This is a genomic window from Nocardioides pakistanensis (assembly GCF_054781215.1).
The window spans coordinates 1-55,078 of the sequence record NZ_BAAGUV010000017.1; the positions used below are offsets into that span (position 1 = coordinate 1).

At 72.2% G+C, this 55,078-nt stretch carries 57 protein-coding genes (1 of these 57 cut by a window edge); 19 read left to right on the forward strand and 38 right to left on the reverse strand.

Translation table 11 applies throughout. The features are described 5' to 3' along the window. Positions 1-127 precede the first annotated feature (127 nt). From ACYVIH_RS07470 to ACYVIH_RS07530, 13 genes are all read right to left on the reverse strand, one after another. Complete coding sequence (locus ACYVIH_RS07470; protein WP_460867744.1) at positions 128-559, reverse strand: hypothetical protein; 432 nt, start codon at positions 557-559, stop codon at positions 128-130. Beyond that, positions 556-1,029, reverse strand: coding sequence for a hypothetical protein (locus ACYVIH_RS07475; RefSeq protein WP_460867746.1), 474 nt, complete (start codon positions 1,027-1,029; stop codon positions 556-558). Before ACYVIH_RS07475 ends, ACYVIH_RS07470 begins: the two co-directional genes overlap by 4 nt. 95 nt (positions 1,030-1,124) lie before the next feature. Next, positions 1,125-1,367 (reverse strand): hypothetical protein, encoded by a 243-nt coding sequence (locus tag ACYVIH_RS07480; RefSeq protein ID WP_460867748.1) that lies wholly within the window; start codon positions 1,365-1,367, stop codon positions 1,125-1,127. Between the two features lie 282 nt (positions 1,368-1,649). Then, positions 1,650-5,471, reverse strand: a complete 3,822-nt coding sequence (locus ACYVIH_RS07485) for an nSTAND1 domain-containing NTPase (RefSeq protein ID WP_460867750.1) — start codon at positions 5,469-5,471, stop codon at positions 1,650-1,652. 40 nt (positions 5,472-5,511) lie between these two features. Further along, on the reverse strand, positions 5,512-6,669 hold the full coding sequence (locus tag ACYVIH_RS07490; protein ID WP_460867752.1) for an AI-2E family transporter: 1,158 nt from the start codon (positions 6,667-6,669) through the stop codon (positions 5,512-5,514). Further along, a complete protein-coding gene (locus tag ACYVIH_RS07495) occupies positions 6,666-6,866 on the reverse strand; it encodes a hypothetical protein (RefSeq protein WP_460867754.1) in 201 nt (66 codons plus the stop codon). The genes ACYVIH_RS07490 and ACYVIH_RS07495 overlap by 4 nt, the downstream gene beginning before the upstream one ends. Beyond that, a complete protein-coding gene (locus tag ACYVIH_RS07500; RefSeq protein WP_460867756.1) occupies positions 6,866-7,837 on the reverse strand; it encodes a zinc-dependent alcohol dehydrogenase in 972 nt (323 codons plus the stop codon). Before ACYVIH_RS07500 ends, ACYVIH_RS07495 begins: the two co-directional genes overlap by 1 nt. Beyond that, on the reverse strand, positions 7,834-8,763 hold the full coding sequence (locus ACYVIH_RS07505; protein WP_460867758.1) for an SRPBCC family protein: 930 nt from the start codon (positions 8,761-8,763) through the stop codon (positions 7,834-7,836). Before ACYVIH_RS07505 ends, ACYVIH_RS07500 begins: the two co-directional genes overlap by 4 nt. A 23-nt stretch (positions 8,764-8,786) precedes the next feature. Next, positions 8,787-9,122, reverse strand: coding sequence for a hypothetical protein (locus ACYVIH_RS07510; protein WP_460867760.1), 336 nt, complete (start codon positions 9,120-9,122; stop codon positions 8,787-8,789). A 41-nt stretch (positions 9,123-9,163) separates the two neighbouring features. After that, positions 9,164-9,463, reverse strand: a complete 300-nt coding sequence (locus ACYVIH_RS07515; protein WP_460867762.1) for a hypothetical protein — start codon at positions 9,461-9,463, stop codon at positions 9,164-9,166. Positions 9,464-9,499: 36 nt separating this feature from the next. Next, entirely contained in the window at positions 9,500-11,095 is a 1,596-nt protein-coding gene (locus tag ACYVIH_RS07520; protein WP_460867764.1) for a RecQ family ATP-dependent DNA helicase, read from the reverse strand. A gap of 41 nt (positions 11,096-11,136) precedes the next feature. Further along, positions 11,137-11,943 (reverse strand): MBL fold metallo-hydrolase, encoded by an 807-nt coding sequence (locus tag ACYVIH_RS07525; protein WP_460867766.1) that lies wholly within the window; start codon positions 11,941-11,943, stop codon positions 11,137-11,139. Positions 11,944-11,947: 4 nt separating this feature from the next. After that, positions 11,948-12,289 (reverse strand): DUF3140 domain-containing protein, encoded by a 342-nt coding sequence (locus tag ACYVIH_RS07530; RefSeq protein ID WP_460867769.1) that lies wholly within the window; start codon positions 12,287-12,289, stop codon positions 11,948-11,950. Between the two features lie 172 nt (positions 12,290-12,461). Here ACYVIH_RS07530 and ACYVIH_RS07535 point away from each other — a divergent pair, with 172 nt between their 5' ends. Both ACYVIH_RS07535 and ACYVIH_RS07540 read left to right on the forward strand, forming a co-directional pair. Beyond that, positions 12,462-12,740, forward strand: a complete 279-nt coding sequence (locus ACYVIH_RS07535; RefSeq protein ID WP_460867771.1) for an ANTAR domain-containing protein — start codon at positions 12,462-12,464, stop codon at positions 12,738-12,740. 63 nt (positions 12,741-12,803) lie between these two features. Beyond that, positions 12,804-14,189: an aldehyde dehydrogenase family protein gene (locus ACYVIH_RS07540; protein WP_460867773.1), complete on the forward strand. Its 1,386-nt coding sequence runs from the start codon at positions 12,804-12,806 to the stop codon at positions 14,187-14,189. A 15-nt stretch (positions 14,190-14,204) separates the two neighbouring features. On the opposite strand, the gene ACYVIH_RS07545 is transcribed toward ACYVIH_RS07540, so the two are convergent. From ACYVIH_RS07545 to ACYVIH_RS07565, 5 genes are read right to left on the reverse strand one after another with little or no spacing between them, the layout of a single operon-like run. Continuing rightward, entirely contained in the window at positions 14,205-15,083 is an 879-nt protein-coding gene (locus ACYVIH_RS07545) for a glycosyltransferase family 2 protein (RefSeq protein WP_460867775.1), read from the reverse strand. Next, positions 15,080-15,910 carry a sulfotransferase gene (locus ACYVIH_RS07550; protein ID WP_460867778.1) on the reverse strand — a complete coding sequence of 277 codons (831 nt, stop codon included), beginning with the start codon at positions 15,908-15,910 and terminating at the stop codon, positions 15,080-15,082. The genes ACYVIH_RS07545 and ACYVIH_RS07550 overlap by 4 nt, the downstream gene beginning before the upstream one ends. Next, positions 15,831-16,892, reverse strand: coding sequence for an NAD-dependent epimerase/dehydratase family protein (locus ACYVIH_RS07555; RefSeq protein ID WP_460867779.1), 1,062 nt, complete (start codon positions 16,890-16,892; stop codon positions 15,831-15,833). Before ACYVIH_RS07555 ends, ACYVIH_RS07550 begins: the two co-directional genes overlap by 80 nt. A gap of 10 nt (positions 16,893-16,902) precedes the next feature. After that, complete coding sequence (locus ACYVIH_RS07560; RefSeq protein ID WP_460867781.1) at positions 16,903-17,880, reverse strand: glycosyltransferase; 978 nt, start codon at positions 17,878-17,880, stop codon at positions 16,903-16,905. 4 nt (positions 17,881-17,884) lie between these two features. Beyond that, a complete protein-coding gene (locus ACYVIH_RS07565) occupies positions 17,885-19,201 on the reverse strand; it encodes a UDP-glucose dehydrogenase family protein (RefSeq protein ID WP_460867783.1) in 1,317 nt (438 codons plus the stop codon). A gap of 156 nt (positions 19,202-19,357) precedes the next feature. On the opposite strand from ACYVIH_RS07565, the gene ACYVIH_RS07570 reads away from it, so the two are divergent. The 8 genes from ACYVIH_RS07570 to ACYVIH_RS07605 are packed head-to-tail and all read left to right on the forward strand — an operon-like array spanning position 19,358 to position 28,422. Continuing rightward, entirely contained in the window at positions 19,358-20,998 is a 1,641-nt protein-coding gene (locus ACYVIH_RS07570; RefSeq protein WP_460867785.1) for a carbamoyltransferase family protein, read from the forward strand. Beyond that, a complete protein-coding gene (locus ACYVIH_RS07575) occupies positions 20,998-22,491 on the forward strand; it encodes an HAD-IIIA family hydrolase (RefSeq protein ID WP_460867789.1) in 1,494 nt (497 codons plus the stop codon). Before ACYVIH_RS07570 ends, ACYVIH_RS07575 begins: the two co-directional genes overlap by 1 nt. After that, a complete protein-coding gene (locus ACYVIH_RS07580; protein ID WP_460867791.1) occupies positions 22,488-23,540 on the forward strand; it encodes a glycosyltransferase family 9 protein in 1,053 nt (350 codons plus the stop codon). The genes ACYVIH_RS07575 and ACYVIH_RS07580 overlap by 4 nt, the downstream gene beginning before the upstream one ends. Then, a complete protein-coding gene (locus tag ACYVIH_RS07585; RefSeq protein ID WP_460867793.1) occupies positions 23,537-24,742 on the forward strand; it encodes a glycosyltransferase in 1,206 nt (401 codons plus the stop codon). The genes ACYVIH_RS07580 and ACYVIH_RS07585 overlap by 4 nt, the downstream gene beginning before the upstream one ends. Continuing rightward, positions 24,739-25,368 (forward strand): D-sedoheptulose-7-phosphate isomerase, encoded by a 630-nt coding sequence (locus ACYVIH_RS07590; protein ID WP_460867794.1) that lies wholly within the window; start codon positions 24,739-24,741, stop codon positions 25,366-25,368. Before ACYVIH_RS07585 ends, ACYVIH_RS07590 begins: the two co-directional genes overlap by 4 nt. Continuing rightward, a complete protein-coding gene (rfaE2, locus tag ACYVIH_RS07595) occupies positions 25,365-26,792 on the forward strand; it encodes a D-glycero-beta-D-manno-heptose 1-phosphate adenylyltransferase (protein WP_460867796.1) in 1,428 nt (475 codons plus the stop codon). Before ACYVIH_RS07590 ends, rfaE2 begins: the two co-directional genes overlap by 4 nt. After that, positions 26,789-27,472 (forward strand): SDR family oxidoreductase, encoded by a 684-nt coding sequence (locus ACYVIH_RS07600; protein WP_460867797.1) that lies wholly within the window; start codon positions 26,789-26,791, stop codon positions 27,470-27,472. The genes rfaE2 and ACYVIH_RS07600 overlap by 4 nt, the downstream gene beginning before the upstream one ends. Beyond that, a complete protein-coding gene (locus tag ACYVIH_RS07605) occupies positions 27,463-28,422 on the forward strand; it encodes a glycosyltransferase family 9 protein (protein ID WP_460867800.1) in 960 nt (319 codons plus the stop codon). Before ACYVIH_RS07600 ends, ACYVIH_RS07605 begins: the two co-directional genes overlap by 10 nt. Positions 28,423-28,443: 21 nt before the next feature. Here ACYVIH_RS07605 and ACYVIH_RS07610 read toward each other — a convergent pair whose 3' ends face one another. The 6 genes from ACYVIH_RS07610 to ACYVIH_RS07635 form a co-directional block, all read right to left on the reverse strand. Next, on the reverse strand, positions 28,444-29,424 hold the full coding sequence (locus ACYVIH_RS07610) for a UDP-glucuronic acid decarboxylase family protein (protein ID WP_460867802.1): 981 nt from the start codon (positions 29,422-29,424) through the stop codon (positions 28,444-28,446). A gap of 28 nt (positions 29,425-29,452) precedes the next feature. Then, positions 29,453-31,027, reverse strand: coding sequence for a hypothetical protein (locus ACYVIH_RS07615; protein ID WP_460867803.1), 1,575 nt, complete (start codon positions 31,025-31,027; stop codon positions 29,453-29,455). 64 nt (positions 31,028-31,091) lie between these two features. Continuing rightward, positions 31,092-31,733 (reverse strand): CAP domain-containing protein, encoded by a 642-nt coding sequence (locus tag ACYVIH_RS07620; protein ID WP_460868139.1) that lies wholly within the window; start codon positions 31,731-31,733, stop codon positions 31,092-31,094. Further along, positions 31,631-32,203 carry an LPXTG cell wall anchor domain-containing protein gene (locus ACYVIH_RS07625; RefSeq protein WP_460867805.1) on the reverse strand — a complete coding sequence of 191 codons (573 nt, stop codon included), beginning with the start codon at positions 32,201-32,203 and terminating at the stop codon, positions 31,631-31,633. Before ACYVIH_RS07625 ends, ACYVIH_RS07620 begins: the two co-directional genes overlap by 103 nt. Positions 32,204-32,258: 55 nt before the next feature. Beyond that, on the reverse strand, positions 32,259-34,028 hold the full coding sequence (locus ACYVIH_RS07630; RefSeq protein WP_460867807.1) for a DUF4012 domain-containing protein: 1,770 nt from the start codon (positions 34,026-34,028) through the stop codon (positions 32,259-32,261). 39 nt (positions 34,029-34,067) lie between these two features. Continuing rightward, complete coding sequence (locus ACYVIH_RS07635; RefSeq protein ID WP_460867809.1) at positions 34,068-34,367, reverse strand: hypothetical protein; 300 nt, start codon at positions 34,365-34,367, stop codon at positions 34,068-34,070. A 189-nt stretch (positions 34,368-34,556) separates the two neighbouring features. On the opposite strand from ACYVIH_RS07635, the gene ACYVIH_RS07640 reads away from it, so the two are divergent. From ACYVIH_RS07640 to ACYVIH_RS07655, 4 genes are read left to right on the forward strand one after another with little or no spacing between them, the layout of a single operon-like run. Next, positions 34,557-34,994, forward strand: a complete 438-nt coding sequence (locus tag ACYVIH_RS07640; RefSeq protein ID WP_460867811.1) for a hypothetical protein — start codon at positions 34,557-34,559, stop codon at positions 34,992-34,994. After that, positions 34,991-36,223: an NRAMP family divalent metal transporter gene (locus tag ACYVIH_RS07645; RefSeq protein ID WP_460867813.1), complete on the forward strand. Its 1,233-nt coding sequence runs from the start codon at positions 34,991-34,993 to the stop codon at positions 36,221-36,223. The genes ACYVIH_RS07640 and ACYVIH_RS07645 overlap by 4 nt, the downstream gene beginning before the upstream one ends. After that, on the forward strand, positions 36,220-36,624 hold the full coding sequence (locus ACYVIH_RS07650) for a hypothetical protein (RefSeq protein WP_460867816.1): 405 nt from the start codon (positions 36,220-36,222) through the stop codon (positions 36,622-36,624). Before ACYVIH_RS07645 ends, ACYVIH_RS07650 begins: the two co-directional genes overlap by 4 nt. After that, on the forward strand, positions 36,621-36,983 hold the full coding sequence (locus tag ACYVIH_RS07655; protein ID WP_460867818.1) for a hypothetical protein: 363 nt from the start codon (positions 36,621-36,623) through the stop codon (positions 36,981-36,983). The genes ACYVIH_RS07650 and ACYVIH_RS07655 overlap by 4 nt, the downstream gene beginning before the upstream one ends. A gap of 9 nt (positions 36,984-36,992) precedes the next feature. Here the strand turns inward: ACYVIH_RS07655 and ACYVIH_RS07660 are convergent, their stop codons facing one another. Further along, entirely contained in the window at positions 36,993-37,682 is a 690-nt protein-coding gene (locus ACYVIH_RS07660) for a GAF and ANTAR domain-containing protein (RefSeq protein WP_460867821.1), read from the reverse strand. After that, entirely contained in the window at positions 37,679-38,104 is a 426-nt protein-coding gene (locus tag ACYVIH_RS07665; protein WP_460867822.1) for a Fur family transcriptional regulator, read from the reverse strand. Before ACYVIH_RS07665 ends, ACYVIH_RS07660 begins: the two co-directional genes overlap by 4 nt. Before the next feature lie 98 nt (positions 38,105-38,202). Between ACYVIH_RS07665 and ACYVIH_RS07670 the strand changes: the two genes are divergently transcribed. Further along, complete coding sequence (locus ACYVIH_RS07670; RefSeq protein ID WP_460867824.1) at positions 38,203-39,333, forward strand: carboxylate-amine ligase; 1,131 nt, start codon at positions 38,203-38,205, stop codon at positions 39,331-39,333. Between the two features lie 86 nt (positions 39,334-39,419). Then, on the forward strand, positions 39,420-39,872 hold the full coding sequence (locus ACYVIH_RS07675) for a DUF4383 domain-containing protein (RefSeq protein WP_460867826.1): 453 nt from the start codon (positions 39,420-39,422) through the stop codon (positions 39,870-39,872). A 72-nt stretch (positions 39,873-39,944) separates the two neighbouring features. On the opposite strand, the gene ACYVIH_RS07680 is transcribed toward ACYVIH_RS07675, so the two are convergent. The 4 genes from ACYVIH_RS07680 to ACYVIH_RS07695 form a co-directional block, all read right to left on the reverse strand. Next, the gene (locus ACYVIH_RS07680; RefSeq protein ID WP_460867828.1) at positions 39,945-43,634 is read right to left on the reverse strand and encodes a carboxypeptidase regulatory-like domain-containing protein; all 3,690 of its coding nucleotides are present in this window, start codon (positions 43,632-43,634) and stop codon (positions 39,945-39,947) included. Positions 43,635-43,988: 354 nt separating this feature from the next. Next, positions 43,989-45,302: a YncE family protein gene (locus tag ACYVIH_RS07685; protein ID WP_460867830.1), complete on the reverse strand. Its 1,314-nt coding sequence runs from the start codon at positions 45,300-45,302 to the stop codon at positions 43,989-43,991. A gap of 122 nt (positions 45,303-45,424) precedes the next feature. Beyond that, a complete protein-coding gene (locus ACYVIH_RS07690; protein WP_460867832.1) occupies positions 45,425-45,919 on the reverse strand; it encodes a heme-binding beta-barrel domain-containing protein in 495 nt (164 codons plus the stop codon). A gap of 114 nt (positions 45,920-46,033) precedes the next feature. After that, positions 46,034-46,885 carry a beta-keto acid cleavage family enzyme gene (locus ACYVIH_RS07695; protein ID WP_460867834.1) on the reverse strand — a complete coding sequence of 284 codons (852 nt, stop codon included), beginning with the start codon at positions 46,883-46,885 and terminating at the stop codon, positions 46,034-46,036. Between the two features lie 60 nt (positions 46,886-46,945). On the opposite strand from ACYVIH_RS07695, the gene dtd reads away from it, so the two are divergent. Then, on the forward strand, positions 46,946-47,395 hold the full coding sequence (gene dtd, locus ACYVIH_RS07700) for a D-aminoacyl-tRNA deacylase (protein ID WP_460867836.1): 450 nt from the start codon (positions 46,946-46,948) through the stop codon (positions 47,393-47,395). A 4-nt stretch (positions 47,396-47,399) separates the two neighbouring features. On the opposite strand, the gene ACYVIH_RS07705 is transcribed toward dtd, so the two are convergent. Next, positions 47,400-48,215 carry an NADase-type glycan-binding domain-containing protein gene (locus ACYVIH_RS07705; RefSeq protein ID WP_460867838.1) on the reverse strand — a complete coding sequence of 272 codons (816 nt, stop codon included), beginning with the start codon at positions 48,213-48,215 and terminating at the stop codon, positions 47,400-47,402. 166 nt (positions 48,216-48,381) lie between these two features. On the opposite strand from ACYVIH_RS07705, the gene ACYVIH_RS07710 reads away from it, so the two are divergent. Then, entirely contained in the window at positions 48,382-49,779 is a 1,398-nt protein-coding gene (locus ACYVIH_RS07710) for a tyrosine-protein kinase domain-containing protein (RefSeq protein WP_460867840.1), read from the forward strand. A 245-nt stretch (positions 49,780-50,024) separates the two neighbouring features. Here ACYVIH_RS07710 and ACYVIH_RS07715 read toward each other — a convergent pair whose 3' ends face one another. The 7 genes from ACYVIH_RS07715 to ACYVIH_RS07745 all read right to left on the reverse strand — a co-directional run bounded on the left by ACYVIH_RS07715 (position 50,025) and on the right by ACYVIH_RS07745 (position 54,823). Continuing rightward, on the reverse strand, positions 50,025-50,333 hold the full coding sequence (locus ACYVIH_RS07715) for a DUF1416 domain-containing protein (protein WP_460867842.1): 309 nt from the start codon (positions 50,331-50,333) through the stop codon (positions 50,025-50,027). Next, the gene (locus tag ACYVIH_RS07720; RefSeq protein ID WP_460867845.1) at positions 50,333-51,193 is read right to left on the reverse strand and encodes a sulfurtransferase; all 861 of its coding nucleotides are present in this window, start codon (positions 51,191-51,193) and stop codon (positions 50,333-50,335) included. Before ACYVIH_RS07720 ends, ACYVIH_RS07715 begins: the two co-directional genes overlap by 1 nt. 61 nt (positions 51,194-51,254) lie before the next feature. Then, on the reverse strand, positions 51,255-51,722 hold the full coding sequence (locus tag ACYVIH_RS07725; protein ID WP_460867847.1) for a DUF4395 domain-containing protein: 468 nt from the start codon (positions 51,720-51,722) through the stop codon (positions 51,255-51,257). Between the two features lie 340 nt (positions 51,723-52,062). Further along, positions 52,063-52,593, reverse strand: a complete 531-nt coding sequence (locus ACYVIH_RS07730) for an arsenate reductase/protein-tyrosine-phosphatase family protein (protein ID WP_460867849.1) — start codon at positions 52,591-52,593, stop codon at positions 52,063-52,065. Beyond that, positions 52,590-53,051, reverse strand: a complete 462-nt coding sequence (locus ACYVIH_RS07735) for a TlpA family protein disulfide reductase (RefSeq protein ID WP_460867850.1) — start codon at positions 53,049-53,051, stop codon at positions 52,590-52,592. Before ACYVIH_RS07735 ends, ACYVIH_RS07730 begins: the two co-directional genes overlap by 4 nt. 133 nt (positions 53,052-53,184) lie before the next feature. After that, a complete protein-coding gene (locus ACYVIH_RS07740) occupies positions 53,185-54,270 on the reverse strand; it encodes an LPXTG cell wall anchor domain-containing protein (protein WP_460867852.1) in 1,086 nt (361 codons plus the stop codon). A gap of 256 nt (positions 54,271-54,526) precedes the next feature. Further along, entirely contained in the window at positions 54,527-54,823 is a 297-nt protein-coding gene (locus ACYVIH_RS07745) for a MoaD/ThiS family protein (RefSeq protein ID WP_460867855.1), read from the reverse strand. 123 nt (positions 54,824-54,946) lie between these two features. On the opposite strand from ACYVIH_RS07745, the gene ACYVIH_RS07750 reads away from it, so the two are divergent. Next, positions 54,947-55,078 carry the 5' end (the start) of a winged helix-turn-helix transcriptional regulator gene (locus tag ACYVIH_RS07750; RefSeq protein ID WP_460867858.1) on the forward strand. It continues 582 nt past the right edge of the window, so only the first 132 of its 714 coding nucleotides appear in the window; it begins with the start codon at positions 54,947-54,949; its stop codon lies beyond the right edge, outside the window.

The following is a 55,078-nucleotide window of genomic DNA, read 5'->3' on the forward strand; positions in this document are numbered from 1 at the left end:
TGACACGCGGGGCGAGCACCCGAAACCAGACGCCCTCACACCCCTACCTGCGAGATCGGGTCTGACGGGAAGCGTCTCGCCCCTGAGCCCCGCCGTACCCGCCTCTCGAGCGTGACCTTCGTCTGGCTCAAGGTTCCCGAGGCGTACTCCAGTAGGCGGCCATCGCTGCGGTCGCCTGCTGAAGGGTCATCCGCGCGACCTCGTCCTCGCTGATACCCGCTTGATGGATGAGCTGGTACACGAGCTGAGCGGGCAACGCATTCTGCGGCACTTGGTCGTCGTGGACGCCACGGTCGGGGCGAACGCCCTCCGTGACGCAAGCCCAGAACTCTTCCTCGGTGACTTCGAGCTGGTCACGGAGGATCCGCCTCCACAAGGTGGGCCCGTAGGTTTCCTTCTTCAGCGGTCTCGAGATGCGCGTGCGGAGGATGCGGCCATCTCCGAGTGCAAGCTCCCACGTGACGTGGTGGCGCACTTCGCGGCCCCTGGCGTCGCGGACCTTCTCCCACTTGTCGTTGATGCAGAACTGGTTGTGGTCGACCCGAGTGCCCGCGTTCACGCTCGAAGCAACCGCTGCGAGCGCATGTCCTGCTCGTCCTGTGTGGTGGCTGCGGCGGGAGCGCCGCCGAGCAACCAGTCGCGCAGCTCGTCGTCGTCGGAGAGCTCGATCAGCTCGACGACTGCATGGTTCTGGGCGTGGTTCGGCGCCAGGCGCAACCGGTCGTTCCAGTCCTGTGCGTACTCACGCAGCGCGTCGACGGCGTCCTCGATCGCCTCGTCGAACGTCTCCCCGTCACCGTGGACCGGCAGGCCGGGGAGCACGACCACCCAGCCACCGCCCTCAGCGACGACCGCGGCACGAGACGGGCGCAACGTAGTCAGGTCGCGACGCTGCTGCTCCGCCGATACGACCAGGAAGCGCTCGTCGTCGCGGTCGATGGTCGTCACGACGCCGCTGCTGGCAGCATCGAGCACGGCGCGCAACTGCTGGCGGGCCTGGGTGTAGGAACTGAAGTGGCGCGAGGTCATGCCGGGACTCCTTCGGGCACCCTTCATGGTGCCTCGGCCCATTCAGTACGTCAAGTACCTGACGTACCTAACCCGCCGACAAGGCGTCGTACCGGTCACTCGCCGGTGGACTGCTCCACCGAGGTGCCCGTCGGCGGCGGGGGCGGCCAGTTGGACTGCTCCCAGCCGACCCAGCCCACGACCACGAGAGCGGCGGCCACCACGGCGGCCACGGTCGCCCGCCGGAACGGCCGCGGGTTGTGCGGCGGGCGCCCCAGCTGTGCTGCCGCGCCCGGGTGCCGGCCGCGGCGCTGTGCCGGCACGCTCGTGAGCCGGTCCTGTCTGCGTACGTCGTTCATCGTCCCCACCCCCTGAAACCGGTCGCGGAGACAGCGACCGGCCGAACCCCCATGATGCCCGGCTCCGGGAGGATGGGCAGCCTTTTCGGTGTTCCCGAGCACCCCCGTTGCGCTGGCTCGTGAACACCGGCGCCGCTCCTCCCGGAGCTCCCCGGCGTTGCGCCCCGAGTCCCCCTCGGGCGCAGGACCACTATCCGGGTTCCGGCGCGGCCCGTGGAGCGCGGACGGGCTTTCCGTACAACTCCGTACGGCCGTACGCCTCGGACAGCCGCCGTACGGCGCTCAGCCGCAGTAGTCGAACGGCTCCAGGCCCTCGACGTAGCGGGCCCACTCGGCCTCACTGATCCGGGTGCCGGTGGTCGCGCACACCTGCTCGAGTGCCCCGTCCGGCGAGGTGCTCCAGGACGTGACCGCCCCGCCGGCACCGCCGGCCAGCACCTTCGAGCCGTCGGGGGTGAAGGTCACCACGTAGGCGTCCGCACCCAGCCCGGCGAGGCTGGCCAGCCGGTCCGGCCGAGCCGGGTCAGCGAGATCCCACAGCCAGAGGGTGCCGTCGGTGCTGGCTCCGGCGAGCACGTCGCCGGCCGGGTGCCAGGCCACCGAGTAGACCGTCTCGGTCGGGCCGAGGAGCGGCCCGCCGACCGGCTCGATCGAGGTGGGGTCCGAGACGTCCCAGACCCGTACGGCGGCCTCGCTGCTGCCCGACGCGAGCAACTGGCCGTCGGGACTGAACGCGACCCCGTTGGCGTAGTTCTCGAACCCGCTCAGCGGCTCGAGCTCCTCCGCCACGGCCCCGGTTTCGTCGAGCCGCCACAGGTGCACGAGGTTGTCCGCGGCCCCGACCGCGAGCAGCGAGGCATCGGGGTCGAGCGCCATCCCCAACGGCACGGTGCCGACGTTGACGCGGGCGACCTCAGCGCCCTCGCCATCACCCGCGAGCAGCGCGGCGACGTCCCACACCACCACGGCGCCGTCGTCGCCGGCCGCGGCGAGCAGCCGGCCGCCGTCACCGAAGGCCACCACCTCGATCAGCTGGGTCGAGCAGGCGAGCACCACGACCTGCTCGAAGCGGTCCCCGGCGTCGCGCCAGAGCACCACGTTGCCGGTGGCGGTGCCTCCGGCAACCAGCTCGCCGTCCGGGGAGATCGCGGCGGACCCGTCGAGCGCGCCCGCTGTGGCCGGAGCGCGCAGCGCCGCTCCTTCGGCGTGCTCGCCGGTCGCTGCCAGGTCGTACACATGGACCGCGCCGTCCGCGGTGCCGGGCCCGGCCACCAGCCGGGACCCGGCCTCGTCGTACCCGAGCGACCACACGTTGTCGCTCGGCTCGTGCACGCCGGGCCGCTGCAGCGACCAGAGCCGTGCGGTGCCGTCGAGGGACCCGGTCAGCAGGCTGCGGTCGCCGTCGAGGAACGCGACGCTGGTGACGTTCGCCGGCACCGGCACCCGGTCCATCTCTGCGCCGCCGGCCAGCTCCCACACGCGGGCGGAGCCGTCCGCGCCGCCGGCGGCGACCCGTGCCCCGTCGGCGGAGAACGCGACGCTGTGCACGAAGCTGTCGAGCCGGGTCTGCGGGCCGGCAAGCGGTCGCGGGCTCGCGGGCGTCGAGACGTCCCAGAGCCGGACCTGCTTGTCCTTCGCCCCGGCCGCGAGCGTCCGGCCGTCGGGGCTGAACGCCAGGCTCAGCACCGAGGTGGTGCCCTCGCCGACCCGGGTCTCGTGGAGCAGCCGGGGCGTGCCGTCGGCGGTGCTGCGCCACAGGGCGACCTGGCCGTCGTTGGTCGCCGTCGCCAGCACCCCTCCGGGCGCGAACGCCACCGCCTGCACCGACGTCTCGAAGTCGCGCAGCACCGGCAGCGGCCGCACGGTCTCCCCGTCGATGCGCCACCGGTGCAGCGCCGGGTCGCTGGTAGCGGCCGCGAGCGTGCGACCGTCGAGGCTGAACGCCAGGGACTGTACGGCGGTCTCCGGCTCGTCGAGCGTCGCGATCAGGACCGGCGTCGTGGGGTCGCTGATGTCGAACACCGCGACCGCACCGGAGATCCCGCCGACCACGAGCAGCCGCTCGTCGGGGCTGATCGCACCGGCGAACAGCAGGCCGCCCGCGGGGTCGGCGGTGACCTCGGCGACCTGCGAGTAGGAGCCGTCCCCGCCGCGCTGCCACAGCCGCACGTGCCCGTCGGCGCCGGCGAGCGCGAGCAGGGAGCCGTCGCGGGTCGCGGAGGCGCGCATGCTGCCGTCGGGGCCGACGAACCGGGTCGCGTCGCGGGTGGAGGTGGTGTCCAGCAGGCTGGAGCGGGCCTTGTCGGTGGCGGCGATCTCGTAGGCGACCACCGCGAGCTGCTTGGCGACGATCGGGTCGGTGTCCACGAGCCGGTCGGCCTCGATCGCGACCTGCCGGGAGAGTGCCTCGTCGCGGGCTTGAGCGGCTGCGGCGCGCTGGTCGCGGGCCTGGCTCCGGGAGTCCAGCGCCAGGATCGCCAGGCCGGCGGCGACCAGCGCCATCACGCTCGCCGCCGCGAGGAGCTGGGCGAGCCGGCGGCTGCGGCGCTGCTCCCGGCGCAGCTCCTCGCCCTCGCGGGAGCGGCTCAGCTCGACGTACTCCCGCTCCGCGGGCGTGAGGAGCCCGCCGCCGCGCTGCTGGTCGAGGGTGAGCAGCTCCAAGGCGGCGGCGAGCGGCGCGCCGCGCAGCAGCGAGGAGTCGTCGCGGCCGTGCTCGGCCCACAGGGCGGCCGCGCTGGACACGCGGCGGCGCACCCGGATCGCCTCGCGGTCCTCGTCGACCCACTGCCACAGCCGCGGCCAGGCCTCCAGCAACGCCTCGTGGCTGACCTCGACGGTGGTGTCCGTGGCGGTCAGCAGCCGCGCGGAGATGAACCGTTCGAGCACCTCCTCCACCTCGTGGTCGCGCGCGAGGTGGCCGAGCTCGTCGTGGCCAACGCGGCGCCGGGTCAGCACGCCCTCCTCGTCAAGGTTGACCAGCAGGCCGAAGAGGTTGCGCGCCAGGTCGCGGCCCTGGTCGTCGAGCCCCTCGTAGGCCTGCTCGGCCGTGGCCTGCACCGCTCCGGCGATCCCCCCGGTCTGCAGGTAGTCCGCGAGCGTCAGCCGGCTGCCCTCCCGGCGCTCCCAGGCCACCATCAGCGCATGTGACAGCATCGGCAGCGCGCCGGGATGGTGGGCTGCGGTGGCCTGGCCGCGCGGGGCGAGGTCGCGCAGCAGGCGCTCGACCAGCTCGTCGTCGACGCTCACCCCCACCGAGCGGGCCGGCTCGACGATCGCCTGCCGCAGCTCCGCCTCGGACATCGGCCCGAGCACGACCTGGGCGTGCTGCAGGGCCTGCAGCAGCACCGGCTCGCGGAGCAGCTGGCCGTAGAAGTCCGCCCGGACCCCGAGGACCGCCGCCCGGCGCCGCGAGCCGTTCCAGGCGGTCAGGCCCGCGAGGCGGTCGAGGAAGGTGGCCCGCTCGGCGGCGTCGGCGGCGAACAGCTCCTCGAGCTGGTCGATGACGAGCACCTCGCCGTCAGCGACCCCGTCCAGCGCGGCCACCGGGTCGCGGCCGGGCACCAGTGCCGCGACGGCGATGCCGTTCTCGCGCAGCCGCGGGATCAGCCCGCTCCGGAGGAGGGAGGACTTCCCGGACCCGGAGGCACCGATCAGCGCGACCATCCCGGGCCGCGCGGGGTCGGCGAGCGCGGTCCGGACAGCCTGCTCGAGGTCGGCGACGTAGTGCTCCCGGCCGTAGAACCGGTCGGCCTGCTCCTCGGTGAAGCTGACCAGGCCGGGGTAGGGGTTCGGCGTCCGCTCGGCCGGACGAGCCCGCAGCCGGCGTACCGCCTCGAACCAGCGGTCCACCTCGGTCGGGTCGTCCACGCCGAGGGCGCCGAGGACGTCCTCGAGCGCCGAGCGCTGGCTGACCGAGGGCAGGTGCCGGCCCGCGAAGTAGCCGCCGAGCGTCGCCGACGGGATGCCGGTCATCGACGACAGCCTGCGGATCGACAGACCGGACCGGTGCCGCAGCGCGGTCAACGCCTCGGCGAACTCCTGCGGTGTCGCGAACGACCCGGGATCGGGCGCAGCCGCCCCGGCGTCCCCCGTGTCTTCCCCCATGCGCACAGCCTAATATCGCGAGGCGACAACCAGCAGCGGATCAGCGCCCCGATCCGGCGGGATCGACCGGCTCGCGCGCCCGGGCCTCCCGGAAGGTCTTCACCACCACCCACGCCACCGCCGCGAACGGCACCGCGAGGATCGCGCCGACGACTCCGGCGACGATGGTGCCGGCGGTCAACGCCAGCAGGATCGCCAGCGGGTGCAGCGCCAGGGCCTGGCCCATCACGACCGGGTAGAGCAGGTCGCCCTCGAGCTGGTTCACCGCGACCACGATGCCGACCACGATCAGGGCCGTCACCGGCCCGTTGGAGACCAGCGCCACCAGCGCAGCGAGGGCGCCGGCCAGCGTCGCGCCGACCAGCGGGATGAACGCGCCGAGGAACACCGCGACGGCCAGCGGAAGCGCCAGCGGCACACCGACGACGACCAGGCCGATCCCGATCACGAGCGCGTCCACGGTCGCGACCACCGCCGTGCCCCGGACGTAGCCGCCGAGCACGCCGGAGGCGCGCGTCGCGGCGGTGTGCCAACGGTCGCGCTGCCGGGCCGGGAGCTGGTCGGCGATGAAGCCCCAGATCCGGCGACCGTCGCGGAGCAGGAAGAACAGCAGCACGATGCCGAGGAACAGCCCGGTCAGGAACTCCAGCACCGCCGTCGCTCCGGTGATCGCGCCCTGCTGCACCTGGGCCCCGGACAGGAACTCGCGAGCCCGCTCCTGCAGGCCGCTCAGGTCGCCGGGGTCGATCGGCAGCGGCCCGTCGACCAGGTAGTCGCGCAGCTGCTCCAGGCCCTCGACCGCCGACCGGCGCAGGTCCTGCCACTGGCTGGCCACCGCGGCCCCGATCCACCAGCCGAGCCCGCCGAGCAGCGCGAGGCCGGCCAGCATCGTGCCGATCACGGCGAGCGAGCGCGGGACGAACCGGCGTCGGTCCAGCCAGTCGACCAGCGGGTTGGCGGCCGCCGCGATCAGCGTGGCGATCAGCAGCGGGATCACCAGCAGCCGCAGCCGGATCGCCACGTCGGTGACCACCCAGGCCACGGCGAGCACCAGCAGGATCTGGGCGCTGCGCATGCCGGCGCGGCCCAGCGGGTCCTGCCAGACCCTGGCGATCGGGCCGGGCACCGCCGGCGGGGCCACCACCGTCGGCGCTGGCCTGGCGGGCTCGGCCGCGGCCTCCCGGGAACGGCGCCTCACGGCTTGAGGACCACCTTGGTGCAGGAGTCCTGCTTGTGCTTGAACAGGTCGTAGCCCTCAGGCGCGTCCTCGAGCGACATCCGGTGGCTGATGATGTACGTCGGGTCGATCTCGCCGTTGCGGATCCGCTCCAGCAGCGGGCGCATGTAGCGGTGCACGTGGCACTGCCCGGTCTTGATCGTCAGCGACCGGTTCATCACCGAGCGATCGGGAACTTGTCCATCATCCCGCCGTAGACGCCCATGATCGACACCGTGCCACCGTTGGCGACCGAGAGGATCGCCTCGCGCAGCGCGTGCGGACGTTCGGTCTCCACCTTGGCGACCTGCTTGGCCTTCTCGTACACGTGGAGCGGGGTGACGTCGGTGTGCGCCTCCATGCCGACCGCGTCGATCACGTGGTCGGGTCCGCGGCCGGCGGTGAGCTCGCGGAGCTCCCGCAGCACCGAGACCTCCTCGTAGTTCAGCGGGTGCGCGCCGCCCTTGTCCTCGGCCATGGCGAGCCGCTCGGGGACGCGGTCGATCGCGATCACCTTCTCCGCGCCGAGGAGGTAGGCGCTCGCGACCGCGAACTGGCCGACCGGGCCGGCGCCCCACACCGCGACCGTGTCACCTGGCTGGATGTCGCACAGGTCGGCGCCCATGTAGCCGGTGGGCAGGATGTCGGTGAGGAACAGCACCTGCTCGTCGGTGAGGTCGTCCTCGATCTTCATCGGCCCGACGTCGGCGAACGGCACCCGGACGTACTCCGCCTGCCCGCCCTGGTAGCCGCCGAGCATGTGCGAGTAGCCGAAGATGCCCGACGGGGAGTGGCCGAGCAGCTTCTCGGCCTGGCCGGCGTTGGGGTTGGAGTTCTCGCACAGCGAGGTCAGCCCCCGCTTGCAGGGCCGGCAGGCGCCGCAGGCGATCGGGAACGGCACGACCACCCGGTCGCCTACCCGGAGGTTCTTCACGTCCGCGCCGAGCTCGACCACCTCGCCCATGAACTCGTGGCCCAGCACGTCGCCGGGCACCACGCTGGGGATGTAGCCGTCGACCAGGTGCAGGTCGGAGCCGCAGATCGCGGTCGAGGTGACCTTGATGATCGCGTCCCGGCTGCTGAGGATCTGCGGGTCCGGCACGGTCTGCACGCCGACCTTGGTCGGCGCTTCCCACACGACTGCTCTCATCGGTGGGTCCTCGCCTTCTCGTGCGTGGCCGGCTTGGCCGGTCCCTGCACCATCTGGTGCCGTGCGTCGGTGCCGTGCGGCAGCGCGTCGGTGCGTACGACGTCGCCGGTCTCGAGCACCTGCTTGAACCGGCGCAGGTCGTCGCGCACCTGCTGTTCGGGCTCCTCGCCGAGCAGCTTCGCGGCCGCCCGTCCGAGCCGGCCGCCGGGCACGTCGTAGTGGAGCACCACGCGCACCTCGGTGCCCCGGTCGCCCGGCGCCTCCGCGAAGTGGACGGTGCCGGAGTTGGCCAGGCCCTTGGTCGACTTCCACGAGATCCGCCGGCCCGGTTCGTCGCCGGTGACCTCGGCCTCCCAGGTCACCTTGCGCTTGACCGGCGCGTTGGCCTCCCAGCGGTACCTGCCGTCGCCGAGGTCGGTGACCGAGCGCAGGTGCAGCATGAAGTCGGGCAGGTTCTCGAAGTCACGCCAGAACCCGTACACCTCCTGCGGGCTGCGGGCGATCGTGGTGGAGGCGTGCAGCTCCAGCGGTCCGGGCCGGCCGGCGCCGTGCTGGGCACGAGCGGTGCGCACGGCGGCGTAGAGGTCGACCGCGGTGATCCCCGCGACGGCGGCCGTGGCGAGCGTCGTAAGCGTCCTGCGCTCGCCGCTGCGCGCGGCCAGCGCGTTCCCGAGGACCGCGAGGTCCATCGCGTCGCCCGCCACCCGGGTCCACACCGAGCGCTGCGGACCGACCAGCAGCATCGCGGCGTGCACCATCTCGCGCGCGCCGACGGCCTTGATCATGGCGGGCGCGACCGGGCTGTCGTCGACACCGGCGAACCGGGCGACGTCGTCGGTGCGCCACAGCATCGGCACGCCGAGCCCGGCGCTCGCGGCGCCCAGGGCCCGGACCAGACGGCCGGTGGTTCTCCCGGGGTTCTGCATCTGTGCTCCCTCCCTCTCGGCGGTCAGCGGCGCGGCTGGGCGGGGTTGGTGGGCACGCCCTGCGACGGCGGGTTCTGGGGGTCGCCCTCGGTCTGCGGGGAGACCTTCGATCCGCCGGCCGGGCCGGCAGCCGCCTCGGGTGCCACGGCCTGGGGGTTGCCGCCGGAGGGTTCGGCCTCCCCGGTGTCCAGCGCGACCAGGCGCCGCTCGAGCAGCTGCACCACCTGGATCCGGTCGGCGTGCGCCCGTTCGTGGTCCAGCAGCGTGCGGACGTCGGCCTCGCCGAGCGTGCGGATCCGGGACTCGATCGAGCCGGTGGGCAGGTTGTCGTAGTCGGGCAGCGGAAGCTGGTCGGCCATCGCTCCTCCTCGGGGGGTTGGGTGGGTGCGGTCGATCTCGGTCAGGGGCGCGGGTTGGTCCGCGTCCACGGTTTCGTGTCCCGGCGCTGTCCCATCGCGGCTGCACAGCGCGGGCAGACGTCGGTCACCTCGTCGGCGTCGCGCCCGGTCGCGGGTTGCACGTCGAGCCAGTCCACGTGCGAGAACCGCTCCAGCCGCGACCGCTTCGTCGAGAGCCCGCACAGGGTCTGGTTCGTGCCGGACAGCCAGGCGTGCACCTCACCGGCGGGCATCCGGAACCCGTCCGGGTCGGTCCAGGACCCGGTGGCGGCGACGTTCGCGCGGGCGACTCTCGCGGGCATGGTGAGCCGTACCCGACCCGGGAGGGGCCATGCCGGTCAGGCCCCCTCGAGCAGCTCCTGCTCCTCGACCAGCGCCAGGGACAGCGTGCGGTAGCCGACGTCGTCGAACAGGACGGTGATCCGGTCCTCCTCGATGTCGGTGACCGTGCCCTCGCCGAACTCGGCGTGCCGGACGTGGGACTGCAGCGGGAACGGGCTCCGGCTCTCGTCGGCCGGCTGTTCCGCGACCCCGGCACGGCAGTTGTCGCAGATGCCGCACAAGCCGTCGGCCGGCTCGCCGAAGTAGGCCAGCAGGAACTCCGCGCGGCACCGGTCGGACTCGGCGTAGCCGCGCATCATCTCCACCCGCGAGTGCTCCAGCTTGCGCTGCGCCTCGGCGCGCTCGACCACCGCGTCCACGACCTTCTGCCCCGCACCGGTGGGGCCGCCGGTCTCGGCGACGAGCTGGGCGAGGTTGAGGATCCGGCCGGCCTTGCGTGGCCCGAAACCGGTCGCCTCGCGGACCGTGTCCGGGTCCTTCGCGTGCGCGGCCAGTACGGCGGCCACGTCCTTGCGCTTGGGGACGCCGCCGGCGAAGAACCTACCCAGCGACAGGTCCTCGGCGCGGTACACCAGCGTCGCCGTCGCCGGGTCGCCGTCACGCCCCGCGCGACCGACCTCCTGGTAGTAGGTGTCCGGCGACTCGGGCACGTCGGCGTGGACGACGTACCGGACGTCGGGCTTGTCGATGCCCATCCCGAACGCCGACGTCGCCACAATCGTGTCCACCTCGTCGGCCATGAACGCCTCGTGCGCGGCGTCACGCCGCTTCTGGCTCAGCCCGGCGTGGTAGACCGCCGTGCGACGCCCGGCGAGCTCGAGGATGCCGGCGTACTCCTCGGCGCCCTTGCGGGTGCGGCAGTAGACGATCCCGGCGCCGCCGTCCTGAGCGCCCTCGGTGACCGCGTCGAGCACCGCCTGGCGCTGCTCGTCCTCGCCGGCACAGCGGGTGACCCGCAGGGCGATGTTGTCGCGGGCGAAGCCGGTGACGACCACGCGGTGGTCACGCAGGGCGAGCCGGTCGACGATGTCGTTGCGCACCGGCAGCGCAGCCGTCGCGGTCATCGCGATCACCCGTGGCCGACCGATGTCGTCGATCAGCTCGCCGAGCCGGAAGTAGTCAGGCCGGAAGTCGTGCCCCCACGCGGACACGCAGTGCGCCTCGTCCACGGCCACCAGGCTGGGGCCGAGCTCGCGGACCCGCTCCCGGACGTCGTCGGCGGCGAGCTGCTCGGGTGACATGAAGACGAACTCGACCTCACCGGTCCGGGCCCGCTCCAGGGCCTCCTCGCGCTGCTTGTCGGTCTCCGCGGAGCTCACCCGCGCCGCGCGCAGCTGCGGGCCACCCTCCTCGAGGCTGTCGATCTGGTCTGCCTGCAGCGCGAGCAGCGGCGAGACCACCACCGTGCAGCCCTCGAGCAGCACTCCGGCGACCTGGTAGGTCAGTGACTTGCCGGAGCCGGTCGGCGAGACCAGCAGCACGTCGCGGCCGTCGAGCAGCGCCCCGATGGTCTCCTCCTGCCCGGGAAGCAGGGTTTCGTGACCGAAGTGCTCGCGGGCCGCGTCACGCGCCCGGCGTCCGTTGTGGGGCATGGCTCGGGATGCCCCGAGCGCCGAGGGTCATGCCTGTGACGTCACTCCCCCGGCTCGGCCTCCCCCAGCGCGACCGTCTCCCCACGGCGTACCTCGGTGAGCAGGTGGCCGAGCCCGGCCAGCCCGGCCTGACGCGTGAACGCCGACAGCGGCGAGGCGAAGACGCCGTAGTCGTCGTAGTGCACCGGCACCGCCTGACGCGGGCCGACGCGGCGCAGGAAGTCGACACCCTGGTCGGCGTCCATCGTGACGGTGTGGAACAGCACCCGCGTGCCGCCGAGGTGCACCACGGCGACGTCGATGTCGGGGTGGCGCCGGGCGATCTCGCTGATGTGCTCACCGGTGAGGGTGTCGCCGCTGAGGTACACCCGCCGGTTGACCTCGCCGCCGACCCGGTGCTCGAGCATGGAGCCCATCACCGGCGGCAGCAGCGCCCCCATCACCCCGCGGGCGTGGATGCCCGGCAGGGCCTCGACGGTGAGCGTCTCCTCGCCCTTGGTGAGGGTCTCGGTGTGCCACGTGTCCAGGCCGCGCGTCTCGAAGCCCCACCGGCTCAGCCGCTTCGCCGCGGGCGGGGTGGTGATCACCGGCTGCTTCCGCGCCAGCCCGCGGCGGGCGACCCGGTCGAAGTGGTCGCCGTGCAGGTGCGAGAGCACCACGGCGTCCAGCGGCGGCAGGTCGGCGGGCTGCATCGACGGCTGCGTGAGCCGCTTCGACCACAGCCCCTTGCCGAGGTAGGCGCGCTGACCTCGATGCAGGAAGTTGGGGTCGGTGAGCACCGTGAACGACCCCAGCCGGATCAGCGTGGTCGCCGTACCGACGAAGGTGAGCGTGTCGGCGGAGGCCACGCGGCTACTCCGCGGGCTTGAGCGGGTCGTGCCCCAGCGTCATCAGCTTGTGCCGCCAGGCGGCCTGGCCGGCGGTGGGCTCGAGGTCGTCGCGGCGCTCCTCGAGGACCTTGCGGACCACCTTCTCCATCACCGCGGCGTCCTTGTCGGTCAGGTCGGTGCGGCGCTTGCCGAGGATCTGCACGACGTGCTGGCCGGTCTCGGTGCCGGCCTGGTCGGGCAGCGACTCGGCGTTCTCGTCCGCGCTGCGGACCATCAGCCAGTCGGTGAGCTCGCGCGAGGTCATGTTGACCACGCGGTGGAACTCCTCCCACAGCTCGTCGCTGACGGTGTCGTGGTTGGCCACTGTCTGCTCCTCTCCTGCGGGTGCCCGGCTCGCGCCGGCTTCTGTGTCGGCGTACCCACCGGGTGGGGCGGCATGCGGGGTCTCGACGGGGTGACCCGGGCGGGGTACCGTCACCAGAGGTTGTGCGCTTGAGAAGCAGGCGACCCACAACTTGCTTCGAGCAAGGACAGACATGACGGGGACCATCGACGAGCCGGTACGGCCAGGCCACCGCACCGACATCGCGGCTCTGCTGGATCAGGCCAAGGGCGTCCTGATCTTCAGGTACTCCATCGACGCCGACGCGGCATCGAGCCTGTTGGCGCTGTGGGCGGCGGAGTACGGCGTCAGCCCCGAGGCGGTCGCACGGACCGTCGTGCACGAGATCTGTCAGGGCAGGCGCGGCCAGGCCTCCGACCGTGGGCTGGCGCGCTGGCTGGAGGACCGCCTGCGGCACGAGATGCCCACCTAGGGGTTGTGGGAGCAGTCGTCGCGGGTACGGGCACAGCACAGTCCCGACCACGAAGGAGGCGACGTGCCCGACACGACCATCCAGATCCACGATCCCGCCGACGGCTCGCTGTTCGGCGAGGTCGCCATCGCGTCCCCGGCGGAGGTGGAGGCTGCGGTCGGATCGGCGGTCAAGGCGTCCGGCGAATGGGCGCGGACCGCTCCGGCGGAGCGCGCTGCCGCGGTGCACGCGATCGCCGACCGGGTGGCCGCGCGCGCCGACGACCTCGCCCTGCTCACCACGCGTGAGATGGGCAAGCCGATCGACGACGCGCGCGGTGGCGTGGATGCCGGGGTCGGCACGCTGCGGCAGTACGCCGAGCTCGGGCCGGTCCACCGGGGACGTTCGCTGCAGGGATCCTGGGACGCCACCGACCTGATGGTGCCCGGGCCACGCGGCGTGGTCGCGGCGATCACCCCCTGGAACGACCCGGTCGCCGTGCCGTGCGGGCTGATCGGCGCGGCGCTGGTGACCGGCAACACCGTGGTGTTCAAGCCGTCCGAGCGGACGCCGCACACCGGCATCGAGCTGGCCCGGCTGATGCAGGCCGAGCTGCCCGCGGGGGTGCTCGACGTGGTCAGCGGGGACGGTACGACGGGCGCGGCGCTCGCCTCGTCCTCGGAGGTCGACCTGATCGCGCACGTCGGCTCGACCGCGACCGGGCGGGCGATCGCCGAGGCCGCGGTGCGCACCGGCGCGAAGGTGCTGCTGGAGAACGGCGGCAACGACCCGATGATCGTCGACGCCGGCGTCGACCCGGAGTGGGCCGCGGAGCAGGCCGCGATGGGAGCCTTCGCCAACGCCGGCCAGATCTGCGTGTCCGTGGAGCGGCTGCTCGTCGTGGAGTCGATCGCCGAGGACTTCCTGGCCGCACTCGTCCGGCGCGCCGAGGCCCTGGTGACCGGTCCGGGCACCGACCCCTCGACCCAGCTCGGCCCGCTCGTCGACGACCGGATGCGCGACGCCGTGCACGAGCAGGTGGCCGAGGCGGTGGCCGCCGGCGCCACGGTGCTCACCGGTGGCGAGATCCCGGAGGGACCCGGGAGCTTCTACCCCGCCACGGTGCTGTCCGGCTGCACGCCGGAGATGAGGATCATGCGCGAGGAGACGTTCGGCCCGGTGGCTCCGGTCTCCGTGGTGCCCGACTTCGACACCGCGCTCGAGGCGGCCTGCTCGGGACGCTACGGTCTGGCGGCCGTGGTGCTCACCCCGTCGATGGAGCACGCCCAGCGCGCCTGGCGCGAGCTGCCTGTCGGCACCGTGAAGGTGAACGCCGCGTTCGGTGGTGCACCCGGTGGCGCCGCGCACCCGCGGGGTGCCAGCGGCCAGGGCTTCGGCTACGGTCCGGAGCTGCTCGACGAGATGACCGCCACCAAGGTGGTCCACCTCGGCGTGCCGAAGCTGCGCTGAGTCCCGGGCTCCGGGTCAGCTCCGCACGCGCGTCCGCGGCGGCTGGTCCAGGAGCCGGCGGGCCGCCTCGACGTGCGAGGGCACCGCTCGGCGCCGGGCCAGTGCCCGGGGCAGCACCGGCACGGTCTCCGCGATCGCCATCCATCCCGCACGGCCTGCCCTGAGGTCCTCGGCGAGCGCGCGTGCCACGACCGGCCACGGGCGGCGCAGGATCGTGGTCAGAAGGCGGTTGCGGGCAGCCCGGGCCTTCCGCCTGGTCGAGTCCCGGGCCGGCGAGGGGTGGTGGTGGGCGACGACCGAGTCGACGTACGCCAGCCCCCAGCCGAGCGTCGCCAGGTCGAGGGCGAGCCGCTCCTCCTCACCCATGAAGAAGATGACGTCGTCGAAGCCGCCCCCGGCGAGGTAGGCGTCGCGCCGGACGACCGCGCCGCAGGCCAGGAAGCCGAGGATCGAGGGCCCCGGCAGGTCCTCCTCGACGCCGAGCGGCGACTCGGCCATCAGCGCGCAGATCGGGTCCTCGCGTTCCTGCTCCCCCACCAGCATCCGCCCGGCCAGCACGGCCAGCCGTGGATGCGCGTCGAACACCTCGGTTGCCTCGGCCAACGCGCCGGGGGCCCACCAGGAATCGTCGTCGGCGAAGGCGACGTACGGCGTCCGCGCCCGCTCGACCCCGATGTTGCGCGCCACCGAGCCGTGGTTGCGGTCGAGCGCGACGACGTCGACGTGCGGGAAGTGCTCGCGGACCAGGTCCGGCGTGCCGTCGGTGGAACCGTTGTCGACCAGGATCACCGGCGCCTCGTGCCGGGGCAGGGTCTGTTGCAGGTCCGGCCAGCGGTCCCGGGTCATCACCACGGCCGTGATCGTGTCGGTGGCCGGGTGCAGGCTCGGTGTCATGCGTTCCACTCCTCCAGGTCGTCGTCGAGCAGCTCGCGCAGGCGTCGCACGTCGTCGCCCACGCGCTGCGCCACGGCACGGCGCAGCGCGGGATCCACCTCCGGGCGACCGTCACCGACGTGATGCCGCTCCTCGTGACGGGGGTCGCGCCAGTCCGGGTCGACGCCGACGTGTTCGTAGACCCGCGCGATCTGCCGGTCACGGTCGGCGAGCAGCCGCTCCTGCACCACCACGTGCACCTGCCCGCGGTCGAAGTGCTCCAGGAACGGCGCGAGGCGTTCGGCGTAGCGGCTGCGGGCGAGGTACTGGCTGTCCGGGTCCAGGACGGCCTCGTCGAGCGGCCGGTGCTCGGCGCCGTCGCGCCGGTGGTGGGCCCACTGCGACACCGCGCGCTCGACCGGGTCGCGGACCAGGTAGACCAGCCGCGCCTCGGGGATCACGTTCGCCATCCGGTCCGGCACCTCCGGGAAGTCCGGTGAGGTGTACGCCGGCGACGACTCGCCCCGGACCGGCGTGTGCGGGTCGAACTGCGCGGCGTACCACTCCAGCCCGCGGTGCCACTGGCCGGACCTCCACCAGCTGTGGGGTCGTCGTGCGGGGGCTGCTCGGGCCCGTTGAAGAAGTTGAGCTCCTTGGTGGCGGTCATGCTGATGTCGGGGTGCGCGTCGAGGTAGGCGTGCAGCGCACTGGTGGCACACTTCATCGCCCCGATCACGACCACGTTGGGAAGCGGCAGGTCCCCCATCGTCACTGGGGGAGGTCGTCGGAGTACTTCTCGCCGACCCCGGTGGACACCTCGCGCGCCCGGTCCCGGACCGAGTCGCCACGCAGCGTGGGGGTCGGTCCTCCGGCGAAGTCGGCCATCCCGACCAGCACTTCGCGCAGCGCCTCCACCGACGTTGTCCGCGGCTGCCAGCCGAGCTCGTCGCGGATCCGCCTGGTGTCCAGCAGCGGCAGGCCCAGGACGAGGTCCAGCAGCGCCGGCTCGGGTGGGATGGCGTGCAGGTGCCACAGCGCCGCCATCGCGGTGCGTGCGGCCACCCCCGGCACCTCCACGGTCCGGGCGCCCATCAGCTCGCCCATCACGGTGCGGTCGATGACCGGCTCCGCGGCGACGTTGTAGGCGCCGCGCGCGCTGTCGGAGACCACCGCCAACCGGTAGGCCTCCGCGACGTCGGCGGCGTGCAGCGCCTGGAAGCGCAGCCCCTTCGGCCACGGCAGCACCGGCAGCCGCCCGGGCCGAAGCAGTGGGTTGGGGAGCAGCGGCCCGGCGAAGATCCGGCGCTGCGCGGTGGCCGCCTGGCGTTGGAAGATGAACGACGGCCGCAGCCGGACCACCCGGATGCCGGGATGCTCGGCCTCGAAGGCGTCGAGCCCCCGCTCGACGTACGCCTTCTCGCGTCCGTACCCCGCGGTGGGAAGACTGTGGGTCTCCCAGGACTCGTCGACCCGGTGGGGAGAGGGTGAGTAGGCCCCCACCGACGAGGCGTGGACGACCGCGGCGACCCCGGCAGCCGCGGCGGCGTCGAACAGCCGGGCGCTGCCCACGGCGTTGGACCGCCAGGTCACCTCCGGCCGGTGGGTGGGCTGGAAGATCCAGGCGAGGTGCACCAGGGCGTCGGCCCCTCGAAGGTGCGGGACCATGTCGTCGTGCGCCACGTCGGCCTGCACGAACCGCACCTTCGGTGGCGCGTGCTCGGGCAGCCGCCTGGCGACACCGACGATCTCGTCGACCTGGTCGTCGGCGCTCAGGGCGTCGAGGACGGCTGTCCCGACGTTCCCGGTCGCGCCGGTCACGACTACGCGCATGCCGCCCACCTCAGCGAGCCGTCGCGGGGACCATCGCGTGCAGCCGGGCGTCCCAGTCGGCGAGGAACCGGCCGAGCCCGTAGCGGGCCAGCGCGGCCTCGCGCGCGGCGGCGCCGACGGCCTGGGCCTCCGAGGGGTCGTGGATGAACCGCCACACCGCCTGCGCGAGCTCGTCGGGACGGGTGGTCACCACCCCCGCCTCCGGGGGTACGGCGGCCACGGCCTCGGTCGTCGCGAGCGCCACGACCGGCATGCCGAGGTGCATCGCCTCGAGCATCGACAGCCCCAGCGAGGTCCACCGGGAGGTGTGCACGTAGACCCGCCGCCGCGCCAGCTCCGTGTGCAGCCGGTGCTGCGGCAGGTCCTCGAAGGTCCACAGCCGGTCGCCGGGGATGTCGAGCACGTCGGCGAGCTGGTGCACGTTCATCCCGAACACGTCGAGCGCCGCGGTCTCCGACAGCCCCGGCAGCAGGTCGGTGCCGACCGCGCGCCAGCGTCGCACCGGGTCGTTGACGACGACCGCGGCGCGGGCCCAGTCGCCGGAGTAGCGGTGCCCCGGGTCGACGATGCCGTGCTCGACCACATCGGTCGGCGCGTCGCCGCAGTCCCAGAACAGCCGGTTGAAGTGGGTGACGTGCACGACCGGGATGTCGCTCTGGTCGGCCAGCGGATGCCGGGTGAACGGCACCTCGCCGCCGGGGGTGTTGTGCTCGACGTACACCGCCGGCACGTCGCGACCGGGTCGGCGCCCGGTCCAGCGCTCGGCGAGCTCGAGCTCGTGGGGCCGCTGGAGCAGCACCAGGTCGAAGTCGGTGTCGCGCAGCCGGTCGCTGGGCACCTCGACGACGCTCGCCGGCCAGTCCCAGGTCCGCGCCCGGCCGAGTCCGTCGGAGTCGCGCCCGGGGGTCGCCGGCAACAGGTACTCGTGCTCGCCCTGGACGAACGACGTCGTCCACGAGCCGTGCACGTGCCACATCAGGATCCGCATCCGCCTACCTCGCTCCTCGTCCGAGTGCATGGAAGTCCCAGCCGGCCGCGCGCCACTTGTCGGCGTCGAGCACCAGCCGTCCGTCGATCACGCGCGGGTGCCGCACGACGCCGGCCAGCGCGACCGGGTCGATGCCGCGGAACTCGTCCCAGTCGGTGAGCACCAGCACCGCCTCGGCGTCGCGGCACGCCGCCTCGACGCTGTCGTGCGTGTGCAGCCCGGGCCGGGCCCGCTGCGCGTTGTCGTTCGCCTTCGGGTCGTGCACGTGCACCTCGGCGCCGCGCGCCTGGAGGGTGGCCGCCACGTCGAGCGCGGGCGAGTCGCGGACGTCGTCGGAGTCGGCCTTGAACGCCGCGCCGAGCACCGCCACCTTCCGCCCGGCCGGCTTGCCGCCGAGCATCTCCACGGCCAGGTCGATCGTGCGTGCCCGCTGCCGCATGTTGATCGTGTCGACCTCGCGCAGGATCGCCACGGGGCCGTCGACGCCGAGCTCCTCGGCGCGGGCGACGAACGCGCGGGTGTCCTTGGGCAGGCAGCCGCCCCCGAACCCGACGCCGGGGTTGAGGAACTTCGAGCCGATCCGCTCGTCGAGCCCCAGGATCCGGGTCAGGTCACCGACGTCGGCGTCGGCGGCCTCGCACACCTCGGCCAGCATGTTCACCAGCGAGATCCGCGCGGCGAGCATCGCGTTGGCCGACACCTTCGCCAGCTCCGCGGTCGCCAGGTCGGTGCGTACGACGGGCACCCCCTCGGCGAGCTGGGTGGCGTACACGTCGCGCAGCCACTGGTCGTCCTCGTCGCGCTCGACACCGAACACCAGCCGGTCCGGGTGCAGCGAGTCCTCGACCGCGTGTCCTTCCCGGAGGAACTCGGGGTTCCACGCCATGTGCACGTCGTCCCCCGCCGGGGCGACCGCACGGATCCGGTCCCGCAGCTCACCTGCGCTGCCCACCGGGACGGTCGACTTGCCGACCACCAGGCACGGCCGGTCCAGCAGCGGCGCAAGGGCGTCTGCGGCGGCGTGCAGCGCGGACAGGTCCGCGGCGTGGGTGCCGGGCCGCTGCGGCGTCCCCACGCACAGGAAGTGCACGTCAGCGCCCGCCGCGGCGGTGGGATCCGTGGAGAAGCCGAGCGTGCCCGCGTCGACGTACTGCGACAGGAGCGCGTCGAGACCGGGCTCGTGGAACGGCGCCGAGCCGCTGCACAGCCGCTCGACCCGTTGGGGGTCGTTGTCCACGCCGACCACGTCGTGGCCGCACGCGGCCAGCGCCGCTGCGTGGGTGGCCCCGAGGTAGCCCGTGCCTATCACCGAGATTCGCACAACGAGGCGTTGCCCCACGTGGTGCGGATCATGCGACCTTTACTCGGCGGTTCTTGACTTTCCGAGAGCCACTTCTCTCGGGCCCTGTTTGCGAACGGGTCGAGTGGGCAACCGATCGATGACCGCCTGACAGTTTCGGCACGAGGGAGCACGAGCTTGAAGGTTCTCGGGATCAACGCACTGTTCCACGACCCGGCCGCCGCGCTGGTCATCGACGGCGAGACCGTCGCCGCGGCCGAGGAGGAACGCTTCTCCCGCCGCAAGCACGGCAAGCGGCCGGTGCCGTTCGCCGCGTGGGAGCTGCCGGAGCTCGCCGCCCGATGGTGCCTCGAGGAGGCCGGGCTCGACATCTCCGACATCGATGCGGTCGCCTACTCCTACGACCCCGAGCTGGCCAAGCCCGCCGAGGAGATGGGCCTCGACGACCCGTGGGACCACCTGCGGCAGACCTACGCCCAGCGCGCCCCCGGATTCCTGGCCACGGCGCTGCCCGGCCTGGACCCGGCCGCGGTCCGGTTCGTCCCCCACCACGTCGCCCACGCCGCCTCCGCCGGCCTCGCCTCGCCGCACCTCGACGCCGCCGACGTGCTCGTCCTCGACGGCCGCGGCGAGTCCGCCAGCCACCTCGCCGGCCGCTACGACGCCGGCGACCTCGAGATCTTCCGCACCCAGGAGCTGCCGCACTCGCTCGGCCTGCTCTACGAGGACGTTACCCAGCACCTCGGCTTCCTGCGCAGCAGCGACGAGTACAAGGTGATGGCGCTGGCGTCGTACGGCAAACCACGCTTCCTCGACGAGCTGCGCCACGCGGTGTACACCACCGGCGACGGCGGCTTCCACACCGACCCGATCGACTGGGGGTCGCTGGTCAAGCAGCGGGGCAAGCACGAGGAGTGGACCGCCGACCACGCCGACCTGGCCGCCAGCGTGCAGACGCGGCTGGAGGAGGTGCTGCTCGAGCTGGCCGGCTGGCTGCACGAGCGCACCGGTGGCAACGCGCTCACCCTCGCCGGCGGTGTGGCGCTCAACTGCGTGGCGAACACCCGGCTGTTCGACGAGAGCGCCTACGAGGACATCTGGGTGCAGCCGGCCGCCGGCGACTCCGGCACCGCGCTGGGCGGTGCGCTGCACGTCGCGCGCGCCGAGGGCGACCTCACCCGGCCGATGCCGGGCGCCGACCTCGGTCGCGGGTTCACCGACGCCGACATCGAGGCCTGGCTGCAGACCGCCCGGATCCCCTACGAGCGACCCGACGACGTCGCCGACGCCGTGGCCGAGTGCCTGGCCGACAACGGCGTGGTCGCCTGGTTCCAAGGCCGCAGCGAGTACGGTCCGCGCGCGCTCGGCCACCGCTCGCTGCTGGCGCACCCCGGCCACGAGAAGAACCTCGAGCGGCTCAACGACGTCAAGGGCCGCGAGCAGTTCCGCCCCGTCGCACCGATGGTGCGTGCCGAGCGGGCGAGCGAGATCTTCAGCCGCGGCCCGCTGCCGTCGCAGTACATGCTCTTCGTCCACGACGTGGCCAAGGAGTGGCGCGAGCGGATCCCCGCAGTGGTGCACGTCGACGGCACCGCCCGGGTGCAGACCGTGCACACCGAGACCGAGCCGTTGGTGGCCCGGATGCTCGAGGGATTCGAGCGGCGCACCGGCCTGCCGGTCGTGATCAACACCAGTCTCAACACCGCCGGCCGGCCGATGGTCGACGACCCCCGTGACGCGCTGGAGTGCTTCGGCTCCGCTCCGGTCGACCTGCTCGCGATCGGCCCCTTCGTCGTACGGCGGCCGAAGGCGGCCTGATGGGGCACCCGCAGACCTCGATCGTCGTCCCCACGGTGGGACGGCCCAGCCTCCGTGTGCTCCTGGAGGCGCTCGCGACCGGCAGCGTCCGGGTGGACTGCCCGGTGGTCGTGGTCGACGACCGGCCCGCCGGACCGGACCTGGACCTGGCCGACATCGACCTCGCCGACCTGCGCGTCGTCCGATCCGGCGGAGGCGGCCCCGCGCGAGCGCGCAACATCGGCTGGCGGCACACCCGCACGCCGTGGGTGAGCTTCCTCGACGACGACGTGGTGCCCGACGCCGACTGGTACGCCACCCTGCTCCGGGACCTGGCCGACCTCGGCCCCGACGTGGCCGGAAGCCAGGGCCGGGTGCGCGTGCCGCTGCCCGAGCACCGCCGACCCACCGACTGGGAGCGCGGCACCGCCGGACTGGCCACCTCGCAGTGGATCACCGCCGACCTGACCTACCGCCGTCGCGCGCTCTCCACGGTGGGCGGCTTCGACGAGCGGTTCCCGCGCGCGTTCCGCGAGGACGCCGACCTCGGTCTGCGGGTCAGCCGAGCCGCCGGCAGGATCGTCGACGGCCACCGGTGGATCACCCACCCGGTCCGGCCGGCCGACGACTGGGCCAGCCTGAAGCAGCAGCGCGGCAACGCCGACGACTTCCTGATGCGCGCCCTGCACGGGCCGAGGTGGCGCGAGCTGGTCGGCGCCCCCGCCGGTCGCCGGCCCCGGCACGTGGCCGTGACCGCCGCGGCGGCCGGATCGCTGGCTGCGCTTCTCGCCCGGAGACCACGACTTGCCGCGCTGGCCGCCACCGCCTGGCTGACCGGCACCGCGGAGCTCGCCGCGGCCCGGATCGCGCCCGGCCCGCGTGACCGCGCCGAAGTGCGGCGGATGCTGCTCACCAGCGCCGCGATCCCGCCCGCCGCCACCTGGCACTCCCTCAAGGGAGCCTGGACGCACCGCGCGGCACCGCCGTGGCGCGGCCTGCCCGAGCTGGTGCTCTTCGACCGCGACGGCACGATCGTCCACGACGTCCCCTACAACGGCGACCCCGAGAAGGTGGCACCCGTCGAAGGCGCCAAGGAGGCGATCGACCGGCTCCGTGCACTCGGGATCCGGGTCGGCGTCGTGAGCAACCAGAGCGGGGTCGGCTCCGGCCGGATCACGCTCGACCAGGTCGAGGCGGTCAACCAGCGGGTGCACGGCCTGCTCGGCCCGTTCGAGGTCTGGCGCTACTGCCCGCACACCCGCGACGAGGGATGCACCTGCCGCAAGCCCGCGCCGGGGATGGTGAAGGACGCCTGCGCCGAGCTGGACGTACCCGTGGAGCGGTGCGTGCTCGTCGGCGACATCGGCACCGACGTGGAGGCCGCGGAAGCAGCCGGGGCGCACGGGATCCTCGTGCCCACGTCCGTGACGCGCGGCGACGAAGTCGCTGCGGCGGACCACGTCGCGGCCACGCTGTCGGCGGCCGTGGACGACATCCTGGCGGGGCACTGGTGAGGCACACCCTGGTGGTCCGACTCGACAACGCCGGCGACGTGCTCCTCGCCGGCCCCGCGGTCCGTGCCGTCGCGGCCGGCTCGGACCGGGTCACCGTGCTCGCCGGTCCCCACGGGTCTGCGGCCGCCCGGCTGCTGCCCGGGGTCGACGAGGTGCTGGAGTGGCGCTGCCCGTGGATCGACCCCTCCCCGGACCAGGTCCGCCGGGAGGACGTCGACTCGCTGGCCGACACGCTCGCCGGCCACCGGTTCGACCGAGCCCTGGTCCTCACCTCGTTCCACCAGTCCCCGCTGCCGACCGCGCTCGTGCTCCGGATGGCGGGCGTGCCGTGGGTCGGCGCGATCAGCGTCGACTACCCCGGGTCGCTGCTCGACCTGCGCCACCGGGTCGACGAGATGCTGCCCGAGGCCGAGCGCGCCCTCTCCCTGGCCGAGGCGGCCGGCTTCAGCCTGCCCGCCGGCGACGACGGGGCGCTGGCGGTACGTCGACCGCTGCCCGACGTCTCGTACCTGGTCCCCGACGAGCCGTTCGTGGTGCTCCACCCCGGCACCTCGGTGCCCGCCCGGGCGTGGCCGGCCGCGCAGTTCGCCGAGGCCGCCGACCTGCTGACCGCGCGCGGTCACCGCGTGGTGGTCACCGGCGCGCCGTCCGAACGCGCCCTGACCGCAGGCGTGGTCGGCACCACCGCGGCCACCGACCTCGGCGGGCGCACCACGCTTCCCGAGCTCGCCGCCGTCCTCGACGCCGCCGACGTCGTCGTGGTCGGCAACACCGGCCCGGCGCACCTCTCCGCGGCCGTCGGCACCCCGGTGGTCTCCCTGTTCGCGCCCACCGTGCCCGCGGTGCGCTGGGCGCCCTACCGCGTCCCGACCGTGCTTCTCGGCGACCAGCAGGCGGTCTGCCGGGACACACGCGTCACGCAGTGCCCGTTCGAGGGCCACCCGTGCCTGAGCGCGGTCGGACCCGAGGACGTCCTCAAGGCCGTCGAGCAGCTGAGCGGCACACACCAGCCGATGCAGATCGGCAGTCCGGCACAGGAGGGAACATGAGAATCGCTCTAGTCTCCGAGCACGCGAACCCGCTCGCCACGCTCGGGAGCGTCGACGCCGGCGGCCAGAACGTCCACGTCGCGGAGCTCGCGGCAGGACTGGTCGACCGAGGCCACGACGTCACCGTGTTCACCCGCCGTGACAACACCTCCGCGCCGGTCCGGGTGACCGCTCCCGACGGGTACGTCGTCGAGCACGTGCCCGCCGGGCCGCCGAGCGACATCCCCAAGGACGAGCTCCTGCAGTACATGCCGGCCTTCGCCGACTACCTGACCGACCGTTGGCGCGAGGACCCCGTCGACGTGGTGCACGCCCACTTCTGGATGAGCGGCATCGCCTCGGTCGAGGCGGGCCGGCGAGTCGGCGTGCCGGTGCTGCAGACCTTCCACGCCCTCGGCACCGTGAAGAAGCGTCACCAGGGCTCGCGCGACACCAGCCCGCCGACCCGGATCGGCCTCGAGCGCCGACTGTGCCGCCGCGTCGACCGGGTGATCGCCACCTGCAGCGACGAGGTCGACGAGCTCGCCGCGATGGGGCTGCCGCGCCGACGGGCCACGGTGATCCCCTGCGGGGTCGACACCGACGACTTCAGGCCGCTGCACGTGCCGCCCGGCGACCGGCCCCGCCTGCTCGTGATCGGCCGGCTCGTCGAGCGCAAGGGCGTCGGCAACGTCATCGAGGCCCTCTCGCAGCTCCCCGGCGTCGAGCTCATGGTCGCCGGCGGCCCGGCCCCGGAGTTCCTCGACACCGACCCGGACATCGCGCGGCTGCGCCGGCTCGCGGCCCGGCACGGGGTGCAGGACCGGGTCCGCTTCCTCGGCTCGGTGGACCGTCCGGACGTCCCCCGGGTGATGGCCGAGGCCGACATCGTCGTGGCGGTCCCCTGGTACGAGCCGTTCGGGATCGTCCCGCTGGAGGCGATGGCCTGCGGCCGTCCGATCGTCGGCTCCGCCGTCGGCGGCCTGCTGGACACGATCGTGCCGGGCGTGACCGGCGAGCTCGTGCCACCCCGCCGCCCGGACCTGCTCGCCCCGGTCCTGCGCGACCTGCTCGCCGACCCCCAGCGCCGCGAGGAGTACGGCCGCGCCGGCCGGGCCCGTGCGGTGACCACCTACCAGTGGCGGCAGGTCGCCGCTGCGACCGAGGACGTCTACGCGTCCGTGACCAGCCCGATCCGCCTTCGCACAGGAGTGATCCGATGACCCGCCCGACGACCCCCTGCGCCCACGACCACCTCGAGGAGCTGCGCCGCGCGGCGGCCGTGTTCGACGACTGCGTCGAGGTCGCCGACCAGTGGGGCACCCGGCTCGCCTCGGTCCTCGATGCGGGCGGACGGCTGCTCGCCGCCGGCAACGGCGGCAGCGCGGCGCAGGCACAGCACCTGACCGCCGAGCTGGTCGGGCGCTACCGCGACGACCGGGCACCGTTCTCGGCGATCTGCCTGTCCGCGGAGACCTCCAGCCTCACCGCGATCGCGAACGACTACCCGCCCGAGGAGCTGTTCGCCCGCCAGGTCGAGGCCCACGGCAGGCCCGGCGACGTGCTGGTGCTGATGTCCACCAGCGGCACCAGCGCGAACATCGTCGCCGCGGCCGAGCGCGGCAGGAAGATCGGGATGCAGGTCTGGGCCTTCACCGGCCCCCGGCCCAACCCGCTGGCCGACCTCGCCGACGAGGCGCTGTGCGTGGAGGCCCGGTTCACCGCGACCGTCCAGGAGCTGCACCTGGTCGGCCTGCACGTGCTCTGCGCAGGACTGGACCGCGAGCTCGGGGTGATCCCCGCGGAGACCAGGATCCCGGCGCAGACCGGCGCGAGGAGCCGCCGATGAGGGGCCCGCTGGTCGTCGTCGGGGACGCCCTGCTCGACGTCGACCTGGAAGGCCGCGCCGGCCGGCTCACGCCCGACGCGCCGGTCCCGGTGCTCGACGAGCTCGTCGAGCACCCGCGCCCCGGCGGCGCCGGGTTGGCGGCGCTGATGGCCGCCCGCGACGGCCACGAGGTGGTGCTCGTCACCGCGCTCGGCGACGACCCTGCCGGGGAGCAGCTGCACGGCCTCCTGGTGGAGGCCGGCGTCGACGTGATCGGGCTGCCCTTCGACGGTCCGACCCCGGTGAAGAAGCGTGTGCGCGCCGACGGACAGTCACTGCTCCGCCTCGACAGCGGCAGCGCGCCGGGCACGGTCACCGGGGTTCCGCCCGAGGTCGGCGGCGTGCTGCACGGCGCCGGGGCCGTGCTCGTCGCCGACTACGGACGCGGGGTCACCGCCGTGCCCGAGCTGCGTGAGCTCCTGGCCGGGCTGCCGTCGCGGGTCCCGGTGGTGTGGGATCCCCACCCCCGTGGCTGCGAGCCGGTGCCCGGCGTACGCCTGGTCACCCCCAACGAGGGCGAGTCCGCCCACTTCGGAGAGCTCGCCGGGATCGACGTCGCCGCCGGCGGCACCGACCTCGCCGCCGCCGGACGCCGGGCCGACGGCCTGGTCGCACACTGGCGCGCCCAGGCCGTCGCCGTCACGCTCGGCTCCCGTGGTGCCCTGCTGTCCTACGGGAGCGGAGCCCCCGTGGTGACCCCGGCGCCCTCGGTGCACGCGATCGACCCGTGCGGCGCCGGCGACCGGTTCGCCACCACCGCGGCGCTCTCCCTGGCCGCCGGCAGGGTGACGACCGAGGCGATCGCCGACGCCGTCGTCGCGGCCGCGGAGTACGTCGCCGCCGGTGGGCCCGCCTCGCTCGTGAGCAACCGCCCGCCCACCGCCGGGCCACCCGGTTCGGTGGAGGACCTGATCGTCTCCGTCCGGGCCCGCGGCGGCACCGTCGTCGCCACCGGCGGCTGCTTCGACCTGCTCCACGCCGGCCACGTCGCGACCCTGCGCTCGGCGCGCCGGCTCGGGGACTGCCTGGTGGTCTGCCTCAACAGCGACGACTCGGTGCGGCGACTCAAGGGCTCGTCGCGACCGCTGGTGCCCGCCGCCGACCGGGCCCGGGTGCTCGAGGCTCTCGAGTTCGTCGACGCCGTCGTGGTGTTCGAGGAGGACACCCCGGTCGAGGCGCTGCGCAGGATCCGTCCGCATGTGTGGGCCAAGGGCGGGGACTACGCGGGCACCGACGTGCCCGAGGCCGCGGTCCTGCGCGAGTGGGGCGGTCAGGCCGTCGTTCTCCCCTACCTCGAGGGCCGCTCCACCAGCCGCATCGTGCAGACCGCGGCCGAGCGTTCGGCCGCCGAGGACTCCCAGACCCAGAAGGAGATCGTCCGATGACCCTTGGAAACGTGCTCGTGACCGGAGGTTCCTCCGGCCTCGGCGCCGCCGTGATCGACGCCGTGGCGCAGGCCGGCGGCCGCCCGGTCAACCTCGACCGGGTGAAGTCCGACGCCGACGTGGAGCAGGAGGTCGTCGACCTCTCCGACGCACGCGCCGCCGAGCGGGCGGTCCGCTCGGTGTCCGAGCGCGTCGGTGGGCTCGACGCGGTGGTCACCTGCGCCGGCACCGACGCCTGCGGCAAGCTCGAAGACGTCGCCGCCGAGGACTGGGACCGGGTGATCCTGGTGAACCTGATCGGCACCGCGGCCGTGGTGCGGGCGGCGCTGCCCGACCTGCTCGAGCGCCACGGACACGTGGTCACGGTCGCCTCGACCCTGGGCGTCCGCGCGCTCAGCGACGCCACGGCGTACTCCGCCTCGAAGTTCGGCGTCGTCGGCTTCACCCGGGCGCTCGCCGCGGAGACCCAGGGCCGGATGTCGACCACGATGCTGGTCCCGGGCGGGATGCACACCCACTTCTTCGACGGCCGCGACCCGCAGTACATGCCGCCGCCGGACGCCAAGCTCAACCAGCCGGCCGACGTGGCGAGGACAGTGGTCTTCGCGCTGCAGCAGCCCGAGGGCTGCGAGGTCCGCGAGCTGGTGGTGACGCCCGCCGTCGAGGGGTCATGGCCCTGATCGACGACGGCACCCGGCCGCGACTGCTGGCCCTGCGAGCGCTGGGACTCGGTGACTTCCTCACCGGTGTCCCGGCGCTCCGCGCGTTGCGGCGGGCGTTCCCCGGCCACGAGCTGGTGCTGGCGGCACCGACCGCGCTCACGCCCCTGGTGTCGCTGGCCGACGTGGCCGACGCGCTGCTGCCCGCCGGCGGCCTGCAACCGCTGGACTGGGCCGGTCCCGCCCCGGACCTCGCGGTCAACCTGCACGGCAAGGGCCCGCAGACCCACGAGCTGCTGCGTGCGCTGTCGCCGCGGCGACTGGCCGCCTTCGGCAACGCCGAGGCCGGGTTCGAAGGCCCGGCCTGGCGGCCCGGGGAGCACGAGATCCGCCGCTGGTGCCGGTTGCTCGAGGAAGCCCTCGACATCGACACCGACGTCGACGACCTGCTGCTGCGGCGTCCGGCATCGTCGCCGCTGACCGGCGCCGACGCCGTCGTGGTCCACCCGGGCGCGGCCTTCCCCGCTCGCCGGTGGCCGGCGGATCGGTTCGCCGAGGTTGCCCACTGGGCGACCACGCAGGGGCACGAGGTGGTGGTGACCGGTGGCCCTGGCGAGGAGCCGCTCGCCCACGGGGTGGCCGCGCTCGCGGGCCTGCCCGACCAGGCCGTGCTCGCCGGACGCACCGACCTGGCCACGCTGGCCGGGGTGGTCGCCCACGCCCGTCTGGTCGTGTGCGGCGACACCGGAGTCGCGCACCTGGCCTCGGCCTTCGGCACCCCGTCGGTGGTGCTGTTCGGTCCGGTCTCGCCGGCCGAGTGGGGGCCGCCGGCCAAGGGGCCGCACACGGTGCTCTGGCACGGGGTCGGCGACGGCGACCCGTGGGGCGAGACCACCGATCCGGCGCTGCTGCAGATCGGGATCGGCGAGGTGCTGGCCGCGGCGCAGGCGCGGCTGTCGGACTCCCGCTGACGCGGCTCTGGCAGAGCTCCCTCAGACGCGGCCGGCCGCGGCCGCGAACCACTCGACGGTCCGCTTGAGGCCCTCGTCCGCCGGGGTGCGCGGCTCCCAGCCGAGCAGCTGCCGGGCCCGGGTGGTGTCGGGCCGCCGGATCTTGGGGTCGTCGGTCGGCAGGTCGACGTGCTCGATCGGCGACGACGAGCCCGCCAGGCCGCGGACCCGTTCGGCCAGCTCGAGCATGGTCATCTCGTCAGAGCTGCCGATGTTGACCGGCCCCGGCTGGTCGGAGGCCGCGAGCGCCAGGATGCCCTCGACGGTGTCCTCGACGTAGCACAGCGACCGGGTCTGGCTGCCGTCGCCGGTGACCGTCAGCGGCCTGCCTGCCAGCGCCTGGGACATGAAGGCGGGGATCGCACGGCCGTCGTCGAGACGCATCCGCGGGCCGTAGGTGTTGAAGATCCGCACGATCGCGGTGTCCAGGTCGTGCTCACGGCGGTACGCCATGGTCAGTGCCTCGGAGAACCGCTTGGCCTCGTCGTACACGCTCCGCGGGCCGACCGGGTTGACGTTGCCCCAGTAGTCCTCCGGCTGCGGGTGCACCTGCGGGTCGCCGTACACCTCCGAGGTGGAGGCGAGCAGGAACCGGGCACGGTGCTCGAGGGCGAGGTCGAGTGCGTGCATGGTGCCGAGGCTGCCGACCTTCATCGTCTCGATCGGCAGCTCCAGGTAGTGCACCGGGGAGGCGGGTGAGGCCAGGTGCATGACGAGGTCGACGTCGCCGTCGACGTGCAGCCCCGCGGAGACGTCCTGCTCGTGCAGGCGGAAGCCCGGTCGACCGGCGAGGTGCTCGACGTTGCCTGCCGAGCCGGTCGCGAAGTTGTCCACGCACACCACCTCCGCGCCGAGCTCGAGCAGGCGCTCGCACACCCACGACCCGACGAAGCCGGCGCCGCCGGTGACCACCGTCCTGCGCCCGGAGAGCGCCCGGAGCGCCCGGAGGCTCTGCATGCTCATGTCGGAGTGCTACCCGCCGGGCGGGCGGTCATGCGCGCACGGCAGGCCCCTGCGCGATCCACCACCGGGCGGCGGTCCGCTGCCACTCGGGCGTGTTCCGCGACCGAGCGAGCACCTCGAGACCGGGCGAGCCGGTCATCCCGAGGGCGTACATCTTGGCGCGCTCCCGCGGCGACCACTCGTCCTGGAGCGAGGATCGCAGCACCTGGTCGGAGAAGGACGTGAACGTCATGTGTCCGATCGCCTGGGCGACGAAGGTGCCGACCTCGTCGTTGGCGTCGTCGAGGAAGCCGACCATCCGCAGCCGGTGCGCGTCGGTGCTGAGGTACCTCGCCAACGTCGCGGCACGCACGCGCACCGGCGTCGGCGCGTTCGCGACCCCGATCAGCGACAGCAGCCCGTCGGCGAGCGCCTCACCGAACGGCGAGGCCGAGATGAGCAGGGAGGCCAGGTGCCGCCGCTCGGAGTCGCGGTGGAACAGTGCCTCGCGGACCAGCCGCTGGAGCATCCGGTCCTCGTCGTACGTCGGCTCGTTCGGCACCTGCGCGCGTGCGGCCTCCGCCAGGTCGTGGGACAGGCCACGGGCCATGTTCGGCGCCAGGTCCTCGCCGGACTCCACGACGTACTCGAGCTTGCGACGGCCTGCCTTGGCCGCGGCGTCGGTGAGCGTCGAGCGCAGACCCTCGGGCAAGCAGGCGATCAGCTCGGCGAGCTCGGCGGACGCCTTGGCCGGGTTGGCCCGCCACCGGCGCAGCACCAGCATGTCCAGCCGGGAGCGCTCCTCGGGCGTGAAGTCGCCGCGGGTGACCTTCTGCGCGGCCACCCACACCGCCAGCGCGCCCACCGCCTCGCTCGGTGGCTCCTCGACGAGGTCGAGCACCATCTCCGCTGCCTTGCGGGTCGGCAGCTGGTCGAGGATGCCGATCGGGTTCGTGAGGACCTGCACCCCAGGTGTGTGGATGTAGTCGTGGACCGCGCCGGTGAGGTAGTCCTGGGCCCGCGGGGACGCGGCGAGGTTCATGGCGGCAGTGCTGTACTGCCGGTACGGCACCTTCAGCGAGCGCGGCAGCCGGTTCACCACCTGGCGGGTGATCTTCTCCCAGGTGTGAGCCCGCAGGTGGGCCAGCGGCACCGCGGCCAGGTGCCAGCCGAGGTCCTGCCACTCGGTGGCGCAGGCCGCGTCGTCCTCGGCGAGGTCGATCAGCTCGTCGAAGCGGCGGGAGAACTCCGGCGTGGCCGGGTCGAGCTGCGGCCGGGCGACCCGGGTCTTGACGCCGGGGATCGCGGCGCGGACGTAGCCGGTGATCGAGGAGACCTGGCCAGGGACCAGCGCCAGGGCCTGCTCGTAGGCGGCCATGCCCTCGTAGGAGATCGGGATCTCCCCTGACTCCCAGCGGCTGACCAGGCTCCGGCTCGCGGTGCAGCCCACCGCCGCCAGTGCCTGGACGAACCGACGGCCGTCGGCCATCTCCGGGTCCGGGTGGTGCAGCCGCGACATCGCGAGGAGCCAGCCGATCCGCGCGTCGATGTCGGGCTTGCGCGAGCTCAGCGGCGTGTCGTCGTAGGCGATCTTCTGGACGCGACCGGGGCGGCGAGCAGTCATTGCACCCCTTTCGATCGCCGCAACATCAATCCGCCCAGCATAGGACCGCGGGTGCCCCGCGGCGCTAGTGGTTTCGGTCCGCGAAGAGCTGCGCGCACAACACCTCATCCGCGTCGCGCGCACAGCCGACACCGGTCACCCGCAGTGCCGGGTCGAGGAGGTTGTTGCGGTGCCCCGGGGACTTCAGCCAGGCGTCGACCACGGCCTCGGGAGAGGCGCTGCTGCGTACGAGGTTCTCCGCGACCCGGCCGCCTGGGACGCACGTCGAGACGACACCGGTCAGGGGGCGGTGCTCCAACGGCTGGCCGACAAGGGCCTCGGCGCGCTCGACGGCGGCCCCCTCGAGGCAACCGGAGCGCACCAACGACTGCAGCCCTTCGGCGGAGCGGACCCGGTCGGTCGCCCGGCGCAGACCTGCGGCCGTCGCCCGCAGGCTGAGGCGGGCGTCAGCTGTCTCGTCACCGCGTGCGTCGCCGGAGACGTCCGGCTGCTGGTCGGTCCCGCCGCAGGCAGCGACCGCGAGCAGGGCGGGGCCGAGGACGAGAACGACGAAGACCCTCGCGAGCCTGCTCGCGAGGGTCTTCGTCGGACGTGTGTGTCGGGTCAGTTGAGCTGGGCGCGACGGCGACGGCCGACGACCATGGCAGCACCGCCCAGGACGAGCAGCGCACCCGTGCCGCCCAGCAGCATCGAGGTGGTGCTCGATCCGGTGTCGGGCAGCCCGGCTCCGGCGTCGGCACCGGCGTCCGTGCCGGCGCCCGCCTCGACATCGCCACCGGTGCCAGCGCGACCGGCCTCACCGTCGCCGACGGTGACCACCGTCTCGGCGACGACGTTGCCGTCCTCGTCGTAGCCGATGAGCGAGTAGTTGCTCTCGACGTGGAGGGTGACCGTGAAGTCGGCGACGCCGTTGACCGTGGCCTTGGTCATCGACTGCGTGCCCGCGATCTCGATGTCCTCGTCGTCCACGGCCGGGTCGTCGGAGGTCACCGTGAGAGTGGCTTCGGCACTGTCGGGACCTGCGTCGACGCTGACGCCGAAGGGCTGGCCCGGGGCAGGCGTCGGGTCGGTGACCTCGACGTCCTCCTCAGGGCCGGTGTAGGCGGTGGCGGCGACTGGTGCAAGGACGAGAGCCGCCGAGGCGGCAGCAGCGCCGAGAACGCGTCGGATGATCATGTGTCTCCCCCGTAGGAAGATTGGAGAATCTATTTCACATACACGGTAGAGGACATTAGGGACAATGTGAAACCAGTCTCCGGAAATTGCCCTCGATAGCCGACGGGGTTGTGCGCAGTCGCGTTTTTCCCGGGAGGCCGACGACCGAGAGCTCGTAATCGAGGGTGACCGACTTCCCGGGCGGGATGACCACGGTGTGCGAGACCACGGGTAGCCCGTCGTGCACCTGGGGTGTCACCCCGCCGCCGGTGCTGGCGCGGACGTCCTCGATCATCCCGTTGGAAGGGGCGTAGAGCAGCACGTCGGTCCGGATCTGGCCCTCGGGCACCACCACTCCGCCACCGGTCAGGTAGTCCGGCAGGCCTTCCACGTCGCGCGGGACAGCCGAGGTGAGCCGCACCGACACGGTCAGGTCCTTCGCACCGTCGGCTCGACAGTCGGTTTCCGCCACCTCCACCCGCATCCGTTCGTAGTAGGCGATCTTGGCTCCGCTGCGGTCGTGCAGGTAGACGCCCACGACCGGGGAGTCCTCTTGCTCGCCTCGCAGCTCCCCGGCGAGCGCTGTGGTGGCGAGCACTGCCTGCTCGGGAGCCCGCGCGGACCAGAGCAGGATCCGGCCCTGCTCCGTCGCCTCCACCAGCGCCTTTGCCGTCGCCCGCAGGTCACCTTCGCCCGACATCACCTTGTCGAAGACCCGTGCCGCCGCCGAAGCGAAGAAGGCGTCCTGGGCGTCGGGATCGGGGTAGTCGATATACACCTGGTTCAGCAGCACCTGCGCTGCGTTGTCGCCGGTCAGCCGGCCGCCCCCGGGCACCGTCACCGGCCCCGTCGCCCGCAGCAGCAGCTGCAGCGCATAGGGGTCGATCGACGCCACGCCGTCGACCTCGGTGCCGGTCTCGTCGGCCCACATCCGTCGCGCGAGCCGTGCGGCGCGCGGGAAGTCGGGCGTCGAGGTCACGTTCTGCATGTACCGACCGAGCTGGGTGCCGAACAGAGCCCGCTCGGCGCTGCTCAGGCGAAGCACCGGCCTGCCCCGGTTGCCGAACGAACTGCCCGTGCGATGCTCCACCAGCTCCACCCGGCCGTGGTCTGCCCGGATCGCGATCACGGCCCCGGGAATGCCGCCCAGAGCGCGCGGCTCGGCGGTGTTCTGAGCCAACAGGAGATAGTCGCGGGGACCGTCGGCCCCGAGCATCGGCGGAATCAGCTCGGCGAGCCGCGTCGCCGTTCCGGTCAGCCCGCTGAGCTCGGTCAGGGTGGCGGCGAGGTCGGTCACGGGTGAGCGCAGCTGCGGCACCAGCTGGGCGGTGTCGACGCCCGTCACACGCTCCTCGGCGGCCGCCACGTCGCGGTGCGCCGCCTGGATCCGTGGAGCCACCTCGCGGAGGGGGCGGACGTCCACGCGACCCTTCACCGGCGCCATCCGCTCGGGGTCCACGGTCTCCGCCGCCGCGATCAGGTTCGGAAGCGTGTCGACCGCGAGGTCGTCGACCGTGGCGGTGACCGTCTGGACGGCCTCGACGTTGGCGCCCAGCACGGGGAGCACGCCGATCAGAGCCCAGTGCGGGCCGTGCACCGCCTGCCGCGCCGCGGTCGTCTCGTCGGCGAAGCGCTCGGCCGTGGCCCGCGCCCCGTCGAGGTCACCGTCGGCGATCTGCTGCCGCAGCACCCCGACCCGGTCCTGGGCGGAGCGCAGATCGACGTACGCCGACCGCGCCTGCCACGCGTAGACCGCGGCCAGTCCCACCAGTACGACGGTGGACGCGAGCACCACCCAGCGCAGCGTCGTGCGTCGAGACGAGTGGGTCTTTTGTCCGGTCCGCACCCGCCGATCGTACGGATCCCCGCCCGCGCGTCCAGTCGGTCACCGTGTCGAGGACCGGTCGAGCCGGTGCGCCGGCCTCCGCGACGCCCGCTCCGTCCGGCCCGAGGCCAACCGGAGGGCCTGCCCGACGACGAGCACCAGGCCGGCGGCACCCGCCGCGTCGAGCACGGTGATCCCGTGGCCGGGGCTGAGCACCAGGAGGGTGGCGTGGTCGGCGCGGCCGTTGACCAGGAACCACGCCGTCGACAGCATGGTCAGCGAGAGCAGGCCGAGGACGCCGGTGCGGTGCAGCGTTCCGGCGGTGAGGACCAGGGCGAAGAGCAGCAGGGCCACGACCACGTCACCGAGCCTAGGAAAGGCAGCGGGTTTCGACCTCCCCAGTTCAGGGCACCTGGGGGCCGATCCTTGCAGGATCCAGGTGTCCGGAAGGAGCAGAGGCGTGACGCTCGCGATGGCCGTGTCGATCGGCTGGGGTGTCCTCCTGCTCGAGCTGGTCGCGCTGGGCTGGTGGATAGCAAGGCACCACCGGTGAAGCGCCGAGTCCTCGCCGGCCTCGTCCTCCTCGCCTCCCTCACCGCGTGCGTGCCGGCCAGCCCTGACGCGGACACCTACGACGACAAGGCCGCACTGACGGTCGGCTCCACGATCAGCGAGGTGCGCACCGTCCAGCGCCTGCTGGAGCTGCTGTACGACGACCGCATGCTCCGGCCCACCGCGGTCGCGCAGCTGCGCTACAGCGAGGACGCCCTGGACACCGCGACGAAGGCGTTCACCGAGCTCAACCAACCGCCCTCGCGCGACCGGCTCGCGACGCGGGTGGACACGCTGCTCGGCGACGCCGGTGACCTGCTCGCCGACGCCCGGATCGCGGTCGAGCGACGGCACCGCGAGCAGTACCCGTCCCTCGCCGGCGATCTCGACAAGCTGGCGAACACCCTTGAGCAGGTCGAGGGGCGGCTGTCGTGAAGAAGGTCTTCGCCGTCGCGCTCGGCATCCTCACCGCCATCGGCGGGTTCGTCGACATCGGCGACCTGGTCACCAACGCCACCGTCGGATCCCGCTTCGGCATGTCCCTGGCCTGGGTCGTGGTCGTCGGCGTGATCGGGATCGTCGTGTTCGCCGAGATGTCGGGACGGGTGGTCGCGGTGAGCGGCCGGCCGACCTTCGACATCATCCGCGAGCGCCTCGGCCCGCGCGTGGGACTGGCCAACCTGTTCGGCTCGATGGCCGTGACCTTGCTGACCTACACCGCCGAGATCGGCGGCATCGCGCTCGCGCTGGAGCTGGCCACCAGCGTCTGGGAGCCGTTCTGGATCCCGTTCACCGCCGCGGCCGTGTGGATCGTGCTCTGGCGCGCCAAGTTCGACCTCGTCGAGAACGTCTTCGGTCTGCTTGGCCTGGCCCTGGTCGTGTTCGCCGTGGCGCTGTGGCAGCTCGGCCCCGACTGGGGCCAGATGTGGCACACCGCCTCGACGATGGCCAAGCCGCAGGGCGAGGCGTGGCCGTCGTACTGGTACTACGCGATCGCGCTGTTCGGTGCCGCGATGACCCCCTACGAGGTGTTCTTCTTCTCCTCCGGCGGCGTGGAGGAGAAGTGGTCGGCCAGGAGCATCGCGCTGATGCGGTCCAACGTCTTCGTCGGCTTCCCGCTCGGCGGGCTGCTGTCGCTGTCCATCGCCGGCGTGGCTGCGGTGACGCTGTTCCCCGCCGGCATCGACGTCTCCACGCTCGGCCAGGTGTCCCTTCCGGTGGCGATCGCGCTGGGCAAGGTCGGGCTGGCGATCGCGATCCTCGGCTTCTTCGCCGCGACCTTCGGCGCCGCGTGCGAGACGGGGCTGTCGGTCGGCTACAGCATCGCGCAGTACTTCGGCTGGCAGTGGGGCAAGTTCGTCCGGCCGAGCGAGGCGTCCCGCTTCCACGCGGTGATCCTGCTGTCCACGATCCTGGCCGCCGTCGTGCTGCTCACCACGGTCGACCCGATCCTGGTCACGGAGTTCTCGGTCGTGTTCTCGGCCGTCGCGCTCCCGCTGACCTACCTGCCCATCCTCATGGTCGCCAACGACCCGGAGTACATGGGCAAGCACAAGAACACCTGGCTGGCGAACACCTTCGGCAGCATCTACCTCGTCATCGTGCTCGTCGCGTCGCTCGCGGCGCTGCCGTTGATGATCTGGACGAAGCTGGGCACGACATGACCGACATGCAGCACTCCCCGGCCGGCCACGCGATGGACGGGCACTTCGAGCTGCTCGACCGGCAGATCCTCGACCACGACGGGCTGATGGTCGGCAAGGTCGACGACATCGAGCTCGAGCAGCGTGACGACGGCCGGATCTACGTCACCGCCCTCCTCACCGGGCCGGGTGCCCTCGGACCGCGGCTCGGCGGCGCCCTCGGCACGGTCGTGACCGGCACGTGGTCGCGGCTGTCCGGGCGCTCGGCTCCGGCGCGCATCGACTGGTCCGCGGTCGCCGCGGTGGAGACCGCGGTCAGGCTCGCCGTCGGGCGTACGACGGTCGCGGTCGACGGCCTCGAGACCTGGATGCGCGACCGGGTGATCGCGGCCATCCCCGGCTCCCAGGTGGACCCGTCATGACCTCACGACACCGGTTGACCGACCTGCTCGGGATGCGCGTGGTCCTCGCCGACGGCCGCGACGGCGACCAGGTGGTCGACGTACGCCTCGCACCGTCGTCGCGGGTGACCGGCCCGCTGGCCGAGCTGGTCGTCGACGGGCTGCTGGTCGGCCGGATGCGTCCGGGCACGCTGTTCGGCTACGACCGGCACCCGACGCAGGGGCCGTGGGTGGTCAAGAAGATCGTGCGGTTCCTGCACCGGCACACCGGCTACGTCAGCTGGGCCGACGTCGAGACCGTCGACTGGGACGCCGGCGTCGTGCGGCTGCGGGTCAACGACCTGCAGCACCTGTCGGCGGTCTACCAGCCCCAGGCCTGAGAGCGCCGCTCACTCCCGACCGGCGCTCTGCGCGGTCTCGGCGACGATCTCCTCGGCGACCAGGCGGAGCTTGACGTTGCGGTGCTGGGAGAGCCGGGTCAGGAACGCGAACGCCCGCTCGTCGTTGAGCTGGTAGCGCTCCATGACGATGCCCATCGCCTTGCCGATCGTCGTCCGCGTCTCGAGCGCCTCGGCGAGGTTGGTGATCTCGTGCGCGTAGGCGATCGCCACCGCCGCCTGGCTGCGGAACAGCTGCGAGGTCCCGCCGAGGTCGGCGAACGCGCCCGGACTCGTCGCGTAGAGGTTCAGCGCGCCCTGGGTGCCGTTGCGCTCGAACAGCCGGAACGCGGCCTGCGACCTCACGCCCGCAGCGACCGCGACCGGGCCGTAGCGCGGGAACCGGCGATCGGTGGCCAGGTCGGGGGCGAGCACCTGCGCCTGGTCGGTGGCCGCGTCGTAGCACGGCCCCTCGTGCAGCTCGTACTGGCTGCGGTCGAGGGGTAGGAGCCTCGGGTCCGTGGCGTTGACCGTCTCCAGCCGGTCGTCGCCGTGCCGCACGGTGACCGAGGCGTAGGTGACCTCGGGCAGCAGGGTCACCGCGGCCGCGGTGATCTGGCCGAGCGTCGCGTCCAGGTCCCCGGGCTTCAGGGTCCTCGCCAGGTCGCCGGCCGACGACAGGATGCTCTCGTCCGTGGTCATTCGCCCTCCTTGGTGCAGGACGCGCAGGTCCCGAAGACCGTCAGATGCCCGATGTCGGTGGTGAAGTCGTACTCTGCGCGCAACGTGTCGGTCATCGGCGCGATGATCTCCGGTGCGACCTCGGTGATCGCGCCGCAGCCACGGCAGACCAGGTGGACGTGGTCGGGCACCGAGGTGGAGTGGTACGTCGGAGCCCGGTCGCTGATGTGGTTGTGGCGCACGAGCCCGAGCTCCTCGAGCAGCTCGAGGGTGCGGTAGACGGTCGAGATGTTCACCGCCTGCGACTCCTCGCGGACCGCGGCGAGCACCTCGTCGGGGGTCGCGTGGCCCAACCGGTCGACGGCGTTGAGGACCAGCTCGCGCTGCGGCGTCAGGCGGTAGCCCTTCTCGCGCAGCATCGCCTGCCAGTCCCGGGTCCTCACCCCGCCGATTCTAGGCACCTCTGGGGTGTGGGCCGTCGCCTTGTGGGCACCGGAGCGGCAGACCGTCGTACCCCCTCGTAGAGAAGAGTGCCTCCAGCATGCGCAAGATCGGCGTCGAGGAAGAGCTGATGCTCGTCGACCCGGACACCGGTGAGGTGACCGCGGTGTCGGCGAAGGCGCTGCGGGCCCGTGAGGACGCCGCCGACCGCGGCGAGGTCCTCGAGAAGGACGACGCCCCCGTCGACCAGGAGCTGTTCCTCCAGCAGATCGAGACCGCCACCCGACCGTGCTCGTCGGCCGAGGAGCTCGTCGAGGACCTGGGCCGCGGCCGCCGCGCGGTCGGGGAGGCGGCGCGGGCGGCCGGCGCCGCGGCTGCTGCGGTCCCGACACCCGTGCTCGTGGCCGCGGACCCCGCGATCACCCCGAAGCCGCGGTATCGCCGGATCCTCGAGGAGTACGGCGAGATGACCCGCCAGTCGCTGGTGTGCGGCATGCACGTGCACGTGGACGTGCACGGCGAGGACGAGGCCGTCCGCGTGATGGACGGGATCCGGCCGTGGCTCCCGGTGCTACTGGCGCTCAGCGGCAACTCGCCGTACTGGGAGGGCCGGGACACCCGGTTCGCCAGCTGGCGCTCGCAGCTGTGGGGGCGCTGGCCGAGCAGCGGGCCGGCCGAGCCGTTCGAGAGCGGCGGGGCCTACCGTCACGCGTTGGAGAAGATGATCGAGTGGGGCGCCGCCGTCGACGAGGGGATGCTCTACCTCGACGCACGGATCTCCTCGAAGTACCCGACGCTGGAGATCCGCGTCGCCGACGTGTGCACCGAGCCCCAGGACGCGGTGCTGATCGCCACCCTGGCCCGGGCGCTGGTGGAGACCGCGGCCGCCGATGACCGCGGGCCCGAGGTGGTCTGGCGCAGCGACCTGCTGCGTGCCGCGTCCTGGCGGGCGGCACGACACGGCCTCTCCTCGACCCTGGTCGACCCCGCCACCCTGGAGCTCGCTCCGGTGCGGGAGGTCTTCGAGTCGCTCCGCTCGCACACCGAGACCGCGCTGCGCGACGCCGGCGACTGGGAGTGGACCGCGGACGCCTTCGAGCGGCTGCTCGCCCACGGCACCGGCGCCGCACGGCAGCGGTCGGCCTTCGAGGCGCACGGCTCCCTGGCCGGCGTCGTCCACGACCTCGTCGAACGCACCGAGGCCTCCTGGCGCACCCCCGCCCCCTTGTAACGCGGGGTTATGGACGCTCCACACGCGGCATGCCGCTGGGGAACCGTCCACAACACAAGAGATGAATCGAGAGAAGGAGTCATCACATGTCCCACCACACCAACACATCCACCGGCAGCACCCTGCAGAAGGCCGCGCTGGCGGTCGCGGTCACGTTCCTGGCCGTCGGGGTGCTCGGGTTCATCCCCGGGATCACCACCGACTACGACACCATGACCTTCGCCGGCCACGAGTCCGAGGCCAAGCTCCTCGGCATCTTCCAGGTCTCGATCCTGCACAACATCGTGCACCTGCTGTTCGGCGTCGTCGGCTGGCTGATGGCCCGCTCGTTCGCCGGCGCCCGCAGCTTCCTCATCGGCGGCGGCGCGGTCTACCTGGTGCTGTGGATCTACGGCCTGATCATCGACAAGGACAGCGGCGCCAACTTCGTGCCGCTCAACACCGCCGACGACTGGCTGCACTTCGTCCTCGGTGTCGGCATGATCGCGCTCGGCGTCCTGCTGGGCAAGCGCACCGCCGAGGTGCCGGCACGAGCCTGACGCATCGCCGAAGCGAGAGCGACCGGAGCCCGGCCCCCCTTGGGGGACCGGGCTCCGGCTCTGTGACAAGGGTCAGCGAGGAGTGCGCACCCCCACCGCATCCTTCGACGCCTGTGTCCAGGCCGATCCGCGGTAAACGACGACCATCCGGTGCGCGCCGGGCTTCAAGCCGGCCACCCTGAAAGTCCGTTCACCGGCGTGACGTCGATGCAGCGGCACGACCGCGACTCGCTTGCCGTCGGCCCGCACGACGAGCCGGCCCACGGGCCTCGCGATTCCGGGGACATCGACGTCCACCGCCAGGCGGGTGAACGCAGACCTGACCCGCACTACCTCCACCGCGGTGGTCGACCTCAGCTTGGCCACCCTGACGACCGCTGTGGTGAAGGTTGCCGCCTCATATCCCGGTTTCTTCGCCGTGACGACGACCGCGAGCTTCTGACCTGCGTCGAGGGGCCGCAGCTGGTGGCTCATCCCGGTGGCACCGCGAATGAGCTGCCCGTTGCGGAACCACTGGTAGGTGATGTCCAGACCCCGGATATCCCAGGTGCCCGGAGCCACGGTCACCGTGCGACCGACTCCGGCCCGACCTTCGAGGCTCGGTGCTTCGATGACACGCGGCGCCCGACCACGCTGCACCGTGACGGTCTGGGACTGTGCCGTCCCGTCCGTCAGGCCGGCTCCGCGCGCGGTCACCCGGACGCTCAACGCCGCCCCCAGGTCTGCTGCCGTCGGGGCGTAGGTGGTGCCGTCGGCACCGGCGATGGCTTGACCGTCACGCAGCCACTGGTGGCTGAAGGTCAGGCCTGCCTTGTCCCAGGTGCCGTTGCCCGCGGTGAGCCGGTGGCCCACACGGGCAACGCCCTCGATGGTGGGAGGGGTTGTTGACTTCGGCGTACTCGCCGGGGGGACGGCACCGCCACCTCCACCGCCCCCGCCACCGGGGGGAGCGCCTTCGACCGTCGTGCTGACCTGCTCGGTGACCTTCGTGAACTGGACGACCGCCCCGGTGCCCTGCTCCTGTCGGTAGTCCGGGCGGGCCGCCGTCACGACTGCGCGCAGGGTCTGCCCGGCGTCTGCCGGCGTCACCGTGTACGACGTGCCCTGAGCGACCTTCGTGGCTCCACGGAACCACTCGGTGTCGACCCACTCCAGCGGCAAAGGCCACTGGCCCTTCGACGCGGTCAGCGTTTCGCCCACCTTGGGCGTGCCGGTCAGGGCGGGGGCGACCACAGGCGCAGGAGCCACCACCGTGGGACAGGTGAGCTTGAGCAGCAGGTCGATACGCTCAGGCGGCACCGACATGCCCGGGCTCGTGAGCGTGTCGCAACCATCCTTCTCGACCTTGACCTTGTACCAGCCGGGAATCACGTCCCACCGGAAGTAGCCGTTGGTGTCGGTCGTGTCCGGGTTGGTCCGGTTGCTCGGTGACATCACGGTCTCGTCGGTGACCGGAGCGTAGACACCGGAGGCAGTGTCGGAGCGGAGAAGGGTCACCGTCGCGTCGGCGATCGGCCGACCGTACTGGTCGGTCACGATGCCACTCGGGTCGATGTAGAGGTTGAACCCGACTGGATCGCCGCCACAGGTGGCCGGCACGTTCGTCGTGATCTCGGCTTCGCCTGTGTAGGGAGCGAAGGCCGGGATCACCGCCTCGTACACGCCGGGCGAGGTCTCTGCGAGTGGGATGTTCTCGCGCGGATCGCCGTTGGCGTCGAGCACGGGTGTCCCGTTCGGCTGGAGGACGGAGTAGGTCGGGTTCGCGACGTTCTCGCAGCCCTTGACTGCGAAGTCGAGGTCGTCGGCGTAGGACACCGCCGGCACCCCGCTGGCACTCTCGCTGATCGTCTCCAGGGTCACCTCCGCCGGCATCGGCTCCGGTGCCTCGAGAGTGATCGTCCCGACGTCAGCCGGCTCCGCCTCGACAACGGTCACCGACGCGCTGCCGCCGAAGAGGTCCCCCGTAGGTGGCCAGACGCGCAGGTCGAAGTCGCCGGGCAGGACGGCCGGGAACTCGAAGTTGCCCTCCTGATCCGTCTCAGTGAACGGGCAGTACGAGCCCGTGGAGGAGGTGCTGCAGGCCTCCACGTAGGCGTTCGGCACGGGTTCACCGCTGCTGTCCTCCACGATTCCCTTCATGGAGCCGTAGAGCAAGGTTGCGCCCTCGTTGCGGACCTCAAAGATGTAGCGGCCCGGCTGAGTGGTGTTCATCGACCCCGCCACGAGGGATTGGGGACCACCGTCCAGGAGCGCGCCGGGCTCGAACGAGCCGGACAGCTCCATGAACGAGCCGGGCAGGCCCGTGCCGGCGGAGAAGCCGACAGCGGCCGTGGTGCCACCGAGTCCGTCGGCGCCACCCGACATGTCACCGCTCTCCCACTGAACCTGGTCGTAGTTGAACGTGATGTCGAAGTCGCCCGGCGACCGACCGGGGTTGTCCTCGGCGGAGGAGAGAACCAGCTGGAACGTGTTGAGCTTGTCGACGTGCTGGTCGAAGTACCCCATGCCCGCCCACACGGCGCAGAACGTCTCCCCGTCGGTGGAGAAGCCGTAGGTCGTGACCTGGTCGTTGGCGGTCTGGTCGACGTCCGCCCAGAACGGCGCGATGATCGGGAGGTACGTCTCCCCAGTGAGGCCTTCGGGCGTGAACGTGAGGTTGTCGTGCCCGAAGGTGATGTTGCCGTGGCTGTTGACGAACAGCTCCGTGTATGGCTGGCCGAAGAACGTGAGCCCGAACTCCGCGGGGATCGGCACTTCACCGCTGGAGACGTCCAGCTCGTTCGGTAGTGCATTGGCGTAGCAGAAGTCGAGCTTCTGACCGGCGGCGTCACCGAACTTCGTGTCGAAAACAGCCAGGGTCACCTGTGGAACGCTCACCGAGGCCGCCCCGACCTCGACCGAGCTGGTCGAGTCAGGAGACTCCGGCAGCTCGGTGCCGCCTCCCAGGAACTGGCGGGTGTGACCAGGCGCGCCGAACCGGAACGTCACCATGCTGTTGCGCGGGACCTTGACCGTGTAGCCGCCGTCAGCGGACGTCCGGGAGCGAGAGCGCTCTTCCCACCAGCCGCCTTCGGTGTCAGCGGTCCACACGAAGGCGGTCACGCTCGCGCCGTTGAGCGGGCCGTCGGAGCCCCGGACCTGGCCGGTGGCCACGGTGGCCGCCGGCAGCACTGCGTCCGCGATCATCACAGGGTTGTCCGCGTCGACGGTGAAGACCTTCGATGCGTCGCCGATTCCCGTGGGCATGCTCGATCCGCCGCCGAAGTAGACGGAGTCCGCGTGGGCCTCGGTGTAGTCGGCATCGAACCAGAGCGTGTAGGTGCCCTCCTGCAGGTTGCGCATCTCGTACATGCCTGCGTCGTCGGTCTCCGACCAGTTCGTCTCCTCGAACGCGGCCCCGTCCCAGCGAAGCGCACTGACCCCGACGCCGGTTACCGGGGAGCCGTCGAACTCGACCGTTCCACGAACCGTGAGGCCCGGCCGGAGGGTGAGCGAAGGGAGATCGTTGCCGTCCTCGACCGACTGGAAGTACTCAGCGTCTTCCCAGCTGGCGGCGCCACCCAACCACGCGCTGGCGTGCTCCGGGGCCTGGACCTCGACCGTGTAGTAGGCCCCGGGCGTGAGCGCCGTGAAGGTGTACGTCCCATCGGCCTGCGTGTAGGTCTCGTCCACGAAGTCGGTGTAGTCCCATGAGCCGGGGGTCCCGGCCAGCTCGTGCAGCGTGACGAGCGCGCCCTCGACCGGACCGGAGCCCGAGGTCACGGTTCCGGTCGCCGATCCCGGGGCCGCTGCCGACGCGGACAGCGGTGTCAGTATGGCGAGGACGACCGCCACAGCGGCCATGAAGAGTGTGGCCCACCTGGCGGGCCCCCGTTGGTACAACACATTTCCCCCTGTGAATGCCGGAGCGATTCCGGCAATCAAATCCCGCCGTAGGGGGATCTGATTCGATGCAGAGGACAAATGACCGAAAGGAACTACCCGGAAGGACTGTACGGGCCAGAACGGACCCTTGTACGGGATTGTCCGGGTACTCGTAGTTTCGGAACTGTGAGAGTCCTTACGGGTATCCGTGCCGCCGCCGCGCGCCCGGCACGCGCCTGAGTCTGTGCCAGATCAGGCGGTGCGCCAGGCGCGCAGCACCGAGGTGGCGACGTGGCCCTCGCGGACCCGCTGCGGGTGGTCGCCGACCGGGATCTGCTTGAGCATCCGCGCCTTGCGGTAGTCGATCACGACCACCTTGTCGTCGCCGCTGACCGAGACCCAGCACTCCTCGCCGGTGGGGCCGTTGGTGGCCCAGTACGGCTTCGCGCCGACGTCGAGGATCTTGCGGCGCAGCGTCTTGCGGTTCACGATCGCGGCGTAGTCCGACATCGTGCCCGCCGCGCAGAGCTTGGTGCCACGCTCGTTCATGGCCAGGCCGTGGTGCGCGGAGTCGAGCAGGTACTGCTCACGCGGGAGGCCGTCGGTGCGGTCGGGCAGCGGGACGACCCGGCGTACCTTGCCGACGAGCGGCTCGCCGTCGTACGTCCGCTTCGGGTCCTTGGCCCGGGTGTCGAACTCGACGAAGCCGTGGAAGAACGACACCTGCAGGTAGACGAACCGCTCGTCGGGCGCGACCGCCATCGGGCGTACGGCGGACTCCATCCCGTCATAGCCCGCCTCGGCGAGCTCCTTGCCCATGTCCCAGCGCTGCAGGATCTTCATGTCCTTGTTGCGCACGATCTGGAAGACCCGCTCCCCCTTGGCGGTGTCGTAGGCGACGCCGAGCTCGGGCCGGTCGACGGGGGTGTAGACCCGGCCGATGCTGGCGTGGAAGATCCGCTTGCCGTCGCGGGTGTAGTTGTTCTCGTGCGGGGTGTCCCCGGAGCCGAACTCGCGCAGCTTCTTGCCGGTGCGGATGTCGAGCTCGTGCACCTTGTTGGCGGTAGAGTCGCTGACCAGGAGCCGGGTGCCGTCGGGCGAGACGCCCATGTGGTCGGCGCGGTAGCCCTCCATCGGGAACCGCCACTCGATCTTCCCGGTGGCCAGGTCGATGCCCACCACGTCGGCGAAGCTCGGCCGGCTGACCGCGACCAGGCGGCCGTCGGGGGTGGAGAACATGTCGTCGGTGAACTGGTCGTTGCCCTCGCCGACGCCGGCCCGGATCGCGATGTAGAACACCAGCTTGTCGGGGTTGGTGACGATCTCCAGCATCCGCTCGGCCTGGTCGGGGATCGTGTTGATGGTCTTGATCGGCCGGTAGGTGTTGGCGTCGACCACCGTCGCGGTGCCGTCCCAGTTGTTGCCGACGAACATCACCTCGCGGGCAGCGACCTCCGACCGCGGGCCGGTGGGCGCCGCCGACGAGGTCCCGGTCGTCGCCGTCGTGGCGGCCAGCGTGGACAGTCCGGCGGTCAGTGCGACGAGTGCGGCGGTGGTGCGGCGCATGCGGTGGCTCCCTGGGTCGGTGACGCCAGGTCCAACGCCTACGGCGTGTCCGGGGTTACGCCTGCAGAGAAGTGAAACGTGTTACACACGAAGCCCGAGGCCGGCCGGCGTCGGGCGAGCGGCTACTGGCGGACGAGCCGGCCCCAGAGGTGCGGCTGCAGTTTCTGGCCGACCGCGGCCATGTCGTAGGTCCACAGCAGGTCGCCCTCGACGAGGCCGTACAGCCGGTGCCCGGCGGTGACCTCCTTGGCCGTCTCGGTCCGGCCGACGGCATCGGTGGCGATCTCGACCTTGGCGCCCTCGGCGTGGCCGTACCAGATCTCGATGAAGCCAGTGTTGTGCGTCATCACGACCTCGAGCGTGCCGTCGGCCTTGGGCCGGAAGAAGCCGGTCTCGATCGCGGCGTCACGGACCTTGTTGGCCTCGGCGTCGACGATCCACGCCCGGCTCATGTAGTGGAAGAACGGCCGGCCGTCGTGGGTGAAGATCACCTCCTGGCCGAACTGGAACGGCTCGATCGTCGGGTAGTCCCCGTGACCGTTGCCGCGCCACGTGCCGAGCAGCCACGCGATCGGGGCGCAGTCGGGGTGCAGGTTGTCGGGCAGCTCGAAAGGCATGCTTAGGAGTTCTTGGCCTTCATGAGCTTGTACACGACCAGGATCGAGACGAACCCACTGAGCAGCACGACCGCCGCCATGAGCGCGATGAACACAGCTTCCATGGCGGCGAGTCTAGCGGCGCTTGATCTGGAGCAGGTCACGGGCTTCGTCAGGTGACATCGGCTCGCGCTGCGCGAGCCGGCCCATCGCCACCGCGCGCTCGACGAGCTGCGCGTTGTGCTCGACCGGCACCCCCTTGGCCAGGGTCAGCACGTCCTCCATCCCGACCCGCAGGTGGCCGCCCTTGCTCAGCGCGGCGAGCCCGACGGTCAGCGTGCTGCGTCCGATGCCGGTCGCCGACCACGACGTCACCGCGTCGGGCAGCGCGTTGACCGCGGCGACCAGCGCGTCCGCCGTACCCGGCATGCCGCCGGGCACACCCATCACCAGGTCGCAGTGCACGCGCCCGCCGTAGGGCAGGCCGTACTTGTCGAGCAGCCGGTGCAGCGCGTGCACGTGGCCGAGGTCGAACAGCTCGAACTCGGGCACGACCTCCCCCTCCTGGGAGAGCTGGTAGAGCTCGGTGATGAACGGCCACGGGTTGGAGAACACGTCGTCGCCGAAGTTGGTGGTGCCCATGGTCAGCGAGCACGAGTCCGGCTGGGCGTCGAGCACCCGGAGCCGGTGCTCGAGCGGGTCGTGCACCGAGCCGCCGGTGGACAGCTGTACGACGAGCCCGGTCTCCTCGTGCAGCGCGTCGACCGTCGCGGTCAGCCGGCCGAGGTCCAGCGTGGGCCGGTGCTCGTCGTCGCGGATGTGCACGTGGATCATCGCCGCACCCGCCGCCTCGCAGCGCTGCGCGGTCTCGACCAGCTCCTCCAGCGTGGTGGGCAGCTGGGGGACGTCCTCCTTGGCGGTCTCGGCGCCGGTCGGGGCGACGGTCACCAGCAGCTTGTCGGAGGCGAGGGCGGAGGCGGTGCTCATGGCGGTCATCGTGTCAGACTTCGCGGGACCAGTCGACCGACATGACAGGAAGATCTCCCGATGCGGGCCGTAGTTCAACGAGTTCTTGGCGCCAGTGTCTCTGTTGACGGGAAGGTTGTCGGCAGCCTTGAAGGACCCGGCCTGGTCGTGCTGCTCGGCGTCACCCACGACGACGGAGACGACGAGGTCACCTGGATGGCACGGAAGATCTGGGAGCTGCGGATCATGCGCGAGGAGAGGTCCGCGGCCGACCTCGGTGCGCCGGTGCTCGTGGTCAGCCAGTTCACGCTCTACGGCGACGCCCGCAAGGGCCGGCGGCCGACCTGGAACGCCGCAGCCCCCGGCGACGTGTCCGAGCCGGTCTACGAGGCGGTGTGCGCCGAGCTGGAACGGCTCGGGGCGACCGTGGCCCGGGGCAGGTTCGGCGCGGACATGCAGGTCGCGCTGGTCAACGACGGGCCGGTCACGATGATCCTGGAGACACCGCGGCCACCGACCGGTCGCGATTGAGCGATCAGGCCGACGGGCCGGCCACTCGCACCTCGCTGATCGCGATGGTGTCGCGGCGTCCCGGCGCCGCCTCGAGGATCTCCAGCACCACGCGCCCACCCTCGGCGACCGGGACCCGCATCGTGCGCATGCTGCGGTCCGCAGGGTCGCCGTCGATCCGCTGGACGACGCTGGACCCGTCGGCGAAGTGCCAGCGCACGCGCGTGATCCGGTTGTTCTCGGCATACCGGTCCACGCCACTGACGGGGTCGGTCTTCGCGTAACCGGGCACGAGCCCGACCTCGGCGACCCCGGCCCCCTCCGGCAGCAGGAGGATCAGCCGCTGACCGACACCCGAGCCGTCACAGCGCCAGGCGGTGCTCAGGTCCGCGTCGTGCGCCCGGGCCGGCTCGTAGGTCACCGGGTTGCCCGCCGCGTCGACGCTGGCCCCGCTCCGGCAGGTCGCCTCGGAGCCCTCCACCTGCACCGCGGCGACCGCACCGCCGTACGGCTCCGGCCCAGCGGCGCCGGCCGTGTCGGCCCGACCCTCCACCGCAGCGACGGTGGCGTCACCGGCCGGGCCATCGGACCCGGCGAGCAGCCGTCCGACGAGGAAGGCGCTCGCAACCAGGACCACCGCCAGCGCGACCAGCCCGATCAGCCGGGTCGGCGGACGGCGCACGGGCCGCTTCACCGGCGCGTCCCGACCTGGCTCGAGCAGGTCGTCGAGCGGGGTCAGCTCGTCGCGGTCGACGGCGACGGTCGGCTCGTGCCCACGACGGGCTCGCTCGTAGCCGAGCCGAAACGCCTCGGCGTACTCGTCCTCACGGGAGCGCTTCATGACCCGGCCACGATACGGATCCGGCGCAGACCCGGCCAGACCGTCCGAGGGCCGAACGGGCCGCGGACGGGCGGCGAGCATGAGGGCGGAGCCGGTTTGTCCGGTTAGGGTGGAGCCCGCATCATCGGGGCGACAGGGTGCCTCGACCCACAGAATCGAGGGAACGGTGGAACTGCGCGACTACCTGCGGATCGTGCGGCGGCGGTGGCTGCTCATCCTGGGCAGTGTGGTCGTCGCGGTCGGCGTGGCCGCCGCGGTGACGTTCAACATGACACCGCAGTACGCCTCCACCGCGGGCCTGTTCGTCTCCACCACCCCGGAGAGCAGCGGCGAGGCCTACCAGGGCAGCCTGTTCTCTGCCCAGCGGATCACCTCGTACGCCGACCTCGCCACCGGCCAGGAGCTCTCCCGACGGGTGATCGAGTCGCTCGACCTCGACATGACGCCGGCCGAGCTGGCCGAGAAGGTCGAGGCGACCGTCGTACCGGAGACGGTGAACATGGACATCACCGTCACCGACCCCAGCCCCGAGACCGCGCAGCTGCTCGCCCAGACCTTCGCCACGGAGCTGACCGGCTTCGTCGACGAGCTGGAGACCCCACCGGGGCGCGCCAACGCACCCATCAAGCTCAGCATCGTCGACGCCGCGCCACTGCCCGAGTCGCCGGTCTCCCCCCAGCCGCTGCGGAACCTGGCCCTCGCCACGGTCCTCGGACTGCTGCTCGGGCTGGGCCTGGCGGTGCTTCGCGAGCTGCTGGACACCAGCGTGAAGACCGCCGAGGACATCGAGGAGATCGCCGGCGCACCGCTGACGGCCGACATCGCCTTCGACACCCGGGCTACGAAGCACCCGCTGGTCACCTCGCTGGACAGCCACGCACCGCGGGTCGAGGCGTTCCGCGTGCTGCGGACCAACATGCAGTTCGTCGACGTCGACAAGGACAGCAAGGTCTTCGTCGTCAGCTCCTCGCTCCCCGGCGAGGGCAAGACCACGACCGCCTGCAACCTGGCGATCACGCTCGCCCAGGCCGGCGAGCGCGTGCTGATGATCGACGGGGACCTGCGCCGGCCCCAGGTGGCTCGGGTGTTCGACCTCGAGCCGACCGTGGGTCTGACCACGGTGCTGATCGGCTCGATCGAGCTGTACGACGCGGTCCAGGAATCCCACGTGGAGAACCTGACCGTGCTGACCAGCGGCACGATCCCGCCGAACCCGGCCGAGCTGCTGCAGTCGCGGGTGATGAACGAGCTGGTCGAGGTGGCCCGCAAGGAGTACGACGTGATCGTGATCGACGCGCCTCCGTTGCTGCCGGTCACCGACGCGGCACTGCTGGCCGCCCAGGCCGACGGCGCTCTGGTGGTCGTCCGGCACAGCAAGACCACCCGCGACCAGCTGCGGCACTCCATGGAGCGGCTGGCCGCCGTCGACGCGAAGGCGCTCGGCCTGGTCTTCAACATGGTCCCGGTACGCCGCGGCCGAGGTGGCGGCTACGGGTACGGCTATGGGTACGGCTACGGCTACGCCCCCGAGCCCGTGCAGCACCGTCGTCGCGTCGGCGACTGAGTGAGACCCGCACCACACCCAACGAATCCCGTGTCGGTGGTTTCACCCTCGTGACACCGGGAAGGATGACGCGGTGAACAGTGGCCGGACGGGCTCCATCCCGCCGAATCAGAAGGCCCTCGCGTCGGCTGCGTGAGCGACGCGAGGGCCTCGTCCGGCCGAAGAACCCTGTGACAGTGGCCCGGACGGTCTGGCCCTGGGTGCCCGCTGTCGCCGGATTCCAAACCTTCCGGTCTCGACTTTTTTCAGAGCACTATCTGCACCTCGGCGACCACGCCACGCTGAGCGACGACGGCGCGGTCCACCGGCTCAGATGCCGGAGCCAGCGCACGAAGCGTCCAGGTGCCGGGCGAGGCGAAGAACCGGAAGTGTCCGGTGGCCGAGGTCGGCACCTCCGCAGTGAACTCGCCGGTCCGGTCCAGGAGCCGGACGTAGGCGTTGCCCACCGGCTCGGCGCCCTCACCGCCCTCGCGGGTGACCACGCCCTGGATCACCGACTCCTTGGCCAGGTCGATGCCGTCGAGGGACAGCCCGCCCACGGTTGCGCCGCACATCAGGCGGTCCGCGGCGCGTCGCCGGCCTCGTCGCCCACGACGATCGGCACGCCGATCAGCGAGCCGTACTCGGTCCAGGAGCCGTCGTAGTTCTTCGTCGACTCGTCACCGAGCAGCTCGTGGAGCACGAACCAGGTGTGCGAGGAGCGCTCGCCGATCCGGCAGTAGGCGATGGTCTCCTTGTCCCAGTCGATGCCGGCGTCGGTGTAGAGCTTGCGCAGGTCCTCGTCGCTCTTGAACGTGCCGTCGTCGTTCGCCGCCTTGCTCCACGGCACGTTCGCGGCGGTCGGGATGTGCCCGGCTCGCTGGGCCTGCTCCTGCGGGAGGTGCGCCGGGGCGAGCAGCCGACCGGCGTACTCGTCGGGGCTGCGTACGTCGATCAGGTTCTTGGTGCCGATCGCCTCGACCACCTCGTCACGGAACGCGCGGATCGAGCGGTCCTGCTCGGCGGCGACGTAGCTGGTGCGCTCGCGCTGCGGCACCTCGCTGACCAGCTCGCGGCTGTCGAGCTCCCACTTCTTGCGCCCGCCGTCGAGCAGCCGGACGTCCTGGTGCCCGTAGAGCTTGAAGTACCAGTAGGCGTAGGCGGCGAACCAGTTGTTGTTGCCGCCGTACAGCACCACGGTGTCGTCGCCTGCGACGCCACGCTCGGAGAGCAGCGCACCGAACTGGTCCTTGTCGACGGCGTCGCGGCGGACCTGGTCCTGCAGGTCCACGCTCCAGTCGAGCTTGATGGCGTTGCGGATGTGGCCCTTGTCGTAGGCCGAGGTGTCCTCGTCGACCTCGATCAGCACCACCTTCGGGTCGTCGAGGTGCTCCTCGACCCAGTCGGCGGTGACGAGTACGTCGTTGCGGCTCATGATGGTTTCCCTTCGGGGATCGATGTTCGTGGTGGATGGGTGGAGCGGAGCGTCGTTCGGATCAGCCGGCGAGCGTGTCGGTGGCTGCGGTGCGCGACGCCGGGGTGAGCCGGCGCAGCAGCAGGTAGACCTCGCAGCCGAGGCAGAACCCGAAGGCCGCGTTGAGGAACGCCGCCGCGAGCGCGAAGCCCGTCGCGACCAGGCCGAGCAGGTCGGCGCCGGTCAGGAAGCCGGCCAGCCCGACGACCGCGAAACCGAGGCCGACGGTCTGCGCGAAGCGCGGCGGCCGGGCGTCCTCGAGCTCGGTCGGCGGCGCCAGCCGCGGCCGCACCAGGCGCTTGAAGAGCCAGGCGTACGGCGTGCGCTGGATGCCCCCGAGCGCACCGGCCGCGAAGAGCACGGCCTGCACCGCGAGCAGGGCGGTCGCGATGGTGGACGGCGCGGTGAGGAGCACGGCGGCGAGGAGCGCCGTCGTCAGGGTGGCGGCGAACCGAGGTCCGCGCGGGTCGATCCGGGTGGAGCTGGACATGGTGTCTCCTGCGTCGGAGCATGCCGTGCACGGCCGCTGACCGACGTCGGCACCGAGAGTGCACGCGCGGTCGACGGCGCAAGGGCATGCGGGGATGGGGGCGGCCTGCGAAGGCACGGGCACGTCGGAGGTTCGGGGCTCGGGAGAGCTCAGCCGACCTGGTCCACCAGAGGGACCTCGATGACGGACGTGCCCGTCAGGACATTCGACACAGCGCCGAGCGCACGAGGCAGTGGTCCACTGCGCGGCGCTTGGTCAGCATGGTCGAGAGCATGCGAGAACCCTAGACCACCAGTTCCGAAACCAGGAGTCCGGTCTCAGATTGCAAGACGCACGTCCATCATCCGGACGCTAAGCGCGGGAGGATGCGCTCCAGCAGCGAGTCGAGGTCGCGCGCAGCGACAGCCGCGGCCTCGGCGCCCCGGCCGTACGGGTCGGCGACGTCGTGGTCGGGATGCGCGGTGGCGCGAGCCTTGCGGGCAGCGACGAGCAGGTCCTTGCCCGCAACGTCGGCTGGCACGACCTCGAGAGCGGAGGCGAGCTGGCCGATGCTGAACGTACGGCGCACCGCGATCGGCCACTCCTGCAGCACGAAGGTCCGGTGCTCCGCGGTGGCGGTGAGGATCAGGTCCGCCTCGTCCACCAGCCGACGGGTCAGCGGCCGGCTCCGGTGCGCCGACCCGTCGTAGCCGCGGCGCTCGAGCTCCGCGGCCATGAAGTGGTCGATCGGATCGTCGACCCGGCCGTGCGTCCCCGCACTGGTGGCCTGCACGGGATGGGAGTGGTGCGCGGCGGCGACCACGGCTGCGTAGGCCGAGCGACAGATGTTCGCCGTGCAGACGAACAGCACCGACCGGACCGGCTCGCTCACCCGACCACCTTCGCCAGGGTCGCCATCACCTCGTCGCGCTTGGGTGCGCCACTCGCCCGTGAGGCCTCCTGGCCGTGCGCGTCGAGGATCAACGTGGTCGGCGTCCGGGCGACCCCGAGCCGGCGGACCAGCTCCAGATGGTGCTCGGCGTCGACCTCGATGTGCACGACGCCGGGGACCACCTGGGCCACCTCGGCCAGGACCCGGCGGGTGACCCGGCACGGCGCGCAGAAGGCGGAGGAGAACTGCAGCAACGTCGCCCGCTCCCCGAGCTCGTGCTCGAGGTCGGCGCCGTCGAGGACGCTCGCCGGTCGTGCCACGGCGCTCTCCTCCTGCTCTTGGTCGGCGCCGCGGACGGCGTGGGTCCCCCGGAACCGGCCGTCCCGGGCCGCGCGCCAGGCACCGAAAGCGGTCGCGAGCACCAGGGCCGCCACCAGGATCCACGCTCCATCACTCACCCGCCGATTGTCACATCTCTGGCGCTGATGTCCGGGGGGCCGTCCGGGTCGCGGCCCGTGACACGGCGCAGCCCCCGCCGGACCGGGGAGGTTCCGACGGGGGCTGCTTGGCCGGCTGAGCCGACCCGAGGAATCAGTCCTCGGTCTGGGGGCGCCTGCGCGCGAGCAGCACACCGCCGGCGGCCAGCAGGCCGAGAGCGGCGAGCACGGCCGTGCCGTAGGCGCCGGCACCGGTGGCGGGAAGGATCCCGGCGACCGGGGCGACGGCTGCGGGCGCACGGTTCGCCGCCGGACGCTCAGCCTCGACGAACGCCGGAGCCTCGGCCTCCTGCTCGACACCGAGGACCTCGGGCGTGGTGTCCAGCGGCTCGACCGGGAGCAGGCAGGCGTCGCCCTCCTCGTTCATGGTCGTGCCCGCGGGGCAGGTCTTCTCGTCCTCGACCGGCACCGGAACCACGCACGTGCCGTCGACCATCTCAGCACCCTCAGGGCACACGACCGGCAGCGGCTTCTCGGGGCTCTCCGGGGTCACCACGACCGGCTTCGGCTCGGGCTTCGGCTCGGGCTTCGGCTCGGGCTTGGGCTCAGGCTTCGGCTCGTACTTCACGTCCTCCGACGTGCCGGTGCAGCCGGTGTGGGCGGGGTTGCCCTTGCCGACACCCTGGTTGCGGTCGCACTCGTAGCCGGCGTTGTGGTCGCTGCCGTTCGGGTACTGGCCCTTGGGGTTCTTGTTGTCGGCCTTGCCGACGCAACCGGCGCACGGCTTGCCCTTGGCCTCGCCGTCGCCCTTGCCGTTCTGGGAAGCAGAGCCGTCCCGGGTGGAGCAGTAGCTGTGCTTGGGGCCGTCCTCGCAGTCGCCGGCGTTGGCGCCGCCGTCGTTCTGGTCGGCCCTGCTCTCCGGCTGCGGCTTGTCGTAGTCGCCCTGGGTCGAGGCGTTGCCCTCCGAGTGGTCGTAGCCACCCTTGTCGCCCTTGTGGCCGTCCTTGTGGCCCTTGCCCTTGTGGCCGTGCTCGTAGCCACCGTCGGACTTGCTGCCGTCGTGGCCCTTGTCGTAGGCACCGCTGTCGTGGCCGCCGTCGCGGTGGCCGTCCGACCTCGAGGAGGAGTGACCCGACCTGTCGTCGCCGGTGGCCTCCACCGGACCCACGAAGCCCACCGTCATCGCGACCGTGACCGCCGTGGCTGCGGCTACCCGCAGCAGGCTCTGCTTGATCTGCATCCCGACTACCTTCCGTTCCCCCCGGCCCCGATCTGGGTGCCGAAACCTGTCCCGACCCGCTTGGCTGGAGGTCGGACACGGTCAACAACGGCGCCGATGCCCTGGGGTTACGCGCGGAAACGGTGGGGCGTGAAGTCTTTACTTTGTCCCCCGAATCCGGTCACGTTCGGATAACGAGGGGCCGCCGGAGGGTTTGCCGGCGGCCGGTCGGGGGACGGGGATGGGCTCGGACCTAGACGGGTCTCGGCCGGGGTGCTCAGCCGCCGGCGAACGGCGGGAGCAGCTCGACGGTGTCGCCGGGCCGGAGTACGACGCTCGCCGGGTCCGACGTACCGACCGGGCGGTCCCCGACGAGCACGGAGCACACCGAGACCACGTCCTTGAGCCTCGGCCGGTCGGCGTGCGCGAGCACGACCTCGTCGAGCAGCTCGGCGAGGGTGGACGGGGCGGCGAAGGACTCCTCCGACACCCCGGCAGCGGCCTTCGCGCCGGCCCAGTAACGGACGAGCACGGACCCTGCCTCGGGGGCTTCGACAGAACCGGCGGTGACCATGTCCGATATCCTGCACCATCGGGCAAGGCCCACACCGTGGTGCCACGGGCACCTCAGCGGGTGCCCGACTGCCCCGCGCAAGCTCAACGGCGAGCCGGCGTCCGCTCACCCCGGGGAGGTGTGATGAGCACCCTGCTCCTGCTGACGAGCTCGCTCCAGCCGTCCGCGGAGGTCCTGCCCGCGCTCGCCCTGCTCCCCCACCAGGTGAAGATCCTGCCGGCGATGGGAAGCGCGCTGCTCGAGGCGCCCGACTCC

What these genes read in the sequence shown, in the direction of transcription:
- ACYVIH_RS07690 (WP_460867832.1), bottom strand. Translation starts at nt 45,919, where the DNA reads ATGCCTTTCGAGCTGCCCGACAACCTGCACCCCGACTGCGCCCCGATC.
- rfaE2 (WP_460867796.1), top strand. Translation starts at nt 25,365, where the DNA reads ATGAGGGGCCCGCTGGTCGTCGTCGGGGACGCCCTGCTCGACGTCGAC.
- ACYVIH_RS07650 (WP_460867816.1), top strand. Translation starts at nt 36,220, where the DNA reads ATGACCGACATGCAGCACTCCCCGGCCGGCCACGCGATGGACGGGCAC.
- ACYVIH_RS07515 (WP_460867762.1), bottom strand. Translation starts at nt 9,463, where the DNA reads ATGCCCGCGAGAGTCGCCCGCGCGAACGTCGCCGCCACCGGGTCCTGG.
- ACYVIH_RS07500 (WP_460867756.1), bottom strand. Translation starts at nt 7,837, where the DNA reads ATGAGAGCAGTCGTGTGGGAAGCGCCGACCAAGGTCGGCGTGCAGACC.
- ACYVIH_RS07520 (WP_460867764.1), bottom strand. Translation starts at nt 11,095, where the DNA reads ATGCCCCACAACGGACGCCGGGCGCGTGACGCGGCCCGCGAGCACTTC.
- ACYVIH_RS07555 (WP_460867779.1), bottom strand. Translation starts at nt 16,892, where the DNA reads ATGCGCGTAGTCGTGACCGGCGCGACCGGGAACGTCGGGACAGCCGTC.
- ACYVIH_RS07675 (WP_460867826.1), top strand. Translation starts at nt 39,420, where the DNA reads ATGTCCCACCACACCAACACATCCACCGGCAGCACCCTGCAGAAGGCC.
- ACYVIH_RS07745 (WP_460867855.1), bottom strand. Translation starts at nt 54,823, where the DNA reads ATGGTCACCGCCGGTTCTGTCGAAGCCCCCGAGGCAGGGTCCGTGCTC.
- ACYVIH_RS07560 (WP_460867781.1), bottom strand. Translation starts at nt 17,880, where the DNA reads ATGCGGATCCTGATGTGGCACGTGCACGGCTCGTGGACGACGTCGTTC.
- ACYVIH_RS07625 (WP_460867805.1), bottom strand. Translation starts at nt 32,203, where the DNA reads ATGATCATCCGACGCGTTCTCGGCGCTGCTGCCGCCTCGGCGGCTCTC.
- ACYVIH_RS07685 (WP_460867830.1), bottom strand. Translation starts at nt 45,302, where the DNA reads ATGCGCCGCACCACCGCCGCACTCGTCGCACTGACCGCCGGACTGTCC.
- ACYVIH_RS07740 (WP_460867852.1), bottom strand. Translation starts at nt 54,270, where the DNA reads ATGCAGATCAAGCAGAGCCTGCTGCGGGTAGCCGCAGCCACGGCGGTC.
- ACYVIH_RS07480 (WP_460867748.1), bottom strand. Translation starts at nt 1,367, where the DNA reads ATGAACGACGTACGCAGACAGGACCGGCTCACGAGCGTGCCGGCACAG.
- ACYVIH_RS07725 (WP_460867847.1), bottom strand. Translation starts at nt 51,722, where the DNA reads ATGTCCAGCTCCACCCGGATCGACCCGCGCGGACCTCGGTTCGCCGCC.
- ACYVIH_RS07535 (WP_460867771.1), top strand. Translation starts at nt 12,462, where the DNA reads ATGACGGGGACCATCGACGAGCCGGTACGGCCAGGCCACCGCACCGAC.
- ACYVIH_RS07715 (WP_460867842.1), bottom strand. Translation starts at nt 50,333, where the DNA reads ATGTGCGGCGCAACCGTGGGCGGGCTGTCCCTCGACGGCATCGACCTG.
- ACYVIH_RS07495 (WP_460867754.1), bottom strand. Translation starts at nt 6,866, where the DNA reads ATGAACCGGTCGCTGACGATCAAGACCGGGCAGTGCCACGTGCACCGC.
- ACYVIH_RS07585 (WP_460867793.1), top strand. Translation starts at nt 23,537, where the DNA reads ATGAGAATCGCTCTAGTCTCCGAGCACGCGAACCCGCTCGCCACGCTC.
- ACYVIH_RS07485 (WP_460867750.1), bottom strand. Translation starts at nt 5,471, where the DNA reads ATGGGGGAAGACACGGGGGACGCCGGGGCGGCTGCGCCCGATCCCGGG.
- ACYVIH_RS07590 (WP_460867794.1), top strand. Translation starts at nt 24,739, where the DNA reads ATGACCCGCCCGACGACCCCCTGCGCCCACGACCACCTCGAGGAGCTG.
- ACYVIH_RS07720 (WP_460867845.1), bottom strand. Translation starts at nt 51,193, where the DNA reads ATGAGCCGCAACGACGTACTCGTCACCGCCGACTGGGTCGAGGAGCAC.
- ACYVIH_RS07475 (WP_460867746.1), bottom strand. Translation starts at nt 1,029, where the DNA reads ATGACCTCGCGCCACTTCAGTTCCTACACCCAGGCCCGCCAGCAGTTG.
- ACYVIH_RS07660 (WP_460867821.1), bottom strand. Translation starts at nt 37,682, where the DNA reads ATGACCACGGACGAGAGCATCCTGTCGTCGGCCGGCGACCTGGCGAGG.
- ACYVIH_RS07505 (WP_460867758.1), bottom strand. Translation starts at nt 8,763, where the DNA reads ATGCAGAACCCCGGGAGAACCACCGGCCGTCTGGTCCGGGCCCTGGGC.
- ACYVIH_RS07545 (WP_460867775.1), bottom strand. Translation starts at nt 15,083, where the DNA reads ATGACACCGAGCCTGCACCCGGCCACCGACACGATCACGGCCGTGGTG.
- ACYVIH_RS07615 (WP_460867803.1), bottom strand. Translation starts at nt 31,027, where the DNA reads ATGACTGCTCGCCGCCCCGGTCGCGTCCAGAAGATCGCCTACGACGAC.
- dtd (WP_460867836.1), top strand. Translation starts at nt 46,946, where the DNA reads ATGCGGGCCGTAGTTCAACGAGTTCTTGGCGCCAGTGTCTCTGTTGAC.
- ACYVIH_RS07575 (WP_460867789.1), top strand. Translation starts at nt 20,998, where the DNA reads ATGGGGCACCCGCAGACCTCGATCGTCGTCCCCACGGTGGGACGGCCC.
- ACYVIH_RS07610 (WP_460867802.1), bottom strand. Translation starts at nt 29,424, where the DNA reads ATGAGCATGCAGAGCCTCCGGGCGCTCCGGGCGCTCTCCGGGCGCAGG.
- ACYVIH_RS07705 (WP_460867838.1), bottom strand. Translation starts at nt 48,215, where the DNA reads ATGAAGCGCTCCCGTGAGGACGAGTACGCCGAGGCGTTTCGGCTCGGC.
- ACYVIH_RS07655 (WP_460867818.1), top strand. Translation starts at nt 36,621, where the DNA reads ATGACCTCACGACACCGGTTGACCGACCTGCTCGGGATGCGCGTGGTC.
- ACYVIH_RS07510 (WP_460867760.1), bottom strand. Translation starts at nt 9,122, where the DNA reads ATGGCCGACCAGCTTCCGCTGCCCGACTACGACAACCTGCCCACCGGC.
- ACYVIH_RS07670 (WP_460867824.1), top strand. Translation starts at nt 38,203, where the DNA reads ATGCGCAAGATCGGCGTCGAGGAAGAGCTGATGCTCGTCGACCCGGAC.
- ACYVIH_RS07695 (WP_460867834.1), bottom strand. Translation starts at nt 46,885, where the DNA reads ATGAGCACCGCCTCCGCCCTCGCCTCCGACAAGCTGCTGGTGACCGTC.
- ACYVIH_RS07600 (WP_460867797.1), top strand. Translation starts at nt 26,789, where the DNA reads ATGACCCTTGGAAACGTGCTCGTGACCGGAGGTTCCTCCGGCCTCGGC.
- ACYVIH_RS07605 (WP_460867800.1), top strand. Translation starts at nt 27,463, where the DNA reads ATGGCCCTGATCGACGACGGCACCCGGCCGCGACTGCTGGCCCTGCGA.